Source organism: Rhodanobacter sp. C05 (assembly GCF_002001165.1).
In the GTDB taxonomy this organism is placed as follows: Bacteria; Pseudomonadota; Gammaproteobacteria; order Xanthomonadales; family Rhodanobacteraceae; genus Rhodanobacter.
The window spans coordinates 114,794-172,464 of sequence record NZ_MUNQ01000018.1 but is presented as its reverse complement, the minus strand read 5'-3'; the positions used below and the strand labels follow the sequence as shown (position 1 = coordinate 172,464).

The following is a 57,671-nucleotide window of genomic DNA, read 5'->3' as shown; positions in this document are numbered from 1 at the left end:
CGACAGTCACGTCCATCTCGACGACGACGCGTTCGCCATCGATCGCGACGCCGTGATCGGACGGGCAATCGATGTCGGTGTCGACACGATGATCGTGCCGGCAGTGGATGCTGCCAGCTGGCCACGGATCAAGGCGCTCTGTGCGAACCATCGCCAGCTGTTTCCGGCATACGGACTGCATCCGATGTTTCTGCCCCAGCATGCACCCGAACATGTCGACGCACTGTCTGCATGGCTCGATGACGACCGCGTGATCGCCGTCGGTGAAATCGGGCTGGACTTCCATGTGGATGGACTCGATCACGATCTGCAGCGGCACTATTTCGTCAATCAGTTGCAACTGGCACGCGAACACAACCTTCCAGTGATCGTGCATGCACGCGCCGCGCTGGAGGAAGTGACCCTGACACTGCGTCGAACCGGCAGTCTGAGCGGCGTGGTGCACAGCTTCTCCGGCAGCGAGCAGCAGGCACGGCATTTGTGGGACATGGGCTTTTGCATCGGCATTGGCGGTCCGGTGACCTACGAGCGCGCCCAGCGCCTGCGCCGCATCGTGGCGCAGATGCCGATCGAGTTTCTGCTGCTGGAAAGCGATGCACCGAACCAGCCGGATGCCGCCCATCGCGGCCAGCGCAACGAACCGGCGCGCATCACGGAAGTACTGCGCTGCATCGCAACGCTGCGCGGGGAATCGGAGGTCACGATTGCCGCAGCCACTACGGCCAACACACGTCGCCTGTTCGACCTGGACCGACGCAGCAACTAGCCCTGCTGTCATATTCCCAAACGACACTTGCGAACAGCAGCCAGCTCTTGCTACATTTTACTTCATCAGTGAAATATGAATTGATGAAATGGCTCGGTTGACGAACTGCATCGCGATGATGAACGAAGGCATCGAACGGGTGAGCCAGATCATCCCGCAGATGCCTGCCGTCGAGGCGCGACTGTGCCGGCTGATGCTGATGGTGGGCAGCAGTCTCGAAGAAGAGCTCGAGTTCAAGCTGAAGCCGCACAAGCTCAATCACAGCGACTTCCTCACCCTGATGATCCTGTACAGCCGCCCGGATGGCAGTTCCACGCCGGGCGAGCTGTGCGAGTTCGCCACCCAGGGCGCAACCAACATGACACGCATCACCAATGCGCTGGTCAAGCGCGGGTTGATCACCCGCGGCGCCAGCGCGGAGGATCGCCGTCGGGTGCTGATTCGCATCACCGCCGCCGGAAAGCGCTTTGTGCAAAAGATGCTGCCGCCGATGTTCCCCCGCGTCAGCGCGATGTTTGCCGACTTCAATGATGCCGACAAACGCAACCTGAGCCGCTTGTTGGGCAAGCTCGCGCACAATCTCGATCAGCTGGATCCGGACACCCAGCCATGAAGGCCACGAAATGAAGAAGGTCCTGATGAAACATTTTCCGCTTCATCGCACCGCCATCGCGATGGCATTGACCCTGCTGCTGGGCGCCTGCGCGATACCGGCACGGCTGAATCACCCGAACCTGCGTGACGACGTGCCGCTCGCCGGCTTGCAGGCCCCTGCCCGCGCCGGCTGGCCGGATACCGACTGGTGGCGCACCTATGGCGATCCACAACTCGACCAGTTGATCGCCATCGCCATGAAGCAGTCGCCTGATCTGGAGCAAGCGCAAAGCCGCGTGGTCAATGCCGAACAATCGGTACGACTCGCCGCCGCCCAGGCGGGCCTCAACGTCAATGGCAATGCGCAGTTCGAGCGTCAGCGCATGAGCAAGAACGGCATCCTCAGCCTGCTGCCGCCGAACATCCCCATCGATCCCTGGTACAACCAGACCGATCTCGGCCTGCAGGCGAAGTACACCTTCGACTGGTGGGGCAAGAAGCGCTCGAGCATCGAGGCCGCACTCGATCAGGCACATGCCGCCGAAGCCCAGCGCAGTGCCGCCGCGCTGACGATCCAGAACGCCGTCGCCGACACCTATTTTGGCTGGCAGGGGGACCAGGCACGCCTCGCGCTGTCTACCCAACTGGTTACTGCGCAGGAAAAGTTCGTGCGCATCGCCGAGTTGCGCGTGGCGCAAGGCGTGGACCTCGCCGATACCGCACAGCAGGCCAAGGCACAGCTCGCCGCAGCGCGCGAGATGCATGTCGCCCTGCAAGGTTCGGCTGCGATCCGCAAGGTGGCGCTGGCCTCGCTGCTCGGCATTGCACCGGCGGATCTGCCTGCCTTGCAGCCACGACCCTTGCCTGAGGTGGATAGCCGTATTCCCTCCAATGCGCGGCTCGACCTGATTGCACGCCGCCCCGACATCGCCGCCAGCCGCTGGCAGGTCGAAGCAGCGCTGAAACAAACGGATGTGGCGCGCGCCCAGTTCTTCCCGGACATCGGCATCAGTGCCATGGCCGGCTTGTCCAGCATCGACATGGGCAAGCTGCTTGAAGCCGGCAGCCGCACCTTTGCGCTGACACCAGCACTGCATCTGCCGATCTTCGAAGGCGGCCAGCTGAAGGCCAACTATGGCGTCAGCAAGGCCCAGCTCGCGGCTGCCGTGGCGGAATACAACAGCACCGTGGTCAGCGCCGCACGCGACGTGGCGACCCAGGCACTCACTGCGCAACAGATCGCCGCACGGCGCAAGGAGCAGTCCGCGCAGATCGCCGCCAATGAACGCCTGCTCGCCACCGCGCAGGCACGCGCCCATCAGGGTGTGCGTGATGCACGCGAGGGTCTCGCAGCGGCGGCACAGCTACTGCAGCAACAAGACGATGCCGCCAGCCTGCAGGCCCAGGCCGTTTCGACGGATCTTGCCCTGATCAAGGCGCTCGGTGGTGGTTACCACAGCATCGGCGAGATCGGCAGCGCCAGCCCGACATCCCCTTCCCTTTCAAATCCGTCCGGAGACGACGCCGATGAGCGCCACTGAGTCCGACAAGACCGCCAACAAGACCGCTGACGACAACGACAGCGGGCTGGCGGCGAAGAACCCGGCCAAGCGCCGCAAGACGCTGTTGATCATGCTGTTTGTGTTCGTGCTGATCGGCGTGATCTGGTTCCTGCTGTGGACGCTGGTGTTTTCCCGGCGTGAGACCACCGACAACGCCTATGTGAACGGCAACCAGGTGGCGATCTCCGCTCAGGTGCCAGGCACCGTGGTGGCGATTCTTGCCGACGATACCCAGCACGTCGACGCCGGCCAGATTCTGGTCAAGCTGGACAACACCGATGCCAGCGTGCGCCTGAGTCAGGCACGCAGTGCGCTGGCACAGGCGGTACGACAGGTACGCCAGCAGACCGACTCCGCCAGCGGCAGCGATGCCGCAGTCGCCGCCCGACAGGTCGACCTGAAAAAGGCCGAGGCCGATCTCAAGCGACGCCTGCCACTGATCGCCCAGCAGGCCGAGGCGCCGGAAACCATCCAGCACCTGCGCGATGCCGTCGATCAGGCGCGTGCCGCGTTGACCTCCGCCCAGGCGCAGGCATCGGCCGAGCACGCCTCGATCGAAGGCACCGACATCGCCAACAACCCGGCCGTGCTGCAGGCGCGCGCGAATTTCCGTGCGGCTTGGGTGGCGGCGCAGCGCAACACGATCTACGCGCCGGTGTCCGGTTACGTGGCACAGCGCAGTGTGCAGCTGGGCAACAGCGTGCAGCCCGGTCAGCAGTTGATGACCGTGCTGCCGTTGCACGACCTGTGGATCGACGCCAACTTCAAGGAAAACCAGCTGCGCCACGTCCGCATCGGCCAGCCAGCCAAGATCGAGACCGACCTCTATGGTGGCAACGTCGAATACCACGGCAAGGTGATCGGCCTGGGCGCCGGCACCGGCAGTGTGTTTTCGCTGCTGCCCGCGCAGAACGCCACCGGCAACTGGATCAAGGTGGTGCAGCGCGTCCCCGTGCGCATTGCGCTGGACAACCAGGAGCTGGACAAGCATCCGCTGCGCATTGGTCTGTCCAGCGATGTCACGGTCGACATCACCGACGACCGCGGCGCCGTGCTGGCACCGCAGGCCGAGCACCCGGCCGTGGTAGCCGAAACCACGGTGTACGAGCAGATGGCCAGCCAGGCTGACGCCGAAGCCGATCAGGTGATTCGCGCCAACCTGGGAGCCTCCGGCAACACCGGTGGCAACCACACGAACTGAGGCTGAGTCCAACCCATGGCTGCCATCTCCTCCGACGCCGCTCCCGCCGCTCCCCTGAAGCCGTTGCAGGGCGGCATGCTGGCCCTGATGACGATCGCCGTCGCGTTCAGCACCTTCATGGAAGTGCTGGACATGACCATCGTCAACGTGGCCGTGCCGCATATCGCTGGCAGCCTCGCGGTGAGTCCGAGCGAAGGTACCTGGGCGATCAGTTCGTACTCGATGGCCAGCGCGATCATGCAGCCGTTGACCGGCTGGATCGCCAAGCGCTTCGGCGAGGTACGCACCTTCGTGGTCTCGGTCGCGTTGTTTGTGATTTTTTCGATGCTGTGCGGTCTGGCCACCAGCATGCCGATGCTGGTGGTGGCACGCCTGCTGCAGGGCGCCGGCTCCGGCCCGATGGTGTCACTGGCGCTGGCGTTGCTGCTGGCGAATTATCCCAAGAGCAAGCAGGGCATCGCACTGGCACTATGGGCGATGACCGTGGTGATCGCACCCGTGCTGGGCCCGATCCTGGGCGGCTGGATCACCGACAATTTCACCTGGCCGTGGATCTTCTACATCAACCTGCCGGTTGGCATCGGCGCCGCCGTAGTTACCTGGTTCCTGCTGCACAAGCGTGAATCGAAGACGGTGAAGGCTCCGATCGATGTGATCGGCCTGGTGCTGCTGGTGGCGGGCATCGGCTGCATGCAGTTCATGCTGGACAACGGCAACGACCACGACTGGTTCGCCTCGCCGCTGATCCTCACGCTGGGGCTGATCGCCGTGGTCAGCCTGAGCTTCCTGATCGCCTGGGAGCTCAACGCAAAGCATCCGGTGATCGACCTCTCGCTGTTCAAGCAGCGCAATTTCACCATCGGCGTCAGTGCCATGTCCTTCGGCATGCTGGCGTTCTTCGCGATCAACGTGGTCTCGCCGCTGTGGCTGCAGACTACCCTGGGTTTCACCGCCAGCTGGTCCGGCATGACCAGTGCCTGGGTCGGCGTGCTGGCGTTCCTGCTGTCACCCGTGGTCGGCAGCATGCTGGGCAAGTTCGACCTGCGCGCGATGATCACAACGGCTTTCGTGATACTTGCCGGCACTTCGTTCTGGTTGTCTACCTACGACAGCAGCGCCTCCTACATCAGCATGGTCTGGCCGCGACTGGTGATGGGCCTGGGTATACCGCTCTTCTTCATTCCGCTGAACCAGATCTATCTTTCGGGCCTGCCTTCAGATCAGATTGCCAGTGCCTCGGGCCTGGCCAACTTCTTCCGCACGCTCGGCTCCAGCGTCTCCACGGCCCTGACCGTGACCCTGTGGCAGCACCGCACCGAGTTCCATCACGCTTCGCTGACCGAAAACATCACTGACGCGTCACCGGCAGCAACCGGATTCCTGCAGCATTTGCAGGCTGCGGGCATGGCTGGCCAGCGTGGTCTGACTGTGGTCGATCAGCTGATCAGCCGGGAAGCCGCCACGCTGGCGGTCAACGATGTGTTCTGGCTGTGTTCGGTCATCTTCATCTTCATGATTCCACTGCTGTGGCTGGCCAAACCGCCCTTCGGCAGCGCCGGCGGCCCAGGAGGCCATTGATCACAAATGCTGCAGTCGATGGCTGCAGCATAAATACCCGGCTACGGCTGGTGCGGCGCAATATCTTCTGCTAGCGTTCGCCGCATGGCACAAACTAAACGCACCATCAAGAAGTATCCGAACCGGCGTCTCTACGACACGGAAATCTCCAGCTACATCACGCTGGAGGAAGTCCGACAGCTGGTGCTGGACAACGAGGATTTCGAAGTCCGCGATGCCAAGACGGGCGAGGATCTGACCCGTTCGGTCCTGCTTCAGATCATCTCCGAGCACGAAGACAAGGGGCAGCCGATGCTGTCGCCGCAGCTGCTCAGCCAGATCATCCGTTTCTATGGCGATTCACTGCAGGGCTTCATGGGGCCCTATCTGGAGCGCAGCCTGCAGGTGTTCCTGGATCAGCAGACTCAGTTCCGCAGCCAGCTTAACAGCCTGATGGGGCAGACCCCATGGAACACGCTGAATGACCTGACCGAGCGCAACATGGCAGCCTTCCAGGCGATGCAGCGGGGGCTGATCGACACCGCCGCCAAGGTCATACCGACACCGGGCGCAAGCACTCGCAGCAGCAAGAAATCCGGCTGATACCAGTCCGCACGACGGCGCGTAGTCACGTGCCGTCCGTTTGTTGCATTCCAGGTCGAGCGCTGCAGCACAGCATGTGCTGCCTTGCCGCATGATCGAAACCAAGGGGACGAAAACCCATGAGCGAAGTTGCTCTCCCGAAGCGTGTGGCGGTGGTTACCGGCGGCATCGGTGGACTCGGCACCGCAATCTGCCGCCAGCTGCTGCAAACGGGCTGCAGAGTGATTGCGGTAGATCTGGCTGCGCGCAATGAGCGCATCGCGGCATTTCGCGAGGAACTGGCCGGTTTCGATGGCGCCATCACGTTCGAGGCAGCCGATGTCAGCGACTTCGACAGCTGCCGGCAGCTGACCACGCGCATCGAGCAGCAGCACGGCAGCGTGGACATCCTGGTCAATGCTGCCGGCATTACGCGTGATGCCAGCCTGCGCAAGATGTCGCCACAGCAATGGCATGAACTGATGCGGGTGAATCTCGACGGCGTATTCAACATGTGCCGCAACGTCGTCGACGGCATGACCACCCGTAACTTCGGCCGCATCGTCAACATCAGCTCGGTGAATGGCCAGACCGGTCAGTTCGGCCAGACCAACTACTCCGCCGCCAAGGCTGGCGTGCACGGTTTCAGCATGGCGCTGGCGCGCGAAACCGCACGCAAGGGCGTCACCGTGAACACAGTGTCACCAGGTTACTGCGACACACCGATGGTCGCCGCCGTCTCGGCCGAGATCCGCGCGCAGATCATCGCCGACATCCCGGTCGGCCGCCTCGGCGCTCCAGCCGATATCGCCCGTGCGGTGAATTTCCTCGCTGCCGACGATGCCGGCTACATCACCGGCGCCAACCTGCCGGTCAACGGTGGCTATTTCATGAGCTTCTGAGCGGGCCTGCGCGCAATCCGGGACCGCCGGGATTGCAGTCGCGCGCCGCATGCGGAACAGTGGGCGGACACTCTTCACGGATCGCAGCATGGCGCAGCAACCCATCACCCTTATCGGCGGCGGTCTTGTCGGCGCCTTGCTGGCGCAGCAGCTGGCGCAGCGCGGTTTTGCCGTCGAGGTCTACGAGAAGCGCCCCGATCCCCGGCTGGCTGGCTTTCTCGGCGGCCGCTCAATCAATCTGGCCTTGGCCGAACGTGGCCTGCAGGCTCTTCGCACGGCCGGGCTGGCTGACGATGTGTTGCAGCGTGCGGTGATGATGCGCGGACGTATGGTGCACACCCGCGACGGCGACAGTGGCCTGCAGCGCTATGGCGTCGACGACAGCGAGGTGATCTGGTCGGTCTCGCGCGGTGCGCTGAACATGCTGCTGCTGGATGCCGCCGAAGCAGCCGGCGTGCAGTTCCATTTCGGGCAGTCACTAGTGAGCGCCGACTTCGACGCACAACGCATCCGACTGGCCGATGCCACCGGTGTGGAACGCGAGTTGCCGGTCGGCATGCTGATCGGTGCCGATGGCGCCGGTTCGGCCGTGCGCGCCGCGATGGATGCACACAGTCCGCTGGGCGAGCGCATCGAGTCGCTCGGCCACGGCTACAAGGAACTGGAGATCCCGCCAGCGGGCGAACTGCCGGCTGCCGTGCTGCAGTTCAGCGGTGGCCACGACCAGTTCGCGCTGGAGCCACACGCGCTGCATATCTGGCCGCGCGGCGGCTACATGTGCATCGCGCTGCCGAATACCGAAGGCAGCTTCACCGTCACCCTGTTTCTGCCTGCGCAAGGCGCGGCACCGAGCTTTGCCACACTGCCCGACGCAGCCGCTGCCGCAACCTTTTTCAGCGAACAGTTTCCAGGTCTGCCGCCACTCATCCCACGCTTCGACGAGGACTACGCCAGCCACCCGGTCGGCACCCTGTCCACGCTGTATCTGGATCGCTGGCACATCGATGGCCGTGCGCTGCTGATCGGCGATGCCGCCCATGCGATCGTGCCGTTCCACGGCCAGGGCATGAACTGCGGCTTCGAGGACACCGTGGTGCTGGCAAACCTGCTGGCCGCTGCGCCGAACGACAGCGCCGAGGTGTTCGCCGAATTCCAGCGCGTGCGCCAGCCCAATGCCAACGCGATCGCCACGATGGCATTGGAGAACTACATCGAGATGCGCGACTCGGTCGCCGATCCGCACTATCTGGCCAAACGCGAACTGGGTGCGCTGCTGGCCACGCGCGCGCCTGAGCACTACATGGCGCGCTATCGCATGGTCACTTTCACCCATCTGCCCTACGCCTACGCACTCGAACGCGGTCAGGCGCAGGACGCGCTGCTGGAGCAATTGCTGCACGGCTCGACCCGCGTGGCGGACGTCGATCTCGACATGGCGGCAAATCTGATCAGGACCAGCCTGCCGCCGTTGCCGCCGCTACGGCATGGATAAGGCGCTGCTCGACGCGTTTCGCGACACCGACTACCTCGTCTGCCTCGACGAAGTGGAGGTCGCTCCAGCGCATCCTGCGCCCGCTCTTTGGGTGCCCCCTCTTGGGGCGCCCGCGACACTGGCCCATCCATGGGCGGCGTGGGCACGCATCCGCATCGACCAGCCGCTGCCGGAGTCGCTCCAGACCCTGGTCGGCACCCGCTCATGGGGTTTCATCACGGCATGGAATCCCCGCTCGGAAACACGCGCGACAGAGGACAACCTCGCCGCGCAACGCGAGCTGCTGACCGCGTTGCGCGCATCGCCGGAAGCGGCGATCTATCCGGCGATCGGGATCGGCCCCGGCAGCTGGAGCGAACCCAGCCTGTTCGTCATCGGCCTGGATACTGCCGCCATCGATGCGCTGTGCCATCGCCACGAGCAGAACGCTTATGTGCATGGCCAAGGCGCAGCGGCTGCCAGCCTGCGTCTGCTGCGCTCCTGAACCAGCGGCAGCACGCCGCATGGACAAGCGCCATCGGCATTGCGGACAATCGAGGCAATGACCGCCGCCCCCACCGCCGTGCCCCTGCTCGAAGCGCGGGCCTTGAGCTTTCTTCGCCAGGACGAACCGGTGTTCGCGCCGCTGGATTTCCAACTGCACGCGGGTGAACTGGCCCTGGTCGAAGGCGACAACGGCAGCGGCAAGACCACGTTGCTGCGCATCCTCGCCGGCCTGCTGCATGTTGGCGAAGGCGAACTGAACTGGCGCGGCGCACCCTTGCAGCGCGACACCTGCGCCGGCGAGATCCTGTTTCTCGGTCATCAGCTCGGTCTCAAGGCCGATCTCAGTCCATGCGAGAACCTGCATATTGCCGCCGGCCTGTTCGGTTGTCGCGACGGTGTCAACGTGATTTCCGTACTGGCCGAGATCGGCTTGGGCGGCTACGAGGACGAACCGGTGCGCCGGCTGTCTGCCGGCCAGAAGAAGCGCGCCGCACTCGCGCGACTGCTGTTATTGCCAGCCACGTTGTGGCTGCTCGACGAACCCTACGCCAACCTCGACCGCATCGGCATCGCCTTGGTCAATCAACTGCTGGAAACGCACACCGCCGCGGGTGGTGCCGCGCTGGTCACCAGTCATGGCGCAGTGAGTTTTCATGGCGGCGAACCGCGGCATATCCGGATGCACGCATGAGCCATCCGCGCCTCCTCAACGCGTGTGCGGCAATGCTGCGGCGCGACCTCACGCTGGCCTGGCGCCGGCGTGGCGATATCGCGATGCCGGTGCTGTACGCGCTGATCGTGACGATGCTGTTCCCGTTTGCGCTGGGACCGGAAGACACCTTGCTGCAACGGATCGCCGGCGGCGTGGTGCTGGTCACCGTGCTGCTGGCGATGCTGCTGGCGCTGGATGCGATGTTCTCCAGCGATATCGAGGATGGCTCGCTGGAACAGCTGGTACTGGCGCCGCAGCCGCTGGCGCTGATGCTGGGCATGAAGATCCTCGCCCACTGGCTGACCACCGCACTGCCGTTGATCGTGATCGCACCGCTGCTGGCCGCGATGCTGCACCTGCCCGGCGCAGTGATTCCGGTGTTGCTGCTGGCGCTGCTGCTGGCCACGCCCCTGCTCAGTCTGCTGGGCGCCGTGCTGGTGGCACTGACGGCCGGCACCCGGCGCTCTGGTATGCTGCTTGCCTTGATGTTGCTGCCTTTGTGCGTGCCGGCCGTGATCTTCGCCGCGGGTGCCGTGGCGGCCGCTCAACAGGGACTGCCGTGGCTCGCGCCGATCGCCTGGCTCGGTGCCGCACTGGTACTTGCCGTGGTACTTGCGCCACTGGCCTGTGCAGCCGCCCTTCGTATTGCCTTGGACGCCTGACGATTCACCATGTCTAACTGGATTCCGCTCTGGTTGCACAAACTCGGCTCGCCGCCGACCTTCTACCGTTTCGCCGGCGCCCTGCGACCGTGGGCGATGGCACTGGCCTTGCTGTTCGGCGCGATCGCGCTGTACGGTGGCCTGGTGCTGGCACCGGCCGACTACCAGCAGGGTGATGCCTACCGGATCATCTTCATCCACGTGCCCAGCGCGTGGATGAGCATGTTCATCTATGCCGTGATGGGTGTGGCGGCGTTCATCGCGCTGGTATGGCGGCTCAAGTTGGCGGAAGTGGTGGCGATGGAATCGGCGCCGATCGGCGCAGCGTTCACCTTCATCACCCTGGTCACCGGCTCACTGTGGGGCAAGCCGATGTGGGGCACCTGGTGGACGTGGGATGCGCGGCTCACTTCCGAGCTGGTGCTGCTGTTCCTCTATCTCGGGGTGATCGGGCTGTACCACGCGTTCGAGGATCGCCGCCAGGGCGCGCGCGCCGCGGCGTTCCTGGCGATCATCGGCATCATCAACGTGCCGATCGTGCATTTCTCGGTGAATTGGTGGAACACCCTGCATCAGGGCAGCACCATCAACGTGTTCGGCCAGTCGAAGATTTCCTGGGACATGCTGTGGCCGCTGCTCAGCATGATGCTGGCGACCAAGTTCTATTACATCGCCAGTCTGTTTAGCCGCGTGCGCACCGATCTGCTGGCGCTGGAAGGCGGCAAGGACTGGGTGCGCAAGATCGCCGAAAGCGAGGCACGCCAATGAGTGCCTTGCAGACGTTTTTCGCCGAGAGCGGCAATGCCGCCGCTTTCTTCAAGATGGGCGGTTATGCCGCCTATGTGTGGCCGGCCTATGCGGTGTTCTTCATCGTGCTGATCGTCGACAGCATCGCTCCGCGACTGCGCCGTCGTCGCGTGCTGCGCGAACTTCGCGCGCGCATCGCACGACAGAGTTCGCGACAGGATCGCGCAGCCAGCAACCCCATCATCACTCCACCGTCTCTCTAAGAGACGACGGATCACGACATGCCCATGAATCCCACCCGCAAACGCCGGCTCACCATCGTCGTCCTGATTGCCGCCGCCGCCGCACTGGCGGTCGGCTTGGGCGTGTATGCCCTGCAGAACAACATGAATTACCTGCTCACGCCGAGCCAGGTGCAGTCGGGCCAGGCCGCCGATTACAAGACGTTCCGCCTTGGCGGCATGGTCAAGGCCGGCTCGATCCAGCGCAGCAAGGACACACTCCAGGTCACCTTCAGCGTGGTCGATGCCGGCGGCGCGATGCCGGTGGAGTACACCGGCATCCTGCCCGACCTGTTCCGCGACAACCAGTCGGTGATCGCGACCGGTCACATGGATGGCGCCCGCTTCGTCGCCACCGAAGTGCTGGCCAAGCATGACGAAACGTACATGCCGAAAGAGTTGAAGGACGCGATGGCGAAGGCGCACGCGAACAAGAAAGTCGGCGAAGAATCCGCGCAGGGCGACATGCCATGACGCCGGAACTCGGCCAGCTCGCGCTGATCCTTGCCCTGTTGCTGGCGCTGGCGCAGGGCATCCTGCCGCTATTCGGTGCATGGCGTGGCAACCGCGCGCTGATGGCCGTGGCACGTCCTGCGGCAGCGGGCCAGGCGGTATTCGTGGCGCTGGCGTTCGGCATCCTGGTCTGGGCATTCGTGCATTTCGATTTCTCGGTGCAGTACGTGGCCGACAACTCGAACCTGGCGCTGCCCTGGTACTACCGCATCGCCGCGTTATGGGGCGCGCATGAAGGTTCGCTGCTGCTGTGGATCTTCATCCTCAACGTATGGACGGTGGCACTGGCCGCGTTCAGCCAGAAACTTCCCGAGGTGTTCGCCGCGCGAGTGCTGGCCGTGATGGGCCTGATCGCGGTGGGTTTCCTCGCCTTCATCATCTTCACCTCGGATCCGTTCGGACGGCTGTTGCCGATGCCGGGCGACGGCGCCGATCTGAACCCTGTGTTGCAGGATCCGGGCATGACATTCCACCCGCCGGTGCTGTACACCGGCTACGTCGGCTTCTCGGTGGCGTTCGCGTTCTCGATCGCCGCCCTGCTCGGTGGCGAGCTGGAACAGGCGTGGGTGCGCTGGGCACGGCCGTGGACGAACATCGCCTGGGCCTTCCTCACCTGCGGCATCGTCGCCGGCAGTTGGTGGGCGTATGCCGAACTGGGCTGGGGCGGCTGGTGGTTCTGGGATCCGGTGGAAAACGCCAGCTTCATGCCATGGCTGGTTGGCCTGGCGCTGATCCATGCGCAGGCAGTCACCGAGAAGCGCGGCTCGCTGCGTGCGTGGACCATTCTGCTGTCGATCTTCGCGTTCTCGCTGAGCCTGCTCGGCACCTTCCTGGTACGCTCGGGCGTGCTCACCTCGGTGCATGCATTTGCCTCCGATCCGCGCCGCGGCGTGTTCATCCTGGCCTTCCTGACCATCGTGGTCGGTGGTTCGCTGCTGCTGTATGCGTTGCGTGCGCCGAAGGTCGCCGGTGGCAAGGCGTTCCAGCTGGCGTCGCGCGAGACCGTGCTGCTGATCGGCAACCTGATGTTTGCGGTGGCAGCGGCAATGGTGCTCCTCGGCACCTTGTTCCCGCTGATCGGCGATGCGCTGAACATGGGCCGCATCTCGGTCGGGCCGCCCTACTTCGGTTTCCTGTTTCCGTTGCTGATGCTGCCGGTCGTGCTGCTGCTGCCGTTCGGGCCATTCCTGCGCTGGGGCAAGGGCGACACGCCGGTGCTGAAGCAGGTGTTGCTGCGCGCCGGCATTGCTGCCGCAGCCTGCGCGATCGTGGCGGCGTTCTTCGTCCACGGCCAGCTCAAGGCGATCGCCGGCGTGGCGTCGCTGGTGTGGCTCACCGTCGGCGTGTTGCTGTACGCGATCAAGCGCTGGCACGAAGTGCCGCGCGGCCGGCGTTACCCGGCCGAGATGGCCGGCATGCTGCTGGCGCATCTGGGTGTGGGCGTCTTCGTGGCTGGCGTGCTGCTGTCCGAATCGCTCAGCGTGACCAGCGATGTGCGGATGGCGCCGGGGCAGACCCAGCACATCGGCGGTTATGACTTCCTGTTCGATGGCGTGCATCGCACCACCGGACCGAACTGGCGCGCCGACCAGGGCGTGGTCACGGTCACCCGCGATGGCAACCCAGTTGCGGTGATGCATCCGCAGAAGCGCACCTACCTGCGCGGCCAGGTGCAGACCGAGTCCGCGGTGGACGCCGGCATCACCCGTGACCTGTATGTGGCCCTGGGCGAGCCGATGGATCCGAACCATATCGAAGGCGCCTGGGCGCTGCGGCTGTACTACAAGCCGTTCATTCGCTGGATCTGGGGTGGCGGCCTGCTGATGATGTTGGGTGGCTTCGTCTGTGCAGCGGACAAGCGTTTCCGCATCAAGCGCATCGCTGAAAGCGAAAGCACCGAAGGCCTGCTGGTGCAGGAAAATCACGCATGAACCGGTTGCTGCCGTTCTTCGGTTTCATGCTGCTGGTGCTGCTGTTCGGTTTCGGTATCTGGTGGAACAGCCAGCACGACCAGAGCGCGATTCCGTCGCCGTTGCTCAACAAGCCAGCCCCTGCCTTCGTGCTGCCCAAGTTGTATGAACCCACGCAGACGGTGAGCAAGTCGGACCTGCTGGGCAAACCTTACCTGCTCAACGTGTTCGCCAGCTGGTGCGTGGAATGCGGCGCCGAGCATCCAGTACTGGAGGCCGAAGGCCCGAGTCTCGGCGTGCAACTGGTCGGCTACAACTACAAGGACGCGCCGGCCGATGCCAAACGCTGGCTCGCCGAACACGGCAATCCCTACAACGTGCTGATTGCCGATGAACCCGGCAGCACCGCGATCGATTTCGGCGTGTACGGCGCGCCGGAAAGTTTCCTGATCGATGCGAAGGGCGTGATCCGCTACAAGCACATCGGTCCGCTGACGCCGGACGTGGTCGCCAGCGAACTGAAGCCGGCGATCGCGGCGCTGTCGCATGAGACCCAGCCATGATGCGTGCGCTTCTTCATGTGCTGCTCGTGGCATTGCTGACGTTTGCCGGCATGGCCCATGCGCAGGCGATCGAGCCAATGCCATTCGCCGATCACTCGCAGGAACTTCGCTTCCAGCACCTGACCCAGCAGTTGCGCTGCCCGATGTGCCAGAACGAGACGCTCGCCGATTCCAACGCACCGATCGCGCGCGACCTGCGCAACCAGATTTTTCAATTGATGCAGCAGGGCAGGAGCGACGATGAGATCAAGCAGTACCTGGTCGACCGTTATTCCGATTACGTGCTGTACGACCCACCACTGAAACCCGGCACCTGGCTGCTGTGGTTCGGTCCGCTGCTGATCCTGTGCGGCGGCGCCGGCGTGGTGCTGGTCGCGATCCGCAAACGCAACCGTGATGAGCGTGCCTCCAGCCTGTCCGCTGACAGCATGTCGGCCGACAACACACCGACCGACAACGGGGACGACTGGTGAAGATCGTTTTTCTCATCGCCGCTGCAGTGATGATCGCTGTGGCGCTGACTGCCTTGCTGCTGCCGTTGATACGGCAGGGCCGCAAGTCGGGGCGCTCACGTGGCGTGTTCGCACTGACCCTGGCGATTGCCTTCGTGCTGCCATTGACTGCTGCCGGCCTGTATCTGCTGATAGGCACACCAGCCGCGCTCAATGGCGTTAACGCTGAGGCCGGACAGCCGCTGACCCTGCCACAGGCTATCGACGAACTGCGCGCCCACCTTGCCCAGCAGCCGAACGATCAGCAAGGCTGGATGCTGCTGGCACAGACCAGCACCATGCAACGCGACCCGGCTGCCGCCCGCGACGCCTACGATCATGTGCTGCAGCTCAACGCCAACAACGCCGAGGCGATGGTGGGCTGGGCCGAAACCGATTCGATGACGCGCATCGACCACATGATCGAAGGTCGTGCACTGGAGCTGCTCAAGCGTGCGGTGCAGTTGCAGCCGGACAGCCAGCGCGGTCTGTGGCTGCTCGGCATCAGCGATTTCCAGCATGGCGACTACCGCGAAGCCGCCGCCACCTGGCGCGTACTTCAACCGCAACTGGAACCGGGCTCGAAGGTCGCTCAGGCTGTCGCCGAACAGATCGCGGTGGCCGATGCCCGCGATGGTGACGCACCGGCTGATGCATCGAGCAGCGCACCTGCTGCCACACCCGGGGGTGCAGCGCTGCAGGTTCAGGTCACGCTGGCATCGGCACTCAAGAGCAAGGTTGCTGCGAGCGACACGTTGTTCGTCTATGCCCGCGCCGAGAACGGACCACCGATGCCCTTGGCAGTGGCCAAGCTCGACGCCAGCCAGTTGCCAACCAGCGTTACCCTCACCGATGCGATGGCGATGACACCGGCGATGAAACTGTCGTCAGTGACGCATGTGTTCGTCGGCGCGCGGATCAGCCACAGCGGCCAGCCGATCGCCCAGCCCGGCGACCTCGAAGGCGATGCCGGCATCGTCGCGGTAGACAGCAAGACGCCGATCACGATCAGTATCGACAAGGTGCATTGATGAGCCAGGACGCGCGCCGCTACTTCACCCTGCCCTCGCCGTTTGCGATGAAGCGCGGCGGCGAGCTGCACGGTGCGCACGTCGCCTACGAGACCTGGGGCATATTGAACGCGGCGCGCGACAACGCCGTGCTGGTGCTGACCGGCCTGTCGCCCAGCGCGCACATGACCTCCTGCGCCACCGATTCCACACCCGGCTGGTGGGAAGAGATGGCTGGCCCCGGCAAGGCCATCGACACCTCGCGCTGGTTCGTGATCTGCGTGAACTCGCTGGGCAGCGACAAGGGTTCGACCTGCCCTGCCTCGATTGACCCGGCTACCGGCGAAGCCTATCGACTGACGTTTCCCGAGCTGGCGCTGGAAGATGTCGCCAACGCGGCGCATGCTGCCGTCAGCAGCCTCGGCATCACCCAGCTGGCCTGCCTGATCGGCTGCTCGATGGGCGGCATGAGCGCGCTGGCCTACATGCTGCTGCATCCCGGCAGCGTGCGTGCGCACATCAGCGTGGACACCGCGCCACAGGCACAACCGTTCGCGATCGCGATCCGCTCGTTGCAGCGCGAGGCGATCCGGCTCGACCCACAGTGGAACGAAGGCCGTTACGACATTCATCCCGAAGAGGGGACAAGTGCCGAGACAGGCGGCAACTATCCCGACACCGGCATGAGCATCGCGCGCAAGCTCGGCGTGATCACCTATCGCTCGGCGATGGAATGGAACGGCCGCTTCGCACGCATCCGGCTCGACCCGGAACAGCGCGAGGACGAACCGTTCGGGCGCGAGTTCCAGGTCGAGTCCTATCTCGAAGGCCACGCGCAGCGATTCGTGCGCAACTTCGATCCCAACAGTTATCTGTACCTGTCGCGTGCCAGCGACTGGTTCGACATGGCCGAATACGGTCAGGGCAATGTGCATGATGGCCTGCAGCGCATCCACATCGAACAGGCGATGGTGATCGGCGTCAGCACCGACATCCTGTTCCCGCTGCAGCAGCAGGAGCAGATCGCCGAAGGCCTGCAGGCAGCCGGCGCCAAGGTGGAGTTCGTGGCGCTGGATTCACCACAGGGCCACGATGCCTTCCTGGTCGATATCGAGAACTACAGCCGCGCGATCGGCGGTTTTCTGACGCGGCTTTCTACTCTCTGAGAAAGTCGACTGAAGGGCCGTCATGCCCGCGAAAGCGGGCATCCACTGCAAGCTGCAACATGGATGCCCGCTTTCGCGGGCATGGCGACAGTAGGCTTAACCGCCACGCTGGTAAGATAGACGACATCATGCACCACCCGAGAACATCATGCTCACCCTGGATTTCCCCGGCAGCCGTACCCTGATCGACGCGATCGACGCCGCCGTGGTCAAGCCGACCACCTGCGAACTCACCGACAGCCTGCGCAACAGCCTGTGCAAGTTGATCCGCGACAATGCGGTGAAGCTGCCCGACTGTGTGTTCGAGGCCTGCGCCGAGCACTACGCCCGCCGCGAGCTGTATCGCAGCGAAGAGCACGGCTACTGCGTGGTAGCGATGACGTGGGGTCCAGGCCAGGGCACGCCGATCCACGATCACGACGGCATGTGGTGCGTCGAGGGTGTCTGGAACGGCGCACTGGAAATCGTGCAGTACGAGCTGCTGGAACACGACGCGCAGCATTACCGTTTCCAGCCGGTGGGCTCGATCCAGGCCGGCGCCGGTTCGGCCGGCAGCCTGATCCCGCCGCACGAGTACCACAGCATCCGCAACCCCAGCGACAACGCGGTCACGGTCAGCCTGCACATCTACTCCGGCCCGATGACCCAGTGCGCCGTATTCCAGCCACTGCCGGAAGATCGCTGGTACGAACGCGATGTCCGTGTGCTGGGACTCGACCGCGTGCACTGAACCCGGCATAATGCCGCGCTCACATGCCGGTGTGGCGGAATGGTAGACGCGGCGGACTCAAAATCCGCTGGCAGAGATGTCGTGTAGGTTCGAGTCCTATCACCGGTACCAAGTGAGGGTTTCAGGCAATACCAGCGAGACCCATGAAACACCCCAAGCCCGCATAACAGCGGGCTTTTTCATGCTTGAAGATGGCCCAAGGGGTCATCCCAGCCAGTGGATCGCCTCACCCAAACGCCGTTTCCGTGCATGGTGCGTCACCGCTTGACACCGGTGTCAATTGTACCCAAGCTGGATGACAGTTCTATTGCGGGGGAGCGCGATGGACGTGGCAATCGGCCATCTGGATCAATCGGAAGGGGCTCCGGCATCGCCGTTTCTTGCGGCAGATGTCGGTGGGACGCACACGCGTATTGCCATGGTGCGGGCCTCGCACGACGAGGGCAGGAAGGTCGAGACGCTGGCCTATCGCAAGTTTGCGTGCACCGACTTCCCGGGGTTGGCAGAGCTGCTGCAAGCGTTTGTCGATGCCGACGTGCGGATTCCGGTGCGGCACTGCGTGCTCGCCTGTGCGGGTCAGGTCATGGGCGACGAGGTCGTGAACGACAACCTCGCGTGGCCCATCCATCTGTCGCAGTTGCGCCAGGCACTTGCCCTGGACGACATTGCCATACTCAACGACTTCGAGGCGCTGGGGTACGCGCTCGACGGCCCCCTCGCCCACAGCGGTCGCCACTTGTGCGGGCCCGATACTCTTACAAAAGGGCCGGCCCTGGTGATCGGTCCGGGCACCGGCCTTGGCGCGGCAGTGCATGTACCCGGCTCCGCAGGCGGTTTCGTGCTGACGACAGAAGCCGGCCAGATGGATTTTGCGCCGAACTCGATTCGCGAGCGCGAAATCCTCGCGCACCTGGCGCCGCATGGCGGTTATGTGGAGTCCGAACGCATCGTTTCAGGCCCCGGCCTGCTGACCGTTTACACGACCCTGTGCGCGTTGGATGGGGAAACGCCAAAGCTTGCAACGCCCGAAGCTGTGACCGCAGCAGCCGCCGCGTGCAGCGACATGCATGCCGTGGAAGCTGTGGATGTTTTCTGTGCATCGCTGGGAAGTCTTGCTGGCAACCTCGCGATGGCCTTCATGGCCACCGGTGGCGTGTATCTGGCTGGCGGATTCCTGTCTTCCATGTTCGCACTGCTTGAACGCAGCACCTTCGAAGAGCGGTTCCTGCACGGGCGCAGCGCGCGTGCGCTGCTGTCGCAAGTTCCGGTGCGGGTGACGGAGCACGGCCGCCATGGCGTGCTGGGGGCAGCCCAGTGGTATCTCAGGCGCGGCATGTCTGGTGAAGCAACGACGCATCATGCCGTGGCAGGCGGACTGACCGCATGAGCCACATCGCGACATCGAAACTTTTCCGGCGAATGGCCGGCGTTTGGCTGGCGGCAACAGGTGTGGCTGCTGCTGCGCCCATCACACCTGCTCTGCCCACATGGTCGCTGGTGCCACAGCCAGCCCGGATGAGCCTTTCCGGATCGGGCACGGTCAGGGTCGCAGACGGCGCCAAAGTCGCAGTGCGTGGCACGGGGCTTCGGCAAGTGCAGTCCATCGCAAGACGCTTCACGCAGCTGGTGGCCGACACGAGCGGATTGCATCTGCACCTGGCGACAGCAGCCACCAAGCATCCCCTCATCACGTTCGAAGTGGATCCGCGCGCCGATGTCGAGGGAGACGCCGGCTATCGCATCGTGGTGGGCGACCAAGCCATTCATGTCATCGCCCGCACGCCACGCGGGGCATTCTACGGCAGCGTCACCCTGTGGCAGTTGCTGATGCCGTCAGGTTGGGCTCACGGCACACCGGTAAGGGTTGCCGAAGGTGTCATCGACGATCACCCGCGTTTCGCATGGCGCGCACTGCTGCTCGACTCCGGACGGCACTACCAGCGCGTGGCCGACATCAAGAAACTGATCGACTGGATGTCGCTCAACAAGCTCAACGTGTTGCTCTGGCATGTGACCGAAGACCAGGGCTGGCGCCTCGAGATTCCCAAGTATCCCGAGCTCGTGAAAACAGGTGCATGCCGCAAGGCGGTGCGCCTCGACAGCGAACTGACCGGTTCTCCCGACAAGCCCTATTGCGGCTTCTATACCCAGGCCGAGGTGCGCGACATCGTGCGCTATTCCGCCGAGCGATTCGTCGATGTGGTGCCGGAAATCGACCTGCCTGGACATTCGCAGGCCGCCATCGCTGCCTATCCATCGCTGGGCGTCACCGGCCAGCGTCCGCCCGTGTGGACGGACTGGGGCGTCAGCCCATGGCTGCTCAAGCCCGACGAAAAGACCTTGCGGTTCGTCGACGCTGTGCTCGACGAGGTGATGCGGCTGTTCCCCTCCCGCTACGTCTCGATTGGCGGCGACGAGGCCGACAAGCAGCAGTGGAACGCATCGCCCGACGTGCTCGCGCAGATGCACAAGCTGGGCCTGGCAAACATGGATCAGCTGCAGGGCTGGTTCACCGGCCAGGTCGCCGACCACCTCATCAAACACGGACGCACGCCGGTTGGCTGGGACGACGAACTGGTTGCGGGTGCAACGCTTCCGGCTTCGGAAATGGTGATGTCGTGGCACGGCAATGACAACGAACGCGTGGCGCTGGAAGCGATCAGGCAAGGCCACGATGTAGTCATGACGCCGCAGGAATCGCTGTACTTCGACCACTATCAATCCGACCTGCCCGGCGAATGGCAGGGACCGCCGCCCGCGGCGACGTTGCGGCAAGCCTATGACACGGTTGTCATCCCGAACGGTGCGAGCGCGAGCGAAGCGGAGCGCATCATCGGCGTGCAGGCTGGCCTCTGGACTGAGCAGATGCCCACCTTCGCGCACGATCAGCATGCGGTGTTTCCGCGCATCGCCGCGCTGTCGGAACTTGGCTGGTCGCCCGCAAGCGCACACGACTGGAACGGTTTCCTGCAACGCATGCCGGCCGAACTCGCGCGCTACCACGCACTCGGCATCGGTTATGCCGACAGTGCGTTCGCGCCTGCCTTCCATGTGACGGCAATGGCCAACGGCGCATTCCGGGTCGAGTTGTCCAATCAGGTGGGCTTCGGCACGATCCGTTACACCACGGACGGCTCTGTTCCGACCACCCGCTCCGCGCAGTACGTCCAGCCACTCACGCTGCCGGGCAAGACGACGTTGCGCGTCGCGACATTCGCACCGGATGGCTTCGAGCTTGCCGCACCACGCACGCAGGTGCTGGATGGCACAACACTGTTGAACCGCGACAGCAGCGCGCTTGCAACGTGCTCCAATCATCCAGCCTCGCGTCTGGATGGCAACCAGCCGACGCAGGGATCGAGGCCGATTTACACGGTCGATATCGGCAACGCGTGCTGGTTGTGGCCGCAGGCACCGCTGGACGGCATCAAGCATGTCGTGTTGACCGTCGAACGCGTGACATGGCGCTTCGGCGATGTGAGCAAGGCTGCCGTGGTGCGCGGCAAGGCCAGCGCAGCCGGCGAGTTCGAGATTCATGCCGATTCCTGCACGGGGCCGCTGCTTGCCACCGTGCCGCTGGCGCCCGCAGCGCAGGCGAAGGGGCAAACCCGTCTCAATGCAAACGTTGCGATGCCGGTGGGGGCCGGTATTCGCAACCTGTGCGCCTTTGCTACCGGCGATCCGCGCGATGGCCAGTGGGCGTTGGCGCGAATGGCATTTTCGAAATAAGTGGCACGCGGGGCGCGCTCCCGCACAGTGGCACCGAATGAAACAGCCATGGCCCGCAAGGCCATGGTTGGGAACATCGAGAGATTGCATCACGACGACGCACGAAGCGGCAGACGCCGCTGAACTACACGCGTTTTGGAATACCGCGGAGCACCTGAGGTTCGACAGGCACCAACAACGAGGTTAAAACCCATGCCCACCGTACATCGCAAGCATCCCTTGTCATTTGCCATCACCATGTCGCTGTTCGCTGTCGTGTCGACGTCGGCCGCAGTGTCGCCATTCGCGGATGCCCAAACGGCCAGCCCCACAGCGCAGCCCACCACCGCGCAAACCACGTCAGCGCCAGCGACATCCTCGCCCGGCGCCAAGAAAACCGACGCCAAGGCCAATGGCACCGACGCAGAGAAGAACGCGAAGACGCTGTCGACCGTCACCGTCGTCGGTGTACGTGCATCGCAGATGCGCGCGATCGACCTGAAGCGCGCAGCGCCGAACATCCAGGACAGCATCACGGCGGAAAACATCGGCGCGTTGCCCGACACGACCATCACCGATTCCCTGCAGCGTGTCACCGGCGTGCAGATCAACCGCGACGCCGGCGTGGGTACCTCGGTGGACGTGCGTGGCCTGCCCCAGGTCGGCACCATGTTGAACGGCGAAGTGTTCATCACGGCAGATCAGATCGACTCGCAACAGCCCGACTTCACCATGTTGCCGTCCACGCTGTTCCACGGCGTGGACGTGGTCAAGTCGTCCACGGCCAACGAGACCGACGGCGGCATCAGCGGGGCGATCGACCTGCACACCTATCGCCCCTGGGATCTGCCCAGCGGATTCACCTACAGCTACTCCGCCGATGGGGAACGTGGCAGCACCACCAACCGCTGGGGGCCTGAGGGCAACGGCCTCGTCTCGTTCAACGACGATGGCCACTGGGGTCTGCTGGTATCGGCCGATTTCTCCAACACCACGCGGATGAACTCGACCGAAGGCCTCGACCAGTACGGCGTCGTGCTGAACGGCGAGAACGCGGCCAGCGCGGGCGGCTACAACGGCTTCCTGACCCCTTGGAACGGTGCACCCATCCCGTCGCAGATCCATCAGAACGCCGACGGCAGCGTGGACGTCAATGGCGACGGCAAGTCCAACGGCGTCTTCATGGGCAGCCAGGACATCAGCATCTACGACACCACCACCCAGCGCAAGCGCAAGTCCGGCAATGCCTCGTTCCAGATGGATCTCGGCAACGGCTTCAGCCTGACCAGCGATTACTTCTACTCGCAGCAGCGCGAATGGGATAGCAATGTCGGCATCCAGTTCAACTCGACCAACTGGCAGGGCGCGACCTACGTCCCGCTGCAGTCGCGCAATACCGGAAGCCCCGCCCTCGGCTCCTACGGCACGCCAGAGCCAGGCTGGGAGGGCTCGCAGATATACACCACGCAGGTATACGAGAAGTGGCCGGGCGATGTGGAGTCGTTCTCGCAGATCACGCAGAAGAGTTCCAATGCGAAGAACTTCAACCTCCAGCTGGATTTTGACAATGGCGACGCCTTCACGGGCAGCCTGCGCGGCATCCACGACACGGCGTTCCAGTCGAACGTCGAAACCGATCTCAACATTTCCGATTCCGATGGCGCGTTGTGGCCCAACGTGTTGAATGACGGCGTCTCCCTGCCAGCCGGCACCATGGTCTACCCGTCGCAACTGGGCGGCGATCGCGTGTTCAACGCCAACGGAGTTCCCCAGAACACGGTTCCGATCATCGCAAACTTCGGTGGCCGCTACCTCACGGTCAGCATGCCCGCCTCGCTGGCCGCTGATTTCGCCAATCCCAACGGCTGGACGATGAAAACGCTGGAATCTTCCGGCGACTACGACCGCCAGGTGGATCTCAACGCGCTGCGTTTCGACGGCAAGTACGACTTCCAGGATGGCATCCAGCTCGAATTCGGCGTGCGCGACAGCATCCGCAGCGCAGACAATATCGGCTGGACCCTCGAAACGCCGGTCTATGCAGGCATGGGCGCGAGCGATCCGAACGGATGTCTGGTGCGTTACGTCGGCGCCGACGTGGTCTTGGACAGCGGCTCATGCACCGCCGGCAACGCGGAGGGTTACTACCGCGCGGGGCCACTGTCCGCCATATCGATGCCGAACACCGCTGCACCGTTGTCGGGCAACTGGAAGGAATACACCAACCTGCTCGGCTCGGGCATCAACTTCTGGGCGGTCAATCCCTCCGCCATGATCAATCCCATCGCGTACTGGAAGTCGCTCTACCCCGATACCGTCGAGGTGGGTGAACCGGGAACCACCTGGAACGTGGGGCTGAAGGAGTTGTCCGGCTATCTGCAAGCGGACTTCAAAGGCAGCCTCGGCGACATGCCGTACGGCGGCAACGTCGGCGTGCGCGTGATTCGCACCAACCTGGACGTTACCCAGCAGCTTAGCGGCGACCCGGGTGCGTACGGCGACGAACCTGCCGACGTAGGCTCTTCCATCACCAGGCGCAGTTACCGGGATGTCCTGCCGTCGGCCAACTTCTCGCTGGACTTGACCGACGATCTGAAGTTCCGACTGGCCTATTCCAAGAACATGATGCCGCTGGACCTCAGCACCTGGGGTGGTGGCCTGCAGCTGAACTATTCGCTGGAGGAGACGCCGCAAGGGCCGATCTTCCGCGTCTCGGACGGCACGTCCACGGGCAACCCGAACCTCAATCCGTGGCGCTCCACCAACTACGGTGCGTCGCTGGAGTACTACATCAACCCCACCAGCATGCTCAGCCTCGCACTGTTCCGCATCGACATGCAGAGCTTCATCAAGAACGGCAGCGTGACCAACTGCACCTTGCCGGACGAGGACGGCGTGGTCCGCGACCATTGCATCGTGATCACCGAGCCGGTCCAGGGCACCGGCAACAGCATCCAGGGTGCGGAGTTCGATTACCGCCAGGGCTTCACCTTCCTGCCGGGCATCCTGTCCAAGACGGGCATGGAAGTGAACGCCACCTACGCACCCAGCAACTCGGGCGAAAGGGATCTGGCCGGCAACAAGATTCCGTTCCAGGACAACTCGACCCGGTCCGGCAACTTCATCCTGTGGTACCAGGACGACCGCTTCCAGGCCCGCCTCGCGTACAACTACCGTTCGCAGCGAGCGGTGATGGACAGCGTGGGCGGCATCACGGGCATGGAGATGTACGAGGCACCGCAGAAGTACCTCGACGCGTCGGTCTCGTACAAGCTCAACAAGTACGCCGAAGTGTTCGTGGACGGCACCAACCTCACCAACGAGTACCAGCGATACTACCTCGTGTGGCCCGACCAGCCTGCGCACTCGAATTTCTCCGAGCGCATGTTCATGGTCGGCATACGCGGGCAGTGGTGAGCGGAGCGGCGACCGGAGCAGCCCCTCCTGCATCGGTCTTGGCAAGTGACATGAAGGTATTTTGCTCGTCATTCCGGCGAAAGCCGGAATCCAGTGACTGCATGGCTTGATCAAGCGTGATCGTCACTGGATCCCGGCTTTCGCCGGGATGACGACAAAAAACGGAACATTCCCATTGTGCACGCAACCTATAACGACAAGGCCAACATGCAGGATTCCAGCGCGCCACAGCCCGTCCGCGACAACGGCTTCCATCGTTCCATCGGCCTGTTCTCGGGCACCGCGATCAACATGACCCAGATGTGCGGCATCGGGCCGTTCATCACCATCCCCATCATGGTCGCCGTCATGGGCGGCCCGCAGGCGGTCATCGGCTGGATCGCCGGCGCCATCCTGGCCATGGCCGACGGCCTGGTCTGGGCCGAACTCGGCGCGGCCATGCCGGGCTCCGGCGGCACCTATGTCTATCTGCGTGAAGCGTTCCAGTACCGCACCGGCAAGCTGATGCCGTTCCTGTTCATCTGGACGATGCTGCTGGCGATTCCCCTGCTGATGTCCACCGGCATCATCGGCATGGTGGAGTACCTGGGGTTCTTCTTCCCCAGCCTGGGCTGGTGGTCGGTGCATCTCGTCAGCCTGGTGGCAACCGCCATCGTTACCTGGCTGCTGTACCGCCGCATCGAATCGGTTCGCGCGATCACGATCGCGTTGTGGGTCATCATGCTGGTCTCCGTCGTCGGCGTGACGGCAGCGGGCTTCTCGCACTTCCATGCGGGCTTCGCCTTCGCCTACCCGGCGGGCGCGTTTGGCAGCCACTTCTTCATGGGGCTTGGCGCCGGGCTGATCATCGGCATTTACGACTATCTCGGCTACAACACGACGGCCTACATCGGCGATGAGTTGCGCAATCCGGGCCGGACGATGCCCGGCTCCATCATCATCTCGGTCATCGCGATGATGTTCATCTACCTCCTTCTCAACATCAGCGTGCTTGGCGTGGCGCCCTGGCAGGAAATCGCCCAGTCCAAGTCGGTAGCCTCGCTGGTCGTGGAGCGTAGCTGGGGGCACCTGGCAGCGGCTGTCATGACCGTCCTCATCATCGTGACCGCGTTCGCCTCGGTGTTCACCGGCCTGCTGGGCGGCTCGCGCGTGCCCTTCGAGGCAGCGCGGGACAAGGTGTTCCTGTCCGTGTTCGGGCACCTGCACGCCAAACACGGCTTCCCGCACATAGCACTGCTCACGATGGGCGTAGTGACGGCGATCGGCACGTTCTTCGACCTGACCGAAGTCATCAACATGCTGCTGGCCGTGACCATCATCGTGCAGTCCATCGCGCAGATCGCCGCGTTGATCGTGCTGCGCAAGCGCCAGCCGAATCTCGATCGGCCGTACAAGCAATGGCTTTACCCGGTGCCATGCGTGATCGCGCTGGCGGGATGGATCTATGTGTACGTATCTGCCTCCACGTTATCGCTGATCCTGTCCGGTCTGTGGATCATCGCTGGCCTCGCGGTGTTTGCGATCTGGGCCAGGCTCAATCAGTCGTGGCCGTTCGCGCCCGTTGAAATACGCGAAACCTATCTCGGGAAACAGTGACGCCATGCAAAATCCAGCCAGGCACGCGCTTTGGGTGATGGTCGCGATGGCAGTATCGGCCACATCGGCCGCACACGCCCAAACGACCTACGTCCCCACCCAGGTATCTGTCGACGTCGGCTCCACCACCGCCATCGATCATTGGCAAATCCAGGACAGCGCCAAGGCGCAGCAAAGTGGTGCCGACATTTCCTCGACTGGCTTCCCCACCGAGGGCTGGTACCCGGTGAGTGGGCAAGCGACCGTCATGGCCGGACTGTTGGAAAACGACACATACAAGAACGACGTGTTCTACAGCGACAACCTGCGTGCGGTGCAGGTGCCGGACTCCAGCGGCAACCTCTTCGTGACGCCTTGGTGGTATCGCGCCGAATTCACGCTGCCGAAGGACCTGGCAGGACGGCATACGCTGCTGCGCACCAACGGCATGATCGCGAGCGCCGACGTGTGGATCAACGGGCATCTGGTCGCCGACCATGCCGACGTCGCCGGAGCTTATCCCCTGCACGGGTTCGATGTGACGCGCTGGACACACACGGGCATCAACATCCTCGCCATGCGCGTGCATCCGGCCGATCCGAGAAAAAGCCTGTCGATTGGCTGGGTGGACTGGAACCCCACGCCCCCGGACAACAACATGGGTCCATGGCGCGGCGTGGACATCATGCAGACCGGGCCCATCGAGTTGAGCTTTCCACAGGTTGTTTCGACGCTGTCGCTGCCTGATCTCTCGCGCGCCACGCTGACCGTGAAGGTGGACGCGAAGAACCTTGATACGGTGGCGCATGATGCGACGATCACCGGCACCGTGGCCGGCGTGCCGCTGCAACAAACCGTGCACCTCGCGCCCGGACAAGCGCAGGTCGTTTCGTTCTCACCCACGACAACGCCGGGTCTCGCACTGGATCACCCGAAGATCTGGTGGCCAGTCGGCATGGGCGAACATCCGCTGTACCAACTGGAGATGAGTGCTGCGGTTGATGGCGCAAAATCCGACCGGGCCACAGCGACGTTCGGCATACGCAGCGTCAGTTCAAGCCTGACCAGGCAGGGCTATCGCCAGTTCTTCATCAACGGAAAACCGCTGTTGATCCGCGGCGGCGGCTGGGCACCGGACATGTTCCTGCGCGATGACCCCGCTCGCATGGAGGCCGAGTTCAGCTACGTCCTCAACCTCGGCCTCAACACCATCCGCAGCGAAGGCAAGCTGGAAAATCAGCGCTTCTACGACCTAGCCGATCGCAACGGCATTTTGATACTGGCGGGCTGGGAGTGCTGTGACAAATGGGAGTCGGCCGCCAAGACGGGCGGCGCGCCCTGGAATGCCGCCGACATGAAAGTGGCCGAAGACTCCATGGCCAGTGAGGCGCGTCTGCTGCGCAACCATCCCTCCGTGATCGGCTTCCTGATCGGCAGCGACAACCCGCCTCCATCGCCCATCGCGAAAATGTATGTCGACACGTTGCGTACCGCTGACTGGCCGTTGCCGATCATCTCGGCGGCCGTTCCCAAGGGAACAGCCGAAGCCGGCCCTTCCGGCCTGAAGATGGATGGCCCTTACGACTGGATACCGCCATCCTATTGGTATGCCGACAAGCTGGGCGGCGCGTTCGGCTTCGACTCGGAGGTCAGCGCAGGCGCGGATATTCCGCGCCTGGAGGATGTGCAGCGCATGCTGTCGCCGCAAGAGCAGGAGGCGCTGTGGAAATACCCGGAGGCGCGGCAATACCACGCATCCGCGGACTGGTCGACATTCGCCGTGCTGACGCCGTTCGACAACGCGCTGGCCCGTCGCTACGGGGCCCCCACGAGTCTTGCCGACTATGTCGCCAAAGCCCAGCTCGACAACTACGACAACGTGCGCGCGCAGTTCGAGGCGTTCAACGCGCACATGGATGCAGCCAATCCATCGACCGGCGTCATCTACTGGATGCTCAACAACGCGTGGCCCTCGCTGCACTGGCATCTGTACGACTACTACATGAATCCGGCTGGCGCCTATTTCGGCGCCAAGAAGGCGAACGAGCCGGTGCACATCCAGTATTCGTACGACTCGAATGCCATCGTGCTGGTGAACCACACGCTGGACGATGCACATGGCCTGCGGGCGAGCATCCGTGTACGCAACCTGGACGGCAGCATGCGTTACGAAAAGCATCTGCAGGGCATCGATCTCGCGGGGAACCACACGCAGCAGTTAGCTACACTGCCGGCCATCACCAACCTTTCCACCACGTACTTTGTCGAGCTCGAGCTCGCCTCTTCCGACGGCAAGCCGCTCAGCCGCAACGTGTACTGGCTGTCCACCCGAGCGGACACGCTCGACTGGGCGAATTCCAACTGGTACCTCACCCCGATGACGCAGTATGCGGACCTGACCGCTCTGCAGTCCTTGCCCGCCGCGACGAGCGAGGCCCGGGCAACGACGAGGCACGAAGGAAAGGACGACGTCACTACGGTCACGCTGTCGGTGCCTAAATCATCCAAGGGAGTGGCGTTGTTCCAACATGTGTCGATCAGGCGATCGGCAGGCGGCAAGCTCGCGCTGCCGATCCTGTGGAACGACAATGACATCACGCTGTGGCCCGGCGAATCGCTTACCCTGACCGCGCAGTACGCCGCACAGGGAACGACGATGCCGGTCATCGAGGTGAGTGGATGGAACGTTCCTACCCGGAGCATCCCAGTCACCGTCGAAAACCAGGCGGATGCCTCACAAGGAACGAATCATTGAATCCGGACAGGCTTCCATGGCACATGTGACCATCAACGATGTCGCCCGTGCCTCGGGCACCTCGAAAAAGACCGTGTCGCGGGTGCTCAACAACGAGCCGAACGTGCGCGACTCCGTGCGCGAACGCGTGCTGTCTGCCGTTGCGGAACTCAATTACCGGCGACTCACCTCGGCACGCAGCCTGGCGACGAACCGCTCCTTCATGATCGGCCTGCTGTACGACAACCTGTCGCCCAGCTACATCATGGAAGTCCAGGCCGGCGTGCTGGAGGCGTGCGAGGCGCAGCACTACAGCATGATGGTGCAGCCACTGGTCTCGACGGCACCGGACTTCGTCGGACACGTCGAAGACATCCTGTCGCGACACCGGCCGGATGGGCTGATCCTCACGCCGCCGATCACCGACCATCCGCAACTGCTGGATCACCTGCGCAAGAACGATCTTCCGTTTGCCTCCATCGCACCGCTGCATCCCAAGGACTGCATCGGCGTGATGCTGCACGAACGCGAGGCCGCCGCGGCGATGGTGGAGCATCTGGTGGCGCTGGGCCATCACCGCATCGCCCACATCATCGGCGACCCCAAGCACGGCGGCGGCGTCTGGCGCCTTGCCGGTTTCCGCGATGGCATGAAGCGCGCCGGTCTGAAGGAAAATCCCGCGTACATGGTGCAGGGCCGGTTCTCCTTCGAGTCGGGCGTGGCGGCCGCACGCCAGTTGCTGGCGCTGAAGCAGCGCCCCACTGCCATCTTCGCGGCCGACGACGACATGGCCGTCGGCGCGATCTGGGCGGCCTCCGAAGCCGGGGTATCGGTTCCCGGCGACATCTCCATCTGCGGTTTCGACGACACCACGATCGCGACGCAGGTGTGGCCACCGTTGACCACCATCCACCAACCCGTGCGTGAAATGGGCAGGCGCGCCACCGAAGAACTGCTGCTTCGCGTGCAGGGCAAGGGAGAGGCCAGGATGGTCGAAGTCGGCTACGAAATGCGCATCCGCGCCTCGACTGCGCCGGCGCCCTGAAACGGGCGCTATCCTGCCATCCACGCCATCCACCCGGGAGAGAGTGTCCACATGCCTGCCGCACCAGAAGCCAACAAACCGCCACGGAAGTTCCATTTCATTTCCGGGCTGCCACGCGCTGGCACCACGCTGCTGGCTGCCATCCTCAACCAGAACCCGCGCTTCCGCGCCGGCATGACCAGCCCGCTGGCCGACATCATGGGCGTGATGATCGCGGAAGCGAGCAGCAAGAACGATTTCTCGTTCGACGTTTCCGACGAGCAGCGGGTCGCTATGTTGCGGGGCTTGATCGAGAACTTCTACTCGGTGCAAACAGGCGCCGATGTGGTGTTCGACACCAGCCGGCTGTGGTGCAGCAGGATGCAGTTGCTGAGCACGCTGTTCGCGGAAGTGAAGGTCATCGCGTGCGTGCGCCCGCTGGCGTGGGTGCTGGACAGCATGGAGCGGCTGGTGCGCAGGCAGCCGGTCAGCGTCAGCAAAGTGTTCCGCTTCGACACCAACACCACGGTGTATTCGCGCATCGAGGCACTGACTGATCCACGCGGCATGGTGGGCTTCGCTTTCCAGGCCACCAAGGACGCGTTCTACGGCCCGCATGCTCAGGATCACCTGCTGATGCTGACCTACGACAACCTGGTGCACGATCCGGCCGCGGCCATGCACGCCGTCTATACGTTTCTGGGCGAGCCCTGGTTCGAGCACGACTTCGACAACATCGAATACCACGCGGACGAGTTCGATGCCCGCGTGGGCATGCCGGGCCTGCATACCGTGCGCCGCAAAGTGCAGGCCATCGAGCGCCAGCCCATCCTCCCGCGCGACATCTTCGGCCGCTTCGCGAACGAAGCGTTCTGGCTGGATCCGAAGAACAACGTCAACCAGGTGCCCATCGTGTAAATGCGATTATCGAAAAGCCCCACCTCAAGTGGGGTTTTTCATATCCGCCTACAGCTCACGCACCACTCGAAAGCCGACACGACCGCTGCGCACGTCGCCATTGGCGCCCTGCCGATACGCGGAAACCACCTGCTCGGGTGAACTGCCCCAGGAACCGCCACGCACGACATGGGCCACGCAACCAGGGTTGAGCCAGGCGCTGCTGTCGTTCGGCGCACGCAGGTAACTGTCGTGCCAGCAGTCGGCAACCCATTCCGAGACGTTGCCGTTGATGTCGTAGAGGCCGAACGGGTTGGGCACAAATGTCATCACCGGCGCCGGGCCCCAGTAGCCATCGTGATAGCCACGGAAAGAATGGCTCCAGTGACGACCGCTGCGCGAGCGGTCCCCGGAACCGGTGAGGTTTTCCACCGGGTGCGTGGGTGAACCGTCACCCCACCAGTAACGACTGGTCGTACCACCGCGCAACGCGTACTCGAATTCGGATTCGCTGGGCAGGCGATAAACCTTGCCGGTGCGCTGGCTGAGCCAGTCGACATAAGCCTTGGCGTCGTTCCACGATATGTTCACCACCGGCAGGTTGTCGTCGGCCTTGCGGCCGGCATAGTCGTCCTGCCAGGTTGCGCTCGAATCGTCGCGCATCGCACCGCTGCGTTCATCGTATACGCTGGCCCCACCCAGCTTCACCGAGTCAGGCACGTAGCCGCTGGCGCGCACGAACTCGCGGAACTGGCCCACGGTGACCGCACTGCGTGCCATCGCATAGCCCTTGTCGATGGTGACCGCATGCTGCGGCAGCTGGGCCTCGACGCGGTCGCCGTCGCTGTCCGCCGCACCCATCTGGAAACTGCCGGTGGGAATCACCACCATCTCCGGCGTCTTGCCGGGCAGGTCGACATAGCGATCCGTGAATACCTGGCCCGGCTTGTAACTGGCATACAGGCGCGCATTGGTCAGCTGCTCCGCAAATGCCGTCAGGGCTGGCAGATCCGGATCGATTGCCTTTACCTGTTCGGCCAGCTTGCTGGCCAGCGCGATATTGCCGGCATCCAGCGCCGAATGCGCCTGGGCCAGCACGCCGTTGGCCCGCTGCTCGCGCATGTCGCTGACGCGCTTGCTTACGTCCTGCATCTGCTGCGAGCCGGGACGGACTGTCTGCGCTTTCGCCAATGCCTTGTCCGCGTCGGCGAAATCGTTCTGCGCGACTGCCGCCAGGGCGCGGTCGAGCACCGCCCGCTGCACTTCGAAGATGCCCTGCTCGGCCACCGCATTTTGCGGATCCAGCTTCTGCACTTCGTGATACATGTCCAATGCACTGTCGCCACTGGGCTGATCCACCTTGCCTTGTGCCAGCAGAGCCGCCGCCTTGGCCAGCATCGGCCGCACATGTGCCAGGGTTTTCAGGCTCGCTTCCAGTTGCTTCACATCGTCGGCTGCATTCGGCAGGGTGCGCAGCGCATCGAGCAGATCCTGCGCCGAATCGGCATCGCCCACGACAATATCCTGATCGATCTCCGCAACCAGTCGCGCGCGCACATCGAATAGACCCTGCGCGGCGCGGCGACTGTCCGGCTTCTCCTTCAGCGCCTGTGCAAACAACGCCGCAGCACTGTCCTTGTCGCCGGCAAGCTGGCCTGCGCTCAACGCCTTGGTTGCACGTGCCAGCAGTGCCTGCACCGCTGGCGTGTCTGCGCTGAGCTGCTCGGGCAGGTTCGCATGCTTGTGACTGAGTGCCACGATCACCGCCGTCGGCGCCAGCGTCAACGGTGGTCCGGCATTGAGCTCGGCAATCGCCGAGGCCCGTTCCGGCTGCTGCGGATTGCCGGGCAGTGCTGCGCCCATCGACATCGATCGACGCGGTGCCTCGACCGGATTGACGTGAAACACTCGCGGAAAGAAGTGATAGATCAGCGCGCACGCCAGCACGATCACGCCCAGCGTCCCACCCAGGGTGCGCTGACGGTGCAGGGTCGCGTTGCTCGGCATGGATGGGCGTCCTTGATGTGGCCTGTTATCGTGCGCTGTCAACCATAGGCACAAACCGCCGACAGGGCAATGCGTCCTGCCGCACAAAGGAATTTCAATGGCATTGCCCGAGACGGCTACCGCCGACTGGATCGATAACCGCGACGCACTGCAGGCGTGGCTCGCCGCAGTACCTGCGGACGCCGCCGTCGGACTCGACACCGAGTTCATGCGCAGGAACACGTTCTATCCGCAATTGGCGCTGTTGCAACTCGGCTGGAACGGCCGGCATGCACTGATCGATCCGCTGGCATTCGACATCGGCGATACCCTGCAGCCATTGCTCGGTACAGGCCCTGCCGTCACCGTGATGCACAGCGCCAGCGAGGACCTGGAAACCCTGGCACCGCTGCTGCCGGATGGCCCGCACATCCTGTTCGATACGCAGATCGCTGCTGCTTTCGCCGGCATGGGCCTGGGCATCAGCTACCGCGCGCTGGTAGCCGAACTCGCCCAAGTGGAACTGGACAAGGGCGAAACTCGTTCCGACTGGCTGCAGCGTCCGCTCACTGCCTCGCAATGCAGTTACGCGGCTCTGGACGTGGTGTACCTGAAAACCATCCACGAACAGCTGGTCGAGCGCCTGGACCAACGCGGGCGAAGTGCCTGGCACGCGGAAGATTGCGAGCGCCTGAAACGCCGCGCCAGCCACCGCGATGGCGACCCGCAACCACAACGCGCCATGCGCGGCGCCGCCGACTGGGCGGTCGCACGACAAGCCCTGCTGCGCCGCGTGCTGCTCTGGCGTGACCACAGCGCACGCAAGCTCGATGTGCCACGCCCCTGGCTGATCGACGACACGCTCGCATTGAGTCTGGCGCAGCAACCGCCCGCCAGCCTCAGCGAACTCGAACAGCGTGCCCGCGGCCAGCGCGCGCTGCGTTCGGCCCAGCGCAGCGAGCTGTTCACCCTGCTCGCCGAAGCGGTCACCGCTGACGAAATCGCCGTCACCACACGCATCCCTGGTCATCCTCAGGGCGAAGCGAAGAAGGCGCTTGCTGAAATGAAACAGGTGGTCGACAGCCTCGCCGTTGAGCTGCATCTGCCACCCGGCCTGCTATGCCCACGCAAGGCGCTGGAGGAATACGTGGTCACCGCTGAATGGCCCGATCTGCTCGCAGGCTGGCGACATGGCGTACTGCACGACCGCCTCGCCAGCCTGCTGCCTGGCTGAGCATGCCTTGGATCGCGCTCACGACATCCGGGGTCTTGGCGAAAACCGATATGCGCTGCTAATATCGCGTGCTTCCGTGGGGCGGTAGCTCAGCTGGGAGAGCGCCACGTTCGCATCGTGGAGGTCGTGGGTTCGATCCCCATCCGCTCCACCACGGATAGTTTCACCAGTGTCACGCAAGACCCTGGAAACCGCGCTACGGCGCGGTTTTTCTTTGGGTGACGTCCCGGAAGGCTCCCCGAATTACCCTTGTTATCCCCCAAGTCTGGCGGTAACTTGGACGGTAGCGACATCAAGCCGAAGGGAGTTACCGCCATGCTCACCCCATCCGCCGTTGCCAATGCCAAGCCGCAGGGCAAGCCGTACAAGCTAGCCGACGAACGCGGCATGTACCTGCTGGTGAAGCCCGACGGCGCTCGCTGGTGGCGCTTCGACTACCGCCGCCCCGACACCCGCAAGCGCAACACACTTTCGATGGGCACCTTCCCTGATGTGAGCCTGCGTAAGGCACGCGAACGCCGCGACGAAGCACGCAAGCTGCTGGCAGACGGTATCGACCCCGGCAACAAGCGCAAAGCGGAAACACTGGCGGATGCGGACACGTTCGAGGCAGTCGCGCGCGAGTGGTTCGCCAAGTTTTCGCCGAAATGGGCAGCCAGCCACGCGGACAAAGTTATCCGTCGACTTGAACGCGACGTGTTCCCGTGGATCGGGACAAAGCCGATGGCGAAACTTGAGGCACCGGACGTGCTGGCCGTGCTGCGTCGGATTGAATCGCGCAACGCCGTGGAGACCGCGCACCGGGCGCACCAGAATTGCGGGCAAGTATTTCGCTACGCCGTCGCCACCGGGCGCGCGAAAGGCGACGTGACGCGCGACCTGCGCGGCTCGCTGACCCCGTGGAAGGCCCAGCACTACGCCAGCATCACCGAGCCGGGCAAGGTAGGAGACCTGCTGCGGGCTATAGACGGTTTTACCGGCTCCTACGTGGTAGCTGCCCTGCTGAAACTGTCGCCGCTAGTGTTCACCCGGCCGGGAGAAGTGCGCGAAATGGAATGGCCGGAAATCGACCTTGATGCCGGCGAGTGGAACATCCCCGCCGAGCGGATGAAGCTGCGCCTACCGCATGTCGTGCCGCTGGCCCCGCAAGCCGTGGCGATCCTGCGCGAGCTACATCCGCTGACTGGCAAAGGACGCTACGTATTCCCCGGTGCACGCAGCATCAAGCGACCGCTGAGCAATATGACAGTGAATGCCGCCCTGCGCCGCATGGGCTACGACAAGGACACCATGACCGCGCATGGCTTCCGCGCCATCGCGCGCACCATCCTTGATGAAGTGCTGGGCTTCCGCGTCGACATCATCGAACACCAGCTCGCGCATGCGGTGAAGGATGCGAACGGACGCGCCTACAACCGCACGTCATTCCTGCCCCAGCGCCGCAAGATGATGGACGCATGGGCGGACTACTTGGATACCTTGAAAGCTGGCGACAACGTCGTGCCGATCATGTGCAAGGCAAGCTGATACTTTCAACGCCGCACCTAGGCTGATCCCCGAAAACCGGGCACCTTCCCCGGCTGGCGCGGCACCTATTGAAGGGCGCAGAGGTGTGCGCTGTGACCGATTGGAACAAGCCCGACTCAAAAGAAACCTTGAAGCTTTGGCTCCTGATTGATCCCCTGACGCTTTTTCAAGTAGTCATGTTGATTTTTGGGCGTGATCCAAGCCACGACATAACAGGCCGGCCGCGTGGGTACGTTCCAATCATGGCCGCACTGAAGCAGGCGATTGAGCGAAGAGAAGTTCCAGCACTGCAAACACGCGATACTACGAACGGTGATTTTTTTAGTTTGCATCATGAGGATCTGGCGTTCGTGACGCAGGCTGACGTGCGTCAATGGCTTAGGACGATCGACCACACCGATGCATTTTTCTTTCTGGCCGACCCCAATCATTGGCCGGATGTCAATAAAACAGCATCGGTCGTCATAGACAAACCACTAGCTACACACGAGCGAAGCAACATGCTTCGCATCATTCGCGCATTGGACGTGATGGCGAAACTGCCCGACCGAGGCCCAACATCCAGCGTCATGAAACAGTTGCAAGAGCTGGGCTTTGCCCGGCCCAGCGATGACACCATTCGCAGAGTAATTACCGAAGCACGCGCGCTGGAAAAGGACTAAAACCGAATTCGGCATTTGCTTTCCCGAATTCGGACACAACAAATCAGGTCCATTCCAGCATCCCAGCAACCCGCAATACCTGCGGGCAACACTGGAGATGCTGCAATGCCTACCGATGCCCTGCCCTCCCCCGGCGAGCTTGTCGACGAACACGAAGCCGCCCTGATCCTGTCGACCGCCGTCCGCACGTTGCGGAACTGGCGTGCACTACGCAAAGGCCCGCGTTACCGGAAGATCGGCGCCCGCATGGTGCGCTATCACCGGGCCGACCTCGCCGAGTTTCAGCAAGTGATGGCCGGCGATATCGACAAGGTGGCGGCAGCATGAACTCAAAAAATGCCACCGCCCCGACGCGGGAACGTCGAGGCGGAAAAGACAACAGCATCATGCAGGCTGATTGTACACCGCAAATTCTGTCGCTAAGAGTGACCCTGATGGAGTTACACGACTGACCGTCGTGCCACCAGCCGCAGTCGGCGAACTCTCCGGTGACAAACCTGCATTAATTCCACCGGGTGAGTATCGGTTGCGCCTCACACATTGGCAGACTGCGATTCTATGGGGACGCTCGCAAAAGGTGATCCTGCACTTCACAGTCTGTGACTTGGGACCACACTTTGGCGTCAAGCTGCAACGGTATTACAACGCCGAAAAGATCGTCGGCAGGCCATGCAAGTACGGACGATTCAAGTTGGGATGGAATCACGATCTCGTGCGCGAGTACGCGTTGCTTTTGCCTATGCCGCAACGTCTTGACCGGCTCCATCTGGAACGCCTGCAATCACTTTTGATCGTCGGACGCGTCGAGACCACAACGACTACCGCTAGGCAAAAGCGAATTCCCGATGCACTCCAGTATTCCGTCGTGCGCGAGCTTTTGCGTGTCGAGGCAGGGAATCAAAGCGCATGAAACCTTGCCTTGCCTTACCCAGACCTAGACCTGTACCCACACCTACTCGGGATCGAGAGCAAAGGCTTGCGGGGCATGGCTTGCGGACAAAGTGTCTTGACAGTGTTTGACCCATTCGACCGCTTGGAAGTAGATCGGCCGAATCTCCAGCTAGCTGTCCATCTACACCCGGCGGTCGCGGTCAGCATGGCAGACCGCGAACCGCTGGGGCCAAGGGAATAGAACGCTGAATCCACCAAAGGAATAGACATATGAGTGGTTACGGCTGGCGCCCGCATATCGAATCCGCACTGAAACTGGACGTGCGGCGCCTACTCGCACGCGGGTTCCTTCGCGTTGGCTGCACGACATCCGGCTCCTGGGTTTGGACGGACAGCTATACCGGCGAGCAAACCGCCAGCATGAGCTACCGGGGTGAACTGGGAGACACCGATGGCACGCTGACCCTGTTGTATACCGTGCCCGACCGCGACACCGGCAAGCACAACAACGTGGTGTGCCGCATTCTGCTGTCATCCATCCCGCTGCACTTCGGAGGGCGTCGCTGGTACATGCACTGCCCGGTTACTGGCCGGCGAGTCCAGACGTTACAAAAGTGGAACAGAATCGACCTGTTCTGCCATCGCACCGCCATCCGCCCCCGACCCACCTACGCCAGCCAGCGGGTAAGTGGTAGTAATCGCATCATGGCGCAGCGCTGGGCAATCCGGCGAAAGATGGGCGATACCCTCAGCGATCTGTTCGGCGAACCCTACAAGCCCAAAGGGATGCGCTGGCGCACCTTTGAACGCTATGCCGAGCGTGACGCCGAACTAGCCGAACGTGAAAACGGCTACCTGTTGCGTCTGGTTGGGCTATTGGAGCGATACGGATAAAAGACGGTTTAGCCTATGGATTTAGGTTTGTACAAAACAACCCCATGCGTGGATGCTCGGAGCAGCACATTCAGTACGCTTTTTCCATGAGCTTGCCCGACTCCAGCAACCGCGCCGTTTTTGCTCCCGTTACACCCTCACTTTCGCATGCGTAACTCATACACCCTCAAAAGTGTCGCATAACGCAGGCACCGTGCACTCTGGCGCGCAGGGATACTGCCGTGCAAGCACATGATTTGATGTAGGAGTTCGCCGCTTGAACGGTCAGGAACGGCACTGCATACTCGGCGCAACACCTCACTTTTGGGGTCTACTAAGCGTTAGGCGGGCAGCATGAGCCACAGCATCGACCCAGTTGCTCAGTTCCGTACTCGCAGGCGCATCGGGCTTTGGTTTGGTGCTGCATTGCCGGGCCTTTTGTTTCTAGCCTCGCTCCTCAGCTTTCGGGTCGCACACTTTCCATGGTGGGTTGGAGTCGGTTGCTTGGTGGTTGCCATTGGCGTGTCCGTCCCTGCGACACGGCAATATCGTTGCACGGTCTGTGGCAAGTCTCCCGAGCCTGACTTACCCACGTTCTTTCCGGAGTCTTGTTGTCACTGCAATGTGCGGCTGCGCTAGCATGCCTAACATCTCGTTCAAGGCGGACGGCTACGCCGCCGCTTAACTCAAGCGTTAGGCCACAAGAGCTATGAACATCTCTGAGACCTACCTGATCTTAGGAGCTGCAGCGTTCGAACTCGGCGTGCCTGTTGCAGCAATCGCCACTATGGTGCGCGCACCACGCCTCCGGAAATTCGCTGTTGTTGTTCTAGGTGCCGTGACGCCACCAGTACTTTTTTATTGCTTAGTGGCAGTATCATATTTTTTAAACCCGGCAAGCACAGAGAATGTCTTTGCGTTTTACGCTATGTCAGTCATGTCTTTCGCGGCCTATGTGGCGTTCCTACTGGTTGGCGCGGCTTTAGCCTTTGCGCCGAAGCCATCCAATTTATATGCGCGCTTCTTCGTTGGCTTCGCGTTCGCGCCGTTGTCTTGCTACCTGCTCAATCTCGTTTTTTGGTGGCGCAGTATGGCCTAACCATTCGTTCAAGGCGGACGGCTTCGCCGCCGCTTAACTCCAGCGTTAGGCGCTCACCAACCAATGCGATCAATCTCAGATTCGATCATTGGCGAGTTTCCCGCTGAGGGATATGTCGAGGCACTGATGACTGTGGGCGACGGGCCGAGCTTGCGGGTTTGCGTCACCATCCCTGAGTCTGGCCGTGCCGCGGCACTGAACAATGCGGAGGTTGTATTTCCAGCCCTTGTCCTCGACATCCCAGCTGTTGAAGCATTGGCTGCACAAACCACAAGTAGCAGCACTCCACCGGTGGTTTTCGACATTTGGGTAAAACCGGATGGTGCCGCGTCGTACATCTGTGGCTTCTTAGATGGTGAGTTCGAAGATACGTTAGTGTCTATTTCCCGAGACGCGGCAGGCCATCTTGAGCCACTACGCGCCTAACCATTCGTTCAAGGCGGACGGCTTCGCCGCCGCTTAACTCTAGCGTTATGCACAAATTCATCCTTCTCGCAATGTCATTAGCATTAGCTGGCTGCGTAAATGCAGTGAAAATGTGTGGCTTAGAGGCATCCCCCGAGTGGAAGCAGCTTCGCGTGGCTCCGCCTGAGCAGGCCGAACTTATGAGCCTTGTCAAAAGCAAAGAATCTCCATTTCCCTCTTACGATCAGCACCATCGCTATTGGTTTCAACGCGCGGACGGATCGCTCTTGCTATGCCGCCAAGATCCGCAGCCGCCCTCTGATCCATGTAGCAGCGACGGCTGGCAGTTCACACGTCACGGCTCTGCTTGGCAGGCTCAAAATAAATGGGCTAATTTGTGTCCAATCGAATAATTCCGTAGGTGCATAACTACTCGTTCAAGGCGGACGGCTTCGCCGCCGCTTAACTCCAGCGTTAGGCGCGAACATGAGTCCAAGCGATTTTGATGTCGAGCTAGAAGATCTATACAACAAATCAGTTGGCCAACTTCTCACAGATTACTTCGATGCGGCGGCCTTCGATGCTTTTTATATGCGGCTTATCGAGAAGTCCGAGCTCATAAAAAGTGAGCACGTCGTATCAAAGCAAGTGCTTCACTACCTGCTCTCGGCGCAGCAAGCCATTGAAAGTAGAGTCCCGCACGTTCCTGCAGCACAGCAACACATTTCGCTCGTCGGCAAGTTTGCGATGTTGCTTGGGCTCATTGCCATCGGCGAGGCGCCCAGCGATAGAGCCTCGGGCGTGCCTAGGATCGTCTAGACTCGCCTAACCAATCGTTCAAGGCGGACGGCTACGCCGCCGCTTAACTCCAGCGTTAGACATCAGGGGAGCACATGGCCGCATCGCCCGAACAGCTGCATGAGTTGCTGACGTACTGCTTGAACTTTGCGCGCACCATGCTCGAAAAAGCCGCCGACTTCTATCCGTTCGGAGCCACGCTATCGCCAGACGGCAAAGTTGCGGCCACAGGTGGCTACAACGGCGAGGAGCATCCCCAGCCTCAAGAAATTTATCGGTTGTTGGCTGACGCCTTCCGCTCCGGCGCTGGCACTGGTGAGTTTTTGGGTGTCGCCCTTGCTGCCAACGTCAATATTCCCGCACAGTTTTCACCGGTATCGCCAGATGGTATCCGTGTGCATATTGAGGCTTCTGGCTACTCCCGCTTTGTGTATGTTCCATACAGGATCAAAGTTTCTGGCATGTTCAAGAAAACCAAGTCCGTCGAGCTAGGTGAGCCTTTCTCCGTTGAGGTTCCACCAAACTTCTTTAAGGCGGCAGAGCATGTCGAACAATTCGTTCAAGGCGGCTTCGCCGCCGCTTAACTCAAGCGTTAGGCCAATATGAAACTGATCGTACTCGTCATCTTTTCGATCATCGTGTACGCCATCAGCCTCGTGGCGCTCGACAAGTTGGCGCTCTTGCCAAGCGGATCGCCGGTCCTATGGCTACCATTTGGTCTCAGCTTTCTAGCGTTCTTGGCTGGTGCTGTCCTTTGGCTAGGGCGCCCCAAAGCGGGCCACATTTTTCTGGCTGTTGCTACTGTACTTTGCCTAACCTTCATATTTGCCAGTGACGTTTTCGTGGGTGTGGCATATTCCTGTTCCAAGGGTGACTGCCTCTGAGTGCCCTAACTACTCGTTCAAGGCGGACACTGCCGCTTAACTCCAGCGCAAGGTGGCATTGGCAACCCTTCAACTCGGCGAACACGAATCATGAAGTCATCACCAATGACTACCGCGTCTGATTCGAACATCGAAAAGCGACTTGCCGAGTTTATCGACAAGTTCGAACCCGCCAGCGCCGAACTCATTCGGCAGTGTCGTGTCGAGCTTCGCAAGCTCATGCCCACCGCGATCGAGTTGGTCTACGATAACTACAACTTCTTCGTGATCGGCTACTGCACAACTCCACGGGCTTCCGATTGCATTGTTTCCATTGCAGCGGCAGCAAACGGCGTCGGCATTTCTTTCTACCAAGGTGCGACGCTGGCCGACCCGGACAGGTTGCTCCAGGGCGGCGGGAAGCAGAATCGCTTCATTCGTGTACCAAGCATCAAAGCCCTTCGTTCGCCCGAAGTGCTTGCACTCATCAACGCGGCTATCGCACAAGCGAAAATCCCACTTCCGATCGAGGGTACTGGGAGTACAGTCATTCAATCGGTTTCCAGCAAGCAGCGCCCGCGACGCAAGTCTGAAAATGCCAACTGACTATGCGATCAAGCGGAGTGCCAGGGTGTCACTGCAAACTGTCAGTCCTCGCGGCAGCGGCCGCTTACCTCAGGCGTCAGGCATCACAAGGAGCGAATCGATGGGTACCACATTCTGGATCAAGCGCTTTCTTACCGTCTTCGTTGGCGCTTTTGTCATCATCGGTGCCGTGCAAATGCTCAAAGGCCATGATTCGCCTTACTCCGCCACTCAAGGGGCCATATGGGGCGCCATCGCAGCAACCGTGTTCACGGTGACGAGGTTTTTTCGATCTCGTAGAGGCGAGCACTGTGCCGTCTGCAAGGACACACCGGAAATGCAGCAGATTGATCGCGGTAGTGATGCCTGACATTTCGTCCAAGGAGGACGGATTCGCCGTCGCCTGACTCCAGCATCAGGGCCCACATGTCGGATATCCGGTACAAATTCCCATGGAAATCCGCTTAGATGACTTGAGCAGCCCGGCGGTTGTCGGGCTGCTTCACGAACACTTGCAGAGCATGAGTCTGCACTCTCCGCCGGAGAGCATTCATGCGCTTGATATCGAGGCACTGCGCAAACCGGAGATCACATTCTGGTCGGTATGGCAGAACACCGAATTGATGGGATGTGGTGCCATCAAGCAGCTTGATTCCCTGCATGGCGAGATCAAGTCGATGCGTACGGCATCCATGCATCGGCGCAAGGGCGTGGGGGCATTCCTCATGCGGCATATTCTGGAAGAGGCCAAGCGCCGTTCGTATCATCGGTTGAGCCTGGAGACCGGTTCGGCGAAGGCATTCGCGCCGGCTCATCAGCTTTACGCCAACTTCGGGTTCCACGCCTGTGGACCATTTGCAGATTATGTCGAGGATCCGTACAGCGTCTTCATGACCAGAGAAGTGTAGAACCGGCACGGGCAATCGCATCGGCGCTTGTGCCGCCTATCCAGCCAGCCACCTCAATGGACGCAAACGACATGAACATCGAACCCAGGCTTTCCACCATCGGCCAGATTGTAGTGACGGTCAGCGATGTCGGCGTTGCCTTGCCGTTCTATCGCGATGCGCTGGGCTTGAGCTTTCTGTTCAGCGCCGGGCCGAACCTCGCTTTCCTCGACGCCGGCGGCGTGCGTCTGATGCTCAGCACGCCGCAAGGTGCTGGCAGCGTGGGGCACAACTCCATTCTCTATTTCAAGGTTGCCGACATCGACGCCACTCATGCAGCCATCGTCGCGCGAGGCGCGGTCAGCGAGCGGGCACCGCAGCTTACGGCCAGGCTTCCCGATCATGAACTCTGGATTGGATTCTTGCGCGACCCCGACGGCAACCTGGTCGGTCTCATGGAGGAGCGGCGATAGCGCTGTCTTTGCCCGATTGCCTGATTCGGACTGATGCGCGCGAGACTGCGCATCGTTTGGCACAAGCGTCATGCCTTGTTGATCGGCGATATCCGATCGATCTGAAACTTCCGCTGCCCATGGTGACGAGATCTGACAGCCAGCCGGCACTTCAAGGTCACGCTTTTCCGATCCGCGAACTCAGCGCCCGCCAGAGGTCGCGACCCCGCACAGCTTTTCCAGCAACTCGACCTGCACATCGCAGGCAGGCTCGTCGCTGCTCACGGCCGGACGCAGGTACTGGCCATCGGGCTGCAGCAGCAAGGCTGTCGTGTTGTCGGCGAGGTAGAGTTCGAGAGCGTTGTGGACGCGTTGCTGCAATTTCTTGCCTTCGAGCGGAAACGCGGCCTCGACGCGACGATCCAGGTTGCGTTCCATCAGGTCGGCACTGGCCAGGTACAGCTGCGGCTCGCCGTCGTTGGCGAACCAGTAGACGCGGCTGTGCTCGAGGAAGCGCCCGATGATCGAGCGCACGCGGATGTTTTCGGATACCCCTTCCACACCTGGCCGCAGACAGCAGACGCCACGCACGATCAGGTCGACCTGCACGCCGGCGATGCTGGCCTTGTACAGCGCACGGATCACCTTCGGCTCGGTCAGCGCATTGACCTTGATGATGATCTGCGCCGGCTTTCCTGCCGCCGCGTGCGCAGTTTCACGTGCGATCAGTTCGAGCAGCACTTTCTTCAGCGTGAACGGCGCATGCAGCAGTTTCTTCATGCGCAATACCTTGCCCATGCCGGTGAGCTGACTGAACAGCTTGTGGACGTCCTCGCACAAGGCTTCGTCGGAAGTGAGCAGGCTGTAGTCGGTGTAGAGGCGCGCGTTGCCGGTGTGGTAGTTGCCGGTGCCCATATGGGCGTAGCGCACCAATTCGCTGCCTTCACGGCGCTGGATCAACATCAGCTTGGCGTGCGTCTTGATGCCGACCACGCCGTAGATCACCATCGCGCCAGCCTGCTGCAGGCGCGAGGCGAGCGAGAGGTTGGATTCTTCGTCGAAACGCGCACGCAGTTCGACCACCGCGGTCACTTCCTTGCCCGCGCGCGCTGCATCGACCAGCGCATCGACGATCTCAGAGTTCGCGTTGGTGCGGTAGAGCGTCTGCTTGATCGCCAGCACCTGCGGATCTTTCGCTGCCTGGCGCAGCAGGTCGATCACCGGCGAAAACGACTCGTACGGATGCAGCAGCAGCACGTCCTGCTTGCCGATGACCTGGAACAAGTCCTCGGCGTGCTTGAGTGCTTTCGGCAGGGTCGGCGTGAACGGCCGGTACTGCAATTGCGGGTAGCTGGCGTTGCTGGCGATGCTGAACAGGCGGGCAAGGTTCACCGGACCGTTCACCTCGTACAGCTCCGACTCGCTGAGCCCGAACTGCTTTAGCAGGTAGTCAGCCAGATCCTTCGGACAGTTGTCGGCCACCTCCAGTCGCACCGCGTCGCCGAAGCGGCGCGAATACAGCTCGCCGCGCAGGGCCAGCGCCAGATCCTCGACATCCTCCGGATCGAGCGTGAGGTCGGCGTTGCGGGTCAGCCGGAACTGGTAGCAGCCGAGCACCTGCATGCCGGGAAACAATTCTTCCGCGTGCGCATGGATCATCGAAGACAGCAGCACATAGTTGTCGCCGCCCTCGCAGATCTCCTGCGGCAGGCGGATCAATCGCGGCAGCACGCGTGGTGCCGGCACGATGGCCAGACCGGAGTCGCGACCGAACGCATCGACACCATCCAGCCGCACGATGAAGTTGAGGCTCTTGTTGACCAGCAGCGGGAAGGGATGGGTCGGGTCGAGTCCGATCGGCGTGATCAGCGGCGCCACTTCCTCACGGAAATAGCGGCGCACCCACAGCTTCTGCTTGTGCGTCCACTGCGTGCGGCGAACGATACGGATGCCCTGCCCGGCCAGCTCCGGCAGGATGCGTTCATTGAGGATCGCGTACTGACGCTCGATCTGCTTGTGCGCGATCTCGCTGATCTCGGCCAGCGCACGACGCGGCGGGATGCCGTCCGGCCCGATCAGTTCGTGATCCAGCGCGATCTGGCCCTTCAGTCCGGCCACGCGGATCTCGAAGAACTCGTCCATGTTGCGCGAGAAGATCAGCAGGAACTTCAGCCGTTCCAGCAGCGGCGTGCGTTCGTCCAGCGCCTGGTCCAGCACACGGATGTTGAATTGCAGCTGCGACAGCTCGCGATGGATGTAAAGCCGGCTGTCACCGAGGTCCACCGTCGGTGCCGCGATGGGCAACACGTCGTTGGCAGCGGGCGCGGAGGCGTCGGTGGGCAAGGTATCGCGGATGATGCGACTGTTCATTGGCTCAAATCCATGATCCGGTCAGGAGGGTCACGCGTCCGGAGGACCGTTATATCAACCGGCATGGTAACCCGCTGCCGGTACAGCCACAGCGATATGACAGGGTGAACTCAGGACCCGCTCAGCTTGACACTGCACTTTGACAGACCAGTGACCGTGCTCGCCGGCGATGCGAGTGCAGCCGCACTGCCCATGGTTCATGCTTCGGTCGTGGCGCGTGCGATGTGCTCATCGGATGCCAGATAGCGACTGGGTGCAGCACCAAGTACCCGCCGGAACGCCGCGGTAAAGGCGCTGGCGCTGCTGTAACCCAGATCGACCGCGACCTGGGTGATCGATTCGCCACCACCCAGCCGGGTCAATGCTGCCAGCAGGCAGGCCTGCTGGCGCCATGCGCTGAAACTCATGCCGGTCTGCTGACGGAACAAACGGGTGAAGCTGCGCCGGCTGATGCCGACCTTGTGCGCCATCGCGTCGATATCGATTTCCAAAGCTGGCGCCGCCATCAGAGCACGGCACAGGCGGGCCAGCCGCGGATCGCGCGGTAACGGCGTGTTGAGCGCCAGCGCGGGCATCGCGGCGATCTCGTCCAGCAGCAGCGCCATCACCCGGCCATCACGGCCATCCAGCGCGTACTCGGCCGGCAGATCCACCGCTTCCAGCAGCAAGGCATGCAGCAGCAGTGAAACACCGATCACACGGCAATGTATCGGCAGCGACGCAGAAGCCTCAGCTCTCACGTACGCGCTGCGGGTGGACACCGCACCGCTCATGCGCACCTCGTGCGCGATGCCGCCGGGAATCCATAGTGCGCGGCGCGGCGGCACCACCCAGCTGCCTTCGTCGGTAATCACGGTGACCACGCCGGTGGCGGCGTACAGCAGCTGGCCGCGCTTGTGGGCGTGGCGCGGCAAGACGTAATGCGGCGGATAGTCGTTGCCGGTAATCACGACATCGCGCGGGGTGTCTTCGTAATGAGTGACCCGTGTATTACGCATGGCGCACTGGTTTGGCCCGAATTCGATAGAACTTGACCCAATGATGCATGCGGGCCGATGGGCGCCACTTTAAAATGGCGTTGCTGGCGATGCAATGCGTGCCACCCCTCCCTCATCCCCGAGAGTGTTCCATGGATATCCGCGTCGACGAGGCGAACCTGCCGGCTCAGCCGACGACCCAGCCGCTGGCACCTGCGCACCATGCCGAAGGCACGGCATTCGGCGTGCTGGGCGCGATCAGCTTCGCGCACATGCTCAACGACATGATCCAGTCGCTGATCCTGGCGATCTATCCGATCCTGAAAAGCGATTTCCACCTGAGCTTCGCCCAGGTCGGTCTGATCACCCTGACCTACCAGCTGACTGCCTCGATGCTGCAGCCGCTGGTCGGCATGGTCACCGACCGCCGGCCGATGCCGTACTCGCTGCCGGTGGGCATGGGCTTCACCCTGTGCGGCCTGTTGCTGCTGGCGGTGGCACCGAACTTCCCGATCCTGCTGCTGGCCGCTGCACTGGTCGGCACCGGCTCATCGGTGTTCCACCCGGAATCCTCGCGGGTGGCGCGGATGGCTTCCGGTGGGCGGCATGGTCTGGCGCAATCGCTGTTCCAGGTCGGCGGCAACACGGGCGCATCGCTGGGACCGCTGCTGGCCGCATGGATCATCGTGCCGCATGGGCGCGGCAGCGTGGCGTGGTTCTCGCTGGCGGCGTTGCTGGCGATCATGGTGTTGCTGCAGGTTGGCCGCTGGTATGGACAGCATCACGTTGCACGCAGCAAGTCGGCCGCGCGGCATCTGACGGTGGTGGCGCTGTCGCGCAACCAGGTCATCGGCGCGCTGGCGATCCTCGGCCTGCTGATCTTCTCCAAGTATTTCTACCTGGCCAGCCTCAGCAGCTATTACACGTTCTATCTGATCCACAAGTTCGGCGTGTCGGTGCAGAGCGCGCAGGTGCACTTGTTCGTGTTCCTGTTCGCGGTAGCGGCCGGTTCGCTGATCGGTGGCCCGATCGGCGACCGCATCGGGCGCAAGTGGGTGATCTGGGTGTCGATCCTCGGCGTGGCGCCGTTCACCCTGCTGCTGCCGCACGCGAACCTGATGTGGACCGGCGTGCTGACGGTGATCATCGGCCTGATCCTGGCCTCGGCGTTCTCGGCGATCCTGGTCTACGCGCAGGAGCTGATCCCAGGCCGGGTCGGCATGATCTCCGGGCTGTTCTTCGGCTTCGCCTTCGGCATGGGCGGCATCGGTGCCGCCGTGCTCGGTGGCGTGGCCGACGCACATGGCATCGAGTACGTCTACCGGCTGTGTGCGTATCTGCCGTTGATGGGATTGATTACGGTGTTTTTGCCGAATATCGAGAAGCGGGCTCACGCGTAGCTCCTTTGTCCTTTGTTGGAGCGGCTTCAGGCGCGATGCTCTTGCTCGATTTTGTTGATTGAAAGCAGAGCTTTCACCCTCCTTCGGAGGGCGAGGCACTTCTCTTTTGCTAGTCCACGCGCACGCAGGAGCGTGCGCGAACAGCGAAGCTGGCCCGAAGGGCGGAGGGCAGGATGCCCGGAGTAAAAGAGAAGTACCCAAGAGAAAACGACACCCCGCTTACGCGCGTTGCGGGCATCCCTGCCCGCAAGGTCCGCGGTCGGGTTACGGGGTTTGTCGACAGGGCGTCCTGCCCTGACGACAAACTGGTTCGCATCCCTGCGAACCACCCTTCGGGCTTTCCCTCCACCCGGCCGCCGCTTCAGAGGAGCCCCAGGTAAAGCAACGCGCATCCTGCGCGTACTTTTCAGAAGAGCCGGAGCAACAGCCAAGACAACAGCGAAGCAGCCGCAGTGCGACTCTTCGCTCTTGCCCTCGCTTTTGAGCTTCTAAGTTTTTCACCGAGTGCGGGCCACGATGGCCCGCTGCTCTACCCGGGGCCCCTGTGCGGCGGTGAGCTGGGGTCGACAGGCCCCGCAGGGGGAATCGGCAGGGATGCCGATTCCTTTTCGCCAGGACAGGAGTCCTGTCGAAAAGCCCGATCCCAGCTCACGGACTTGCCGGGCAAGGATGCCCGGCAAGCGCCAAGCGGGGTGGCCTTCTCTTTTGGTTACTTTTCTCTTGGCCACGCAAGAGAAAAGTGACTCGGTCGCCGCAGGCGAACGAAAGCTCTGCACTTAATCAACAAAAACGCGCAAGAGCATCGCGGTTGAAGCCAGCCCCACAGAAAAACTCAGCGCGTACCGATCACCACCGGCTCCGGCTCCAACGCAACGCCGAATTTCTCGCGCACTCCGTGCATCACCCGCTGCGCCAGCGCCCACAATTGCGGCCCCGTCGCCTTCCCATGATTGACCAGTACCAGCGCATGCCGGTTGGAAATGCCGGCATCACCTTCACGAACACCCTTGAAACCGGCAGCCTCGATCATCCAGGCCGCGGATACTTTGCAACGGCCATCCGGCTGCGGCCAAACGGCCAGCCCGGGATGCTCGCGCTTGAGCGCATCAGCCAGCGCGGCGTCGATGATCGGGTTCTTGAAGAAGCTGCCAGCGTTACCAAGGACCGACGGGTCTGGCAGCTTGCTGGTGCGCAGATGCACCACCGCTTCGGCAACGTGGAACGGCGCGGGCTTGTCCACACCCATCCGTGCCAGTTGTTCGTTGATGCCGGCGTAGTCGGTGCGCAGCGGACGGCTGCGCGGCAGCACGAAGCGCACGGCAGTGACGATGTAACGGCCAGGCTCGTGCTTGAACAGCGAGTCGCGGTAGGCGAATGCGCAGGCGGCGTGATCGAGCGTCACCACGCGGCGCTCGCGGATGTCCCACGCTTCCACACTTTCGATGAACTCGGCCACTTCACAGCCGTAGGCACCGATGTTCTGGATCGGCGCGGCGCCGACAGTGCCTGGAATCAGGATCAGGTTTTCCAGGCCGGCATAACCCTGACCCAGCGTCCAGCGCACGAAGTCGTCCCAGCGTTCGCCGGCGGCCACGGCGATGCGTGCACTGTCACCATCGCTTTCCACTTGCACGCCTCTGGTTGCCATCACCAGCACGGTGCCGTCGAAATCGCCGGTGAACAGCACATTGCTGCCTTCGCCCAGTACCAGCAGACGTCCGTTGCGCACGGCCGGGAAGTCGAGCAGTTCGGGCAGTTTGCTGGCGTCGCGAATCTCCGCCAGCAACTTCGCCCGCGCGGCCACGCGCAGCGTGTTGCGGTTGGCCAGCGAGGCATTTTCGATGAGCGTGTAGCCGCCCATGTCGACCTGTTCAACCGGCATTGGCAGCCTCGCGCTGGCGGCGGATCTCGTTGACGCATTCGGCGACCAGCTGCGGCCCGCGATAGATCAGCCCCGAGTAGACCTGCACCAGCGACGCACCGGCGTCGAGCTTCTCGGCCGCATCGCTGCCGTCGAGGATGCCGCCTACGCCGATCAGCGGGATACGCCCCTGCAAGCGCTGGTGCATGCCGGCCAGCACCGCCGTGGAACGCTCGAACAGCGGCTTGCCGGACAGCCCGCCGGTTTCACCACCGTGCGGATCGTCGGCCACCGCTGCATGGTCGATCGTGGTGTTGCTGCAGATCACGCCATCGATGCCAGTACGCAACAGCACCTCGGCGATCGCGTCGAGTTCCGCCTCGGTCAGATCCGGCGCGATCTTCAGCAGCATCGGCTTGCGCTGCTCGTGCTGCGAGCCGAGCCGCTCCTGTGCCTCGCGCAGGACCGAGATGAAGCGGCGCAGCGTGGCCTCTTCCTGCAGGTCGCGCAGGCCCTGGGTATTCGGCGAGGAAATATTCACCGTGATGTAGCTGGCGTGCTCGTAGACGCGAGTGAGGCAGGTCAGGTAATCGTTGACCGCCTTCTCGTTCGGCGTGTCCTTGTTCTTGCCGATGTTGATGCCCAGTACACCGTGGTAGCTGGACCGCAGCACATTGCGCACCAGCGCATCGACGCCGCCGTTGTTGAAGCCGAGCCGGTTGATGACTGCCTCGTGCTGTGGCAGCCGGAACATGCGCGGTTTGTCGTTGCCTGGCTGCGGCAGCGGCGTCACCGTGCCCACCTCGATGAAGCCGAAGCCGAGCGCGTCGAGCGCGTCGAGATGCTCGGCATTCTTGTCAAGGCCCGCGGCCAGACCCACCGGATTCGGAAACGTGATGCCGAACACCGTGGTCGGCAGATCTGCCGGCGGCCTGGCTATCCAATGGCTGAAGTTGCTGCGCTGGGCCACGCCCAGCCCGTACAGGGTGAGGTGATGCGCAGTCTCGGGATCGAGCTTGAACAGCAGCGGGCGCAGGTAGTCGTACATGGTCAGGCCAGATGTCCGGCAAAGATGCGGGTGTCGTAATCGAAGCTTACCGTGCCGTGCTCGGCACAGGCGTCGAACAGTTCGCGCAGCGCGTGCAGCATCGGCACATGCTTGGGGTGACCAACCTGCGGCGCATAGGACGAAGACATCAACCTGCCCCGCAGCGCCTCGAAATCCAGCCGCTGGCCATGCTCGAAACTGGCGCTGCCGCGATAGCCTGCGCCAAACCAGGCACGCATGCTCGCATCGTCGGCATAGCGCTCGGCCACGCTGGTGTAGTCGGTGCCCCAGGTCTGCAGCAAGGCCTCGTAGCCTTCGAGGAAACGCGTGCCGCTCAGGCGGCGCGAATTCCACCAGATCGCGGCCAGTCCACCGGGACGCAAGATGCGTGCGAACTCGCGTCGCGCCGCTTCCTCGTCGAACCAGTGGAATGCCTGTGCCACCGTGACCAGATCCACGCTGACATCGGGAAGGCCGCTGGCGTCAGCGCGGCCATCGACGGCATCGAAACCTTCGTATGCCTGCAGCCAGTGTTCCGCGGCAGCACGCATCGGTGCGTTTGGCTCAACCGCCGTGACGCGATGACCGGCATCGAGAAACAACTTCGACGAGATGCCGGTGCCGGCACCGATATCAGCCACCCGCCAGCTGGCATCAACACCCTGCGCGTGCTGCAGCCATCCAAGCAGGGCTGACGGATAGTCTGGCCGGTAACGCACGTAATCATCGACACGATCACTGAAACGCGCGGTGGAGTGCAGATCGCTCATGTCATCGACTTCGGTGCGCTCAGCCATTGAGCATCTGGCCGCCATCGACGACCAGGGTCTGACCGGTGATCCAGCCGGCCCATGGCGAAGCGAGGAACAGTGCCGCATGAGCGACTTCCTCCGGCGTGCCGTAACGGCCGAACGGGATCTTCGCCAAGACGGCGGCATAGCGCGCCGGATCTTCATGCCTGCAGCGGTCCCACATGCCATCGGGAAATTCGATCGAGCCCGGTGCAATGGCATTGACCCGGATGCGCTGTGCGGCAAGTGCCAGCGCCTGCGACATGGTGTAGTGGCTCAGCGCGGCCTTCATCGCCGCGTAGGAAGGGCCAGCCGGACGCGGGCGCAATGCCGCGATCGAGCTGGTGTGCAGGATGCAGGCGTGCGCCGACTTGGCCAGATGCGGCTGCGCCGCCCGCGAGGCACGCACGGCCGCCATCAGGTCGACATTGAAGTCGGCCAGCCACGCTTCATCGTTGTCGCCGAAACCGTAACCGCTGGCGTTGTTGACCAGTACGTCGATGCCGCCGAGTGCGCTGGCAGCACTCGCGACATAGCTTTCGATGGCCTCCGCATCGGCCAGATCACATGACTGCGCATGGGCGACCACATCGTGGCCGGCGATCGCCTGCCGGGTTTCCTCCAGCGCAGCTTCGCCACGCGCGCAGATCGACACCGCGGCGCCGGCCTGCGCAAACGCCAGCGCGATGCTGCGGCCGATGCCACGGCTGCCACCCGCCACGACAACACGCCAGTCGCGAAAATCAAACGGCGTCGGCATGACCATGCCGATCAATGCCAGTGCAGGCCGGCGCCCAGGAACAGCACGCCAAGCACCACCAGCAGCACGAGCACCCAGAAGGCCAGATGCACATAGCCGAGCACCAACCCGGCGATCGCCATGCCATCACCCTCGATGCCGCTGCCATCTGGTGCGCGACGGATCTCGCCGCGCGCCAGATGGCCACAGACGATCGCCACGATCGCGCCGATAAACGGCACCAGACACCAGCTGAGGATGCCAAACACCAGGCTCACGACCGCCAGTGAACTGGTGCGTGAAACCGGCTGGTACGCAGGTTGATAACTCATCGCTGCTGCACTCGCTGTGGATGACGGAGGGTGCCGACACGTATGGCTGACGGTCACGGACAGCGAACTGCCCGTGACCGGGATCACATCACTTACAGATCGAACTTGATGCCCTGGGCCAGCGGCAATGCGTCCGAATAGTTGATCGTGTTGGTCTGGCGGCGCATGTAGACCTTCCATGCATCGGAACCGGACTCGCGGCCGCCGCCGGTTTCCTTCTCGCCACCGAACGCACCGCCGATTTCCGCACCCGAGGTGCCGATGTTGACGTTGGCGATGCCGCAATCCGAACCGGCCGCCGACAGGAACTGCTCGCCCGAACGCAGGTTGTTGGTGAAGATCGACGAAGACAGGCCCTGCGGCACGTCGTTCTGCAGGTCGATCGCCTCGTCCAGCGTCTTGAACGGCATCACGTAGAGGATCGGCGCGAACGTTTCGGTCTGCACGACTTCATGCGAATTGGCGATACCGGTGACGATCGTCGGCAGCACGAAGTTGCCCTTGCGATCGGTCAGCGCCGCACCACCGGTGGCGATCGTGCCGCCAGCAGCCTTGGCCTTTTCGACCGCGGCGAGGTAGCCCTGCACGGCTTCCTGGCTGTTGAGCGGACCCATCAGCGTGGTCGACAGGTTCGGATCGCCGATCTTGCCTTCGACCTGCTTGTACGCCTTGACCAGGGTCTCCAGCACGTTCTTGTAGATCGACTCGTGCACGAACAGGCGGCGCGTGGTGGTGCAGCGCTGGCCGGCGGTGCCGACGGCGCCGAACACGATGCCGGGAATCGCCAGCTTCAAGTCAGCGCTTTCATCGAGGATGATCGCGTTGTTGCCGCCCAGCTCCAGCAGCGAGCGGCCCATGCGCTGCGCCACGCGCTCGCCGACCATGCGGCCCACCTTGGTCGAACCGGTGAAACTGATCAGCGGGATGCGCTTGTCGTCGACGAACGCCTGCGACAGCTCGGTGCCGGCATCGTTGAACAGGAAGAACAGATCGGGGAAGCCACCAGCCTTCAGCGCTTCATTGCAGATCCTGATCGTGGCGATCGCCGACAGCGGCGTCTTCGGCGACGGCTTCCAGATGCAGATGTCGCCGGCGATGGTGGCCAGCATGGCATTCCATGCCCATACCGCGACCGGGAAGTTGAACGCGCTGATGATGCCGACCAGGCCGAGCGGATGGTATTGGTCGTACATGCGATGGCCCGGGCGCTCCGAGTGCATGGTGGCGCCGTACATCATGCGGCTCTGGCCCACCGCGAAGTCGGCGATGTCGATCATCTCCTGCACTTCGCCGTCACCTTCGGGCTTGATCTTGCCCATCTCCAGCGCGACCAGCGAACCCAGCGCGTCCTTGTGCTTGCGCAGCGCTTCGCCACACAGGCGCACAGCTTCACCGCGTGCCGGTGCGGGCGTCGTGCGCCATACCTTGAACGCGGCCTGCGCGCGCTTGACGATCACTTCATAGTCGGCGGCGCTGGACGCATGCACGGTCCCCAGCACTTCGCCGGTGGCCGGGTTCACCGGCTGCAGCGCGCCGGCGTCGGTGGTCTTCGACCACTCGCCCTGGCCGAGGTACGTACCGGATTGCTCGCCGTGGAGGCCAAGTGCGCTGAGGATTGCGTGGGACATGGATGTCTCCTGAACTGGTGTGGCGCCTGCCGGCACCGTGAATTGAAGGCGGGAAATTGCCCATTCTAGCAGGCGACGGGAATGGCTCCCTCCCCTGCTTGCAGGGAAGGGTTGGGGTGGGGTCGCTCTTGATTTTGCTCATTGGCAAGCCCAGACAACCCCCTCCCAGCCTCCCCCTGCGTGCAGGGGGAGGAGCAGCACAATCGCGCCTACTTGTGATCCATGCGAAAATCCCGCCGCTGCCCTCGTAGCTCAGTTGGATAGAGCGGTCCCCTCCTAAGGGACAGGTCGGACGTTCGAATCGTCTCGAGGGCACCACTTTTCGCTCACGAACTGCACGACAGCATCGAGCAACCGGCCTTGTGTCGGGCCCAGTCCGGGCGTTTCTGCGCGTATGCCTCGCGGCCTGGCTGGTCGTCATAGGGATGGCGCATCACGTCGAGCAGTTCGGCGATGCCGCCGGGATCGCCCTGCTCGGCCCGGTCGATCGCCTGCTGGGCAAGATAATTGCGCAGCACGTAGCGTGGATTCGCCGCATGCATCTTTTCGCGGCGTTGCGAAGCTGACAGCGGATCCTCGGCAAGCCGTGCGGCATAACGCAGCAGCCAGTCTTTGAGTACTGGCTCCGCTTCGCGTCGTTTCGCCTCGTCGTAAAACGCATCGTTGAACGGTTCAAGTGTCGGTGCCTGACCATCGACGTCGACCAGCGCAAGGAACCACAGCGTCATGTCGATCTCGGCCTGCTGCATCAGCGATTGCAGCGACTGCATCAGTACCACGTCGTCATCGCGGCATTCGGCCAGACCCAGTTTGGCGGCGATATTCGCGCGGTCTTCGGCTGCATAGGTCGCCGCATATCGATCCAGCCCGGCCTGCAACGGCTCGACGCCGGCGAACAACGGGGCCAGGGCACCGGCCAGACGGCTCAGATTCCACCACGCCACATTCGGCTGCTGGCCAAAACGGTAACGGCGACGTTGCGCGTCGGTGGTGTTCGGTGTCCACTCCGGATCGTAATTGTCGACCCAGCCGTAGGGGCCATAGTCGATGGTGAGGCCGAGGATCGACATGTTGTCGGTATTCATCACGCCATGCACGAAACCGACGCGCATCCAGTGCGCGATCATCCGCGCAGTGCGCTCGCATACCTGCGCAAACCATTCCGCATACAGTGCTTCGCCATGGCCCTGCAGTTCCGGGAAATCGCGACGGATGGTGAAGTCGACCAGCTGCTGCAACAGCGCCGTGTCACCGCGTGAGGCAGGCAACTCGAAATTGCCGAAGCGGATGAACGAAGGTGCCACGCGGCAGACAACTGCGCCGCGCTCCGGTGCAGCGTTGCCGTCGTAGAACATGTCGCGCAGTACCGGTTCACCGGTATCCACCAGACTCAATGCGCGTGTAGTCGGCACACCGAGGTGATGCATAGCCTCGCTGCACAGGAATTCACGCACCGACGAACGCAGCACCGCACGGCCATCCGCACCCCGCGAATACGGTGTCAGTCCGGCGCCTTTCAGCTGCAGTTCCCAACGCTCGCCAGCGGCGTTGATCGTCTCGCCCAATGAAATCGCGCGGCCGTCGCCAAGCTGTCCGGCCCACTGACCGAACTGATGACCGCCGTAATTCGCCGCGTAAGGCTGCATGCCGTCGAGCAAGGCATTGCCGCCGAACAGTTGCGCGAACTCCGGCGTGGCGACTTCGGCTTCGCTGAAGCCCAGCGTGGCCGCCATCTCGGCCGAATGTGCCAGCAACTGCGGGGCGGCGACCGGCGTTGGATCAACCCGCGAATACAGCGCACCCTCGACCTGACGCAGCCGCGTGCCATGCTCCGGATCACCGGTCAGATCGCGGATGAATGCGTTGTCGAAGCAAGGCTTGAACATGGGCAGCAAGAAGCCATGAAGAGACGAGTCTATATCCGGGCGGCAGTCGGAACATGCAAGAGCCGCACAGGGCATCCCGAGTGGCCTGCCCCATAACTCGTCATCCCTGCGAAGGCAGGGATCTAGTGACCTCAAGTCCTTGAAGAGCAAGGGCGCCGGATTCCTGCCTTCGCAGGAATGACGAGCTGAAGAACGGCTTTTCGAGACTCCATGAAACCGCATGGCGTTATAGTCGCCACCGCAAGATAAACCGAGAACCGCATGACCGACACAACGCCATCCAGCAGCCTCAACGCCGACGCATTGCCCGAGGACATGCCCTACCTTGCCGCCACCACGCGTTGGCTGGAACGTGCGGTGATCGGCCTCAACCTGTGCCCGTTCGCCCGCGCGCCGCACGTGCAGGGCAAGCTGCGCATGCGGGTAAGCCACGCGCGCGATACCGATGCATTGCTCGACGACCTGTGCGGCGAACTGCAATCGCTCAACGCGCTGACACCGGACGAATGCGAAACCGGCCTGCTTGTCCATCCGTTCGTGCTGACGGATTTTCTCGACTACAACGACTTCCTCGACGTGGCCGATGCGGCGGTGCAGACGCTGGGGCTGGAAGGCGAATGGCAGGTGGCCAGCTTCCATCCCGACTACCAGTTTGCCGACAGCGCGAAAGACGACATCGAGAACTTCAGCAACCGCTCGCCCTACCCCACGCTGCATCTGTTGCGCGAATCGAGCATCGAGCGTGCAATGGATGCGATGAGCGATACCGACAGCATCTACCGGCGCAATATCGAGACACTGCAAAAGCTCGGCATCGATGGCTGGCAGGCGTTGTGGCGCGAAACGAAGGGCTGAACGCGCCCAGGCGCAACGTGCAGTTCACATTCGCACCGGGCGAAACTGTCATGCTGACGAGTGAACAATCTCCCCGATCCCTACGCTGAAAGCGTCGACCCGAGCGTGCAGTGCACGACCTGCGAAGCGGTCTGCTGTCGCCTCACCGTGGTGCTGATGCCCGAAGATCGCGTGCCGACGTGGCTGATTCATCGAGACGAGCACGGCCTGGAAACCCTGGCCAAGGGTGAGGACGGCTGG

53 protein-coding genes and 3 tRNA genes (2 of these 56 running past the window's edge) are annotated in these 57,671 nt (G+C 62.7%); 46 read left to right on the top strand and 10 right to left on the bottom strand.

Annotated elements, in window-relative coordinates; translation table 11 throughout:
* From B0E51_RS15370 to B0E51_RS15235, 28 genes are all read left to right on the top strand, one after another.
* On the top strand, positions 1-766 hold the 3' portion of the coding sequence (locus B0E51_RS15370) for a TatD family hydrolase (RefSeq protein WP_077445734.1). Its footprint begins 14 nt before the window's first position; only the last 766 of its 780 coding nucleotides appear in the window; its start codon lies beyond the left edge, outside the window; it ends in the stop codon at positions 764-766.
* Positions 767-854: 88 nt separating this feature from the next.
* A complete protein-coding gene (locus tag B0E51_RS15365; protein ID WP_077445733.1) occupies positions 855-1,379 on the top strand; it encodes a MarR family transcriptional regulator in 525 nt (174 codons plus the stop codon).
* A gap of 25 nt (positions 1,380-1,404) precedes the next feature.
* The gene (locus B0E51_RS15360; RefSeq protein WP_077445805.1) at positions 1,405-2,901 is read left to right on the top strand and encodes an efflux transporter outer membrane subunit; all 1,497 of its coding nucleotides are present in this window, start codon (positions 1,405-1,407) and stop codon (positions 2,899-2,901) included.
* Positions 2,888-4,123 carry an efflux RND transporter periplasmic adaptor subunit gene (locus B0E51_RS15355; protein ID WP_077445732.1) on the top strand — a complete coding sequence of 412 codons (1,236 nt, stop codon included), beginning with the start codon at positions 2,888-2,890 and terminating at the stop codon, positions 4,121-4,123. Before B0E51_RS15360 ends, B0E51_RS15355 begins: the two co-directional genes overlap by 14 nt.
* Before the next feature lie 15 nt (positions 4,124-4,138).
* Positions 4,139-5,701, top strand: coding sequence for a DHA2 family efflux MFS transporter permease subunit (locus tag B0E51_RS15350; RefSeq protein ID WP_077445731.1), 1,563 nt, complete (start codon positions 4,139-4,141; stop codon positions 5,699-5,701).
* 84 nt (positions 5,702-5,785) lie between these two features.
* The gene (phaR, locus tag B0E51_RS15345) at positions 5,786-6,283 is read left to right on the top strand and encodes a polyhydroxyalkanoate synthesis repressor PhaR (RefSeq protein WP_077445730.1); all 498 of its coding nucleotides are present in this window, start codon (positions 5,786-5,788) and stop codon (positions 6,281-6,283) included.
* Between the two features lie 119 nt (positions 6,284-6,402).
* Positions 6,403-7,164, top strand: a complete 762-nt coding sequence (gene phbB / locus B0E51_RS15340) for an acetoacetyl-CoA reductase (protein ID WP_077445729.1) — start codon at positions 6,403-6,405, stop codon at positions 7,162-7,164.
* 88 nt (positions 7,165-7,252) lie between these two features.
* Positions 7,253-8,656: an NAD(P)/FAD-dependent oxidoreductase gene (locus tag B0E51_RS15335; protein ID WP_077445728.1), complete on the top strand. Its 1,404-nt coding sequence runs from the start codon at positions 7,253-7,255 to the stop codon at positions 8,654-8,656.
* The gene (locus B0E51_RS15330; protein ID WP_077445727.1) at positions 8,649-9,140 is read left to right on the top strand and encodes a DUF3293 domain-containing protein; all 492 of its coding nucleotides are present in this window, start codon (positions 8,649-8,651) and stop codon (positions 9,138-9,140) included. The genes B0E51_RS15335 and B0E51_RS15330 overlap by 8 nt, the downstream gene beginning before the upstream one ends.
* 57 nt (positions 9,141-9,197) lie before the next feature.
* On the top strand, positions 9,198-9,833 hold the full coding sequence (ccmA, locus tag B0E51_RS15325; protein ID WP_077445726.1) for a cytochrome c biogenesis heme-transporting ATPase CcmA: 636 nt from the start codon (positions 9,198-9,200) through the stop codon (positions 9,831-9,833).
* Positions 9,830-10,516, top strand: a complete 687-nt coding sequence (gene ccmB / locus B0E51_RS15320) for a heme exporter protein CcmB (RefSeq protein WP_077445725.1) — start codon at positions 9,830-9,832, stop codon at positions 10,514-10,516. The genes ccmA and ccmB overlap by 4 nt, the downstream gene beginning before the upstream one ends.
* A gap of 9 nt (positions 10,517-10,525) precedes the next feature.
* On the top strand, positions 10,526-11,284 hold the full coding sequence (locus tag B0E51_RS15315) for a heme ABC transporter permease (RefSeq protein ID WP_077445724.1): 759 nt from the start codon (positions 10,526-10,528) through the stop codon (positions 11,282-11,284).
* Positions 11,281-11,526 (top strand): heme exporter protein CcmD, encoded by a 246-nt coding sequence (gene ccmD, locus B0E51_RS15310; RefSeq protein WP_077445723.1) that lies wholly within the window; start codon positions 11,281-11,283, stop codon positions 11,524-11,526. Before B0E51_RS15315 ends, ccmD begins: the two co-directional genes overlap by 4 nt.
* A gap of 24 nt (positions 11,527-11,550) precedes the next feature.
* Complete coding sequence (gene ccmE / locus B0E51_RS15305; protein WP_174570685.1) at positions 11,551-12,018, top strand: cytochrome c maturation protein CcmE; 468 nt, start codon at positions 11,551-11,553, stop codon at positions 12,016-12,018.
* The gene (locus B0E51_RS15300) at positions 12,015-13,988 is read left to right on the top strand and encodes a heme lyase CcmF/NrfE family subunit (RefSeq protein WP_077445721.1); all 1,974 of its coding nucleotides are present in this window, start codon (positions 12,015-12,017) and stop codon (positions 13,986-13,988) included. The genes ccmE and B0E51_RS15300 overlap by 4 nt, the downstream gene beginning before the upstream one ends.
* Positions 13,985-14,530: a DsbE family thiol:disulfide interchange protein gene (locus B0E51_RS15295; RefSeq protein ID WP_077445720.1), complete on the top strand. Its 546-nt coding sequence runs from the start codon at positions 13,985-13,987 to the stop codon at positions 14,528-14,530. Before B0E51_RS15300 ends, B0E51_RS15295 begins: the two co-directional genes overlap by 4 nt.
* On the top strand, positions 14,530-15,003 hold the full coding sequence (locus B0E51_RS15290) for a cytochrome c-type biogenesis protein (RefSeq protein WP_174570683.1): 474 nt from the start codon (positions 14,530-14,532) through the stop codon (positions 15,001-15,003). The genes B0E51_RS15295 and B0E51_RS15290 overlap by 1 nt, the downstream gene beginning before the upstream one ends.
* Complete coding sequence (locus tag B0E51_RS15285; protein ID WP_077445719.1) at positions 15,000-16,052, top strand: hypothetical protein; 1,053 nt, start codon at positions 15,000-15,002, stop codon at positions 16,050-16,052. The genes B0E51_RS15290 and B0E51_RS15285 overlap by 4 nt, the downstream gene beginning before the upstream one ends.
* Positions 16,052-17,197, top strand: coding sequence for a homoserine O-acetyltransferase (locus B0E51_RS15280; RefSeq protein ID WP_077445718.1), 1,146 nt, complete (start codon positions 16,052-16,054; stop codon positions 17,195-17,197). Before B0E51_RS15285 ends, B0E51_RS15280 begins: the two co-directional genes overlap by 1 nt.
* Before the next feature lie 148 nt (positions 17,198-17,345).
* On the top strand, positions 17,346-17,927 hold the full coding sequence (locus B0E51_RS15275; RefSeq protein ID WP_077445717.1) for a cysteine dioxygenase family protein: 582 nt from the start codon (positions 17,346-17,348) through the stop codon (positions 17,925-17,927).
* A 25-nt stretch (positions 17,928-17,952) separates the two neighbouring features.
* Positions 17,953-18,038: transfer RNA gene (locus B0E51_RS15270), tRNA-Leu, on the top strand.
* A 211-nt stretch (positions 18,039-18,249) separates the two neighbouring features.
* Positions 18,250-19,314, top strand: a complete 1,065-nt coding sequence (locus B0E51_RS15265) for a glucokinase (RefSeq protein ID WP_077445716.1) — start codon at positions 18,250-18,252, stop codon at positions 19,312-19,314.
* Positions 19,311-21,656, top strand: coding sequence for a family 20 glycosylhydrolase (locus B0E51_RS15260; protein ID WP_077445715.1), 2,346 nt, complete (start codon positions 19,311-19,313; stop codon positions 21,654-21,656). Before B0E51_RS15265 ends, B0E51_RS15260 begins: the two co-directional genes overlap by 4 nt.
* Before the next feature lie 192 nt (positions 21,657-21,848).
* Positions 21,849-25,052 carry a TonB-dependent receptor gene (locus tag B0E51_RS15255; RefSeq protein ID WP_077445714.1) on the top strand — a complete coding sequence of 1,068 codons (3,204 nt, stop codon included), beginning with the start codon at positions 21,849-21,851 and terminating at the stop codon, positions 25,050-25,052.
* Between the two features lie 207 nt (positions 25,053-25,259).
* Positions 25,260-26,648 carry an APC family permease gene (locus B0E51_RS15250; RefSeq protein WP_077445803.1) on the top strand — a complete coding sequence of 463 codons (1,389 nt, stop codon included), beginning with the start codon at positions 25,260-25,262 and terminating at the stop codon, positions 26,646-26,648.
* Between the two features lie 4 nt (positions 26,649-26,652).
* Positions 26,653-29,382 carry a glycoside hydrolase family 2 TIM barrel-domain containing protein gene (locus tag B0E51_RS15245; protein ID WP_077445713.1) on the top strand — a complete coding sequence of 910 codons (2,730 nt, stop codon included), beginning with the start codon at positions 26,653-26,655 and terminating at the stop codon, positions 29,380-29,382.
* 16 nt (positions 29,383-29,398) lie between these two features.
* Complete coding sequence (locus B0E51_RS15240; protein WP_077445712.1) at positions 29,399-30,406, top strand: LacI family DNA-binding transcriptional regulator; 1,008 nt, start codon at positions 29,399-29,401, stop codon at positions 30,404-30,406.
* Between the two features lie 51 nt (positions 30,407-30,457).
* The gene (locus B0E51_RS15235; protein ID WP_077445711.1) at positions 30,458-31,303 is read left to right on the top strand and encodes a sulfotransferase; all 846 of its coding nucleotides are present in this window, start codon (positions 30,458-30,460) and stop codon (positions 31,301-31,303) included.
* Between the two features lie 48 nt (positions 31,304-31,351).
* Here the strand turns inward: B0E51_RS15235 and B0E51_RS15230 are convergent, their stop codons facing one another.
* Positions 31,352-33,289: an SUMF1/EgtB/PvdO family nonheme iron enzyme gene (locus B0E51_RS15230; protein ID WP_077445710.1), complete on the bottom strand. Its 1,938-nt coding sequence runs from the start codon at positions 33,287-33,289 to the stop codon at positions 31,352-31,354.
* Between the two features lie 97 nt (positions 33,290-33,386).
* Between B0E51_RS15230 and rnd the strand changes: the two genes are divergently transcribed.
* From rnd to B0E51_RS15155, 14 genes are all read left to right on the top strand, one after another.
* Positions 33,387-34,502 carry a ribonuclease D gene (rnd, locus tag B0E51_RS15225; protein ID WP_077445709.1) on the top strand — a complete coding sequence of 372 codons (1,116 nt, stop codon included), beginning with the start codon at positions 33,387-33,389 and terminating at the stop codon, positions 34,500-34,502.
* A gap of 78 nt (positions 34,503-34,580) precedes the next feature.
* Positions 34,581-34,656, top strand: a tRNA-Ala gene (locus B0E51_RS15220).
* A gap of 161 nt (positions 34,657-34,817) precedes the next feature.
* Complete coding sequence (locus tag B0E51_RS15215; RefSeq protein WP_077445708.1) at positions 34,818-36,029, top strand: integrase arm-type DNA-binding domain-containing protein; 1,212 nt, start codon at positions 34,818-34,820, stop codon at positions 36,027-36,029.
* A 92-nt stretch (positions 36,030-36,121) separates the two neighbouring features.
* Complete coding sequence (locus B0E51_RS15210) at positions 36,122-36,691, top strand: hypothetical protein (protein WP_143525949.1); 570 nt, start codon at positions 36,122-36,124, stop codon at positions 36,689-36,691.
* A 105-nt stretch (positions 36,692-36,796) separates the two neighbouring features.
* Positions 36,797-37,018 (top strand): helix-turn-helix domain-containing protein, encoded by a 222-nt coding sequence (locus B0E51_RS15205; RefSeq protein ID WP_077445706.1) that lies wholly within the window; start codon positions 36,797-36,799, stop codon positions 37,016-37,018.
* Positions 37,019-37,148: 130 nt separating this feature from the next.
* Positions 37,149-37,601 carry a hypothetical protein gene (locus tag B0E51_RS15200; protein ID WP_143525948.1) on the top strand — a complete coding sequence of 151 codons (453 nt, stop codon included), beginning with the start codon at positions 37,149-37,151 and terminating at the stop codon, positions 37,599-37,601.
* Between the two features lie 251 nt (positions 37,602-37,852).
* Positions 37,853-38,476, top strand: coding sequence for a hypothetical protein (locus B0E51_RS15195; protein WP_077445704.1), 624 nt, complete (start codon positions 37,853-37,855; stop codon positions 38,474-38,476).
* Between the two features lie 688 nt (positions 38,477-39,164).
* Positions 39,165-39,554 (top strand): hypothetical protein, encoded by a 390-nt coding sequence (locus B0E51_RS15190; protein ID WP_077445703.1) that lies wholly within the window; start codon positions 39,165-39,167, stop codon positions 39,552-39,554.
* Between the two features lie 891 nt (positions 39,555-40,445).
* Positions 40,446-40,778 carry a hypothetical protein gene (locus tag B0E51_RS15185; protein WP_077445702.1) on the top strand — a complete coding sequence of 111 codons (333 nt, stop codon included), beginning with the start codon at positions 40,446-40,448 and terminating at the stop codon, positions 40,776-40,778.
* A 74-nt stretch (positions 40,779-40,852) separates the two neighbouring features.
* Positions 40,853-41,341, top strand: a complete 489-nt coding sequence (locus B0E51_RS15180; protein ID WP_077445701.1) for a hypothetical protein — start codon at positions 40,853-40,855, stop codon at positions 41,339-41,341.
* A 390-nt stretch (positions 41,342-41,731) separates the two neighbouring features.
* On the top strand, positions 41,732-42,226 hold the full coding sequence (locus tag B0E51_RS15170; RefSeq protein ID WP_143525947.1) for a DUF1801 domain-containing protein: 495 nt from the start codon (positions 41,732-41,734) through the stop codon (positions 42,224-42,226).
* Between the two features lie 100 nt (positions 42,227-42,326).
* Entirely contained in the window at positions 42,327-42,575 is a 249-nt protein-coding gene (locus B0E51_RS15165; protein WP_077445698.1) for a hypothetical protein, read from the top strand.
* Between the two features lie 103 nt (positions 42,576-42,678).
* On the top strand, positions 42,679-43,113 hold the full coding sequence (locus B0E51_RS15160) for a GNAT family N-acetyltransferase (protein ID WP_254424544.1): 435 nt from the start codon (positions 42,679-42,681) through the stop codon (positions 43,111-43,113).
* A gap of 71 nt (positions 43,114-43,184) precedes the next feature.
* Entirely contained in the window at positions 43,185-43,565 is a 381-nt protein-coding gene (locus B0E51_RS15155) for a VOC family protein (RefSeq protein WP_077445802.1), read from the top strand.
* A 180-nt stretch (positions 43,566-43,745) separates the two neighbouring features.
* Here the strand turns inward: B0E51_RS15155 and ppk1 are convergent, their stop codons facing one another.
* Together ppk1 and B0E51_RS15145 are read right to left on the bottom strand one after the other, a co-directional pair.
* The gene (gene ppk1, locus B0E51_RS15150) at positions 43,746-45,914 is read right to left on the bottom strand and encodes a polyphosphate kinase 1 (protein WP_077445696.1); all 2,169 of its coding nucleotides are present in this window, start codon (positions 45,912-45,914) and stop codon (positions 43,746-43,748) included.
* 197 nt (positions 45,915-46,111) lie between these two features.
* On the bottom strand, positions 46,112-46,912 hold the full coding sequence (locus B0E51_RS15145) for a helix-turn-helix transcriptional regulator (protein WP_077445695.1): 801 nt from the start codon (positions 46,910-46,912) through the stop codon (positions 46,112-46,114).
* A gap of 251 nt (positions 46,913-47,163) precedes the next feature.
* On the opposite strand from B0E51_RS15145, the gene B0E51_RS15140 reads away from it, so the two are divergent.
* Positions 47,164-48,291, top strand: a complete 1,128-nt coding sequence (locus B0E51_RS15140; protein WP_217333113.1) for an MFS transporter — start codon at positions 47,164-47,166, stop codon at positions 48,289-48,291.
* Positions 48,292-49,123: 832 nt separating this feature from the next.
* Here B0E51_RS15140 and murB read toward each other — a convergent pair.
* The 6 genes from murB to B0E51_RS15110 form a co-directional block, all read right to left on the bottom strand.
* Positions 49,124-50,152 carry a UDP-N-acetylmuramate dehydrogenase gene (gene murB, locus B0E51_RS15135; protein WP_077445801.1) on the bottom strand — a complete coding sequence of 343 codons (1,029 nt, stop codon included), beginning with the start codon at positions 50,150-50,152 and terminating at the stop codon, positions 49,124-49,126.
* Positions 50,153-50,162: 10 nt separating this feature from the next.
* On the bottom strand, positions 50,163-51,200 hold the full coding sequence (locus B0E51_RS15130; protein WP_077445693.1) for a quinone-dependent dihydroorotate dehydrogenase: 1,038 nt from the start codon (positions 51,198-51,200) through the stop codon (positions 50,163-50,165).
* 2 nt (positions 51,201-51,202) lie between these two features.
* A complete protein-coding gene (locus B0E51_RS15125; RefSeq protein WP_077445800.1) occupies positions 51,203-51,970 on the bottom strand; it encodes a class I SAM-dependent methyltransferase in 768 nt (255 codons plus the stop codon).
* A gap of 19 nt (positions 51,971-51,989) precedes the next feature.
* Positions 51,990-52,751, bottom strand: coding sequence for an SDR family oxidoreductase (locus B0E51_RS15120; protein ID WP_077445799.1), 762 nt, complete (start codon positions 52,749-52,751; stop codon positions 51,990-51,992).
* Positions 52,752-52,762: 11 nt separating this feature from the next.
* Positions 52,763-53,062 carry a DUF4190 domain-containing protein gene (locus B0E51_RS15115; protein WP_077445692.1) on the bottom strand — a complete coding sequence of 100 codons (300 nt, stop codon included), beginning with the start codon at positions 53,060-53,062 and terminating at the stop codon, positions 52,763-52,765.
* Positions 53,063-53,154: 92 nt separating this feature from the next.
* Positions 53,155-54,690, bottom strand: coding sequence for an aldehyde dehydrogenase family protein (locus tag B0E51_RS15110; RefSeq protein WP_077445691.1), 1,536 nt, complete (start codon positions 54,688-54,690; stop codon positions 53,155-53,157).
* A 241-nt stretch (positions 54,691-54,931) separates the two neighbouring features.
* Between B0E51_RS15110 and B0E51_RS15105 the strand changes: the two genes are divergently transcribed.
* Positions 54,932-55,008, top strand: a tRNA-Arg gene (locus B0E51_RS15105).
* Between the two features lie 8 nt (positions 55,009-55,016).
* Here B0E51_RS15105 and B0E51_RS15100 read toward each other — a convergent pair.
* The gene (locus tag B0E51_RS15100; RefSeq protein WP_077445690.1) at positions 55,017-56,576 is read right to left on the bottom strand and encodes a YdiU family protein; all 1,560 of its coding nucleotides are present in this window, start codon (positions 56,574-56,576) and stop codon (positions 55,017-55,019) included.
* Positions 56,577-56,837: 261 nt separating this feature from the next.
* Between B0E51_RS15100 and B0E51_RS15095 the strand changes: the two genes are divergently transcribed.
* Together B0E51_RS15095 and B0E51_RS15090 are read left to right on the top strand one after the other, a co-directional pair.
* Positions 56,838-57,431, top strand: a complete 594-nt coding sequence (locus tag B0E51_RS15095) for a DUF1415 domain-containing protein (protein ID WP_077445689.1) — start codon at positions 56,838-56,840, stop codon at positions 57,429-57,431.
* Positions 57,432-57,491: 60 nt separating this feature from the next.
* Positions 57,492-57,671: the 5' portion of a YkgJ family cysteine cluster protein gene (locus B0E51_RS15090; protein ID WP_077445688.1), read on the top strand. Its footprint extends 153 nt past the window's final position; only the first 180 of its 333 coding nucleotides appear in the window; the start codon lies at positions 57,492-57,494; the stop codon falls past the right edge of the window.

Excerpts from the sequence above, each read along its gene's own strand:
- B0E51_RS15295 (WP_077445720.1), top strand. The coding sequence starts at position 13,985 with ATGAACCGGTTGCTGCCGTTCTTCGGTTTCATGCTGCTGGTGCTGCTG.
- B0E51_RS15190 (WP_077445703.1), top strand. The coding sequence starts at position 39,165 with ATGAACATCTCTGAGACCTACCTGATCTTAGGAGCTGCAGCGTTCGAA.
- ccmB (WP_077445725.1), top strand. The coding sequence starts at position 9,830 with ATGAGCCATCCGCGCCTCCTCAACGCGTGTGCGGCAATGCTGCGGCGC.
- B0E51_RS15280 (WP_077445718.1), top strand. The coding sequence starts at position 16,052 with ATGAGCCAGGACGCGCGCCGCTACTTCACCCTGCCCTCGCCGTTTGCG.
- B0E51_RS15360 (WP_077445805.1), top strand. The coding sequence starts at position 1,405 with ATGAAACATTTTCCGCTTCATCGCACCGCCATCGCGATGGCATTGACC.
- B0E51_RS15350 (WP_077445731.1), top strand. The coding sequence starts at position 4,139 with ATGGCTGCCATCTCCTCCGACGCCGCTCCCGCCGCTCCCCTGAAGCCG.
- phbB (WP_077445729.1), top strand. The coding sequence starts at position 6,403 with ATGAGCGAAGTTGCTCTCCCGAAGCGTGTGGCGGTGGTTACCGGCGGC.
- B0E51_RS15140 (WP_217333113.1), top strand. The coding sequence starts at position 47,164 with ATGCTCAACGACATGATCCAGTCGCTGATCCTGGCGATCTATCCGATC.
- B0E51_RS15215 (WP_077445708.1), top strand. The coding sequence starts at position 34,818 with ATGCTCACCCCATCCGCCGTTGCCAATGCCAAGCCGCAGGGCAAGCCG.
- rnd (WP_077445709.1), top strand. The coding sequence starts at position 33,387 with ATGGCATTGCCCGAGACGGCTACCGCCGACTGGATCGATAACCGCGAC.
- B0E51_RS15110 (WP_077445691.1), bottom strand. The coding sequence starts at position 54,690 with ATGTCCCACGCAATCCTCAGCGCACTTGGCCTCCACGGCGAGCAATCC.
- B0E51_RS15300 (WP_077445721.1), top strand. The coding sequence starts at position 12,015 with ATGACGCCGGAACTCGGCCAGCTCGCGCTGATCCTTGCCCTGTTGCTG.
- ppk1 (WP_077445696.1), bottom strand. The coding sequence starts at position 45,914 with ATGAACAGTCGCATCATCCGCGATACCTTGCCCACCGACGCCTCCGCG.
- B0E51_RS15095 (WP_077445689.1), top strand. The coding sequence starts at position 56,838 with ATGACCGACACAACGCCATCCAGCAGCCTCAACGCCGACGCATTGCCC.
- B0E51_RS15235 (WP_077445711.1), top strand. The coding sequence starts at position 30,458 with ATGCCTGCCGCACCAGAAGCCAACAAACCGCCACGGAAGTTCCATTTC.
- B0E51_RS15245 (WP_077445713.1), top strand. The coding sequence starts at position 26,653 with ATGCAAAATCCAGCCAGGCACGCGCTTTGGGTGATGGTCGCGATGGCA.
- B0E51_RS15120 (WP_077445799.1), bottom strand. The coding sequence starts at position 52,751 with ATGCCGACGCCGTTTGATTTTCGCGACTGGCGTGTTGTCGTGGCGGGT.
- B0E51_RS15290 (WP_174570683.1), top strand. The coding sequence starts at position 14,530 with ATGCGTGCGCTTCTTCATGTGCTGCTCGTGGCATTGCTGACGTTTGCC.
- B0E51_RS15170 (WP_143525947.1), top strand. The coding sequence starts at position 41,732 with ATGAAGTCATCACCAATGACTACCGCGTCTGATTCGAACATCGAAAAG.
- B0E51_RS15180 (WP_077445701.1), top strand. The coding sequence starts at position 40,853 with ATGGCCGCATCGCCCGAACAGCTGCATGAGTTGCTGACGTACTGCTTG.
- ccmD (WP_077445723.1), top strand. The coding sequence starts at position 11,281 with ATGAGTGCCTTGCAGACGTTTTTCGCCGAGAGCGGCAATGCCGCCGCT.
- ccmE (WP_174570685.1), top strand. The coding sequence starts at position 11,551 with ATGAATCCCACCCGCAAACGCCGGCTCACCATCGTCGTCCTGATTGCC.
- B0E51_RS15315 (WP_077445724.1), top strand. The coding sequence starts at position 10,526 with ATGTCTAACTGGATTCCGCTCTGGTTGCACAAACTCGGCTCGCCGCCG.
- B0E51_RS15125 (WP_077445800.1), bottom strand. The coding sequence starts at position 51,970 with ATGAGCGATCTGCACTCCACCGCGCGTTTCAGTGATCGTGTCGATGAT.
- B0E51_RS15195 (WP_077445704.1), top strand. The coding sequence starts at position 37,853 with ATGAGTGGTTACGGCTGGCGCCCGCATATCGAATCCGCACTGAAACTG.
- B0E51_RS15355 (WP_077445732.1), top strand. The coding sequence starts at position 2,888 with ATGAGCGCCACTGAGTCCGACAAGACCGCCAACAAGACCGCTGACGAC.
- B0E51_RS15330 (WP_077445727.1), top strand. The coding sequence starts at position 8,649 with ATGGATAAGGCGCTGCTCGACGCGTTTCGCGACACCGACTACCTCGTC.
- B0E51_RS15250 (WP_077445803.1), top strand. The coding sequence starts at position 25,260 with ATGCAGGATTCCAGCGCGCCACAGCCCGTCCGCGACAACGGCTTCCAT.
- B0E51_RS15205 (WP_077445706.1), top strand. The coding sequence starts at position 36,797 with ATGCCTACCGATGCCCTGCCCTCCCCCGGCGAGCTTGTCGACGAACAC.
- B0E51_RS15155 (WP_077445802.1), top strand. The coding sequence starts at position 43,185 with ATGAACATCGAACCCAGGCTTTCCACCATCGGCCAGATTGTAGTGACG.
- B0E51_RS15100 (WP_077445690.1), bottom strand. The coding sequence starts at position 56,576 with ATGTTCAAGCCTTGCTTCGACAACGCATTCATCCGCGATCTGACCGGT.
- B0E51_RS15230 (WP_077445710.1), bottom strand. The coding sequence starts at position 33,289 with ATGCCGAGCAACGCGACCCTGCACCGTCAGCGCACCCTGGGTGGGACG.
- ccmA (WP_077445726.1), top strand. The coding sequence starts at position 9,198 with ATGACCGCCGCCCCCACCGCCGTGCCCCTGCTCGAAGCGCGGGCCTTG.
- B0E51_RS15255 (WP_077445714.1), top strand. The coding sequence starts at position 21,849 with ATGCCCACCGTACATCGCAAGCATCCCTTGTCATTTGCCATCACCATG.
- B0E51_RS15365 (WP_077445733.1), top strand. The coding sequence starts at position 855 with ATGGCTCGGTTGACGAACTGCATCGCGATGATGAACGAAGGCATCGAA.
- B0E51_RS15115 (WP_077445692.1), bottom strand. The coding sequence starts at position 53,062 with ATGAGTTATCAACCTGCGTACCAGCCGGTTTCACGCACCAGTTCACTG.
- B0E51_RS15265 (WP_077445716.1), top strand. The coding sequence starts at position 18,250 with ATGGACGTGGCAATCGGCCATCTGGATCAATCGGAAGGGGCTCCGGCA.
- B0E51_RS15335 (WP_077445728.1), top strand. The coding sequence starts at position 7,253 with ATGGCGCAGCAACCCATCACCCTTATCGGCGGCGGTCTTGTCGGCGCC.
- B0E51_RS15165 (WP_077445698.1), top strand. The coding sequence starts at position 42,327 with ATGGGTACCACATTCTGGATCAAGCGCTTTCTTACCGTCTTCGTTGGC.
- B0E51_RS15185 (WP_077445702.1), top strand. The coding sequence starts at position 40,446 with ATGAGTCCAAGCGATTTTGATGTCGAGCTAGAAGATCTATACAACAAA.
- B0E51_RS15130 (WP_077445693.1), bottom strand. The coding sequence starts at position 51,200 with ATGTACGACTACCTGCGCCCGCTGCTGTTCAAGCTCGATCCCGAGACT.
- phaR (WP_077445730.1), top strand. The coding sequence starts at position 5,786 with ATGGCACAAACTAAACGCACCATCAAGAAGTATCCGAACCGGCGTCTC.
- murB (WP_077445801.1), bottom strand. The coding sequence starts at position 50,152 with ATGGGCGGCTACACGCTCATCGAAAATGCCTCGCTGGCCAACCGCAAC.
- B0E51_RS15240 (WP_077445712.1), top strand. The coding sequence starts at position 29,399 with ATGGCACATGTGACCATCAACGATGTCGCCCGTGCCTCGGGCACCTCG.
- B0E51_RS15260 (WP_077445715.1), top strand. The coding sequence starts at position 19,311 with ATGAGCCACATCGCGACATCGAAACTTTTCCGGCGAATGGCCGGCGTT.
- B0E51_RS15275 (WP_077445717.1), top strand. The coding sequence starts at position 17,346 with ATGCTCACCCTGGATTTCCCCGGCAGCCGTACCCTGATCGACGCGATC.
- B0E51_RS15145 (WP_077445695.1), bottom strand. The coding sequence starts at position 46,912 with ATGCGTAATACACGGGTCACTCATTACGAAGACACCCCGCGCGATGTC.